Origin of the sequence: Rhodovulum sp. HP10 (assembly GCF_047553435.1) — a bacterium.
Taxonomy (GTDB): domain Bacteria; phylum Pseudomonadota; class Alphaproteobacteria; order Rhodobacterales; family Rhodobacteraceae; genus Rhodovulum.
Window position 1 is genome coordinate 283,210 of the sequence record NZ_CP180201.1, and the last position, 57,671, is coordinate 340,880.

Sequence of the window (57,671 nt, forward strand, 5' to 3'; positions counted from 1 at the left end):
CCTGGCCGGGCGCGTCGCCCTGCGGGCCCTGCAAAAGGCAGGCCCCTTTGCCGATCGCAGCCGGATGCTCGCGGCGCTGGGCCAGCTCGGCACATTCGACCTCGGAGGCCTGCAATTCGCTTACGGCCCCGGCGACAATCAGGGCCTCGACGAGGTCTTTCTCACCAGGATCGGCGCCGATGGCGCATTCGAGCCGCTGCCCGCGTCCGATCCGAAATTCTGACAAGGGCGGGTCCTCGCGGCCCGAGGTCTCTGAACCACCTCCCGGAGGGATCCCATGCTCAAATTCCTGTCGACGGTATTCGGCAGTATCGCGCTGAAATTCTCGTCTGTCCTCTTGCTCATGGGTGCGATGACGGCGGCGGCAATCGTCATCGCCACGATGGTGTTCAACACGCTCTCGGCCTCGCTCACCGGGCTCATGACCGACGAGTTGCCGGGCATAGGAACCAGAATCACCGTGATCGAGAATACCGGAGAAATCCGCGATGCCCTGTCGGAGATGCTGATGGCGCACGACCTTCAGGGGGTTGATGACGGCTACAGGGATTTTATCTCCGGAAGCAAGGACATCGTGGCGGCGGTGAACCAGTTGCCCGACGCGGACAAAGCCACCTTCCTGCCCATGCTGACGGCGCTTTCGGACGAGGTCGCGGGGATGCGCACGGCCATCGACCGGCGCTTCGCCGCTCAGAACCGGATGCAGGACCAGCTGACAGATTTCACCACGACGGTGAAAGAAATCCGCGAGGCGCTCGCCGAAATGGCCGAGGATGCGGTCCGCGACATGAATCTCGCAGGCGACCGGACCATCGAAAGCGTGTCGGACACACTCGGAACGCTGGTCGATACCGATTTCAATTCGACCGCGCTGATCCTGCAGGCGCGGGCCGAGATCAATCTTCTGTCCGGCGTCGCGCTGGCCATCGCCGAACAGAAGGATCCGGCCATGACCACGATCCTGCGCGACATTGCCGTCGCCAGCCTGCGCAAGCTCGACACCGTGCTTGCCGAACTCGAGGCGGCCGGAACGATCCCGCTTTATCTGCCGGTCCTGACCGAGACCAGAGCCGCCTTCGCCAATGTGGCCAATACCGGCTTCCGCGCCCGGGCCGGCTATATCGAAGACGTGATGAAGCTGCGCGACGACAGCAATATCGCCCTCAGCTCGGCGATTGACGATTTGACCTTCAAGCTCATGATCGGCGCCGAGAACACCGCCGCCTTCAACCGTGACACCATCCACAGGCTGCTCGGCAACGAGGTGCAGCAGATCCGCGACACAGCCGATATCGACCTTGCTGTCACAACCTTAGTCGCCCGATCCTATCTCGGGGCCACGGCCAAGGACATCGCCGATGCCGATGCCGCCCAGGCCCAGATCGTCGACGCCCGCGACAGGCTGACCGGGCTGAGCGACCGGGTTTTCCTGGCCGACAAGCTGCGCGGCATGCTCGACCGGCTTGCCGCCTATGCCGACCCGAAAACCGGGATTGTGGCCACGCATCGCGTCGAGATCATGTCCCTTGACGAAGCCGAAGCCGGGTCGCGGTCGGCCTATGAACGGCTGCGCGAGATCGCCGGGGCGGCCAGCACGCAGGGCAGCGCGGCGATGGCGGATGCAAAGGCGGCCGGGGCCGCGATCCTCGCCGAGGCCGAGGCCGCGCGGGATCGTCTGGATCTCGTCACTCTGGGCAGCGTCGCCATCTTCATCCTTGCCCTGCTTCTGACCTGGCTGCTGATCATCTCGCCGATAGGTCGGCTCGCCCGCGTGACCGGGCGCCTGGCCCAGGGCGAGTTGATCGAGGTCAGGGGGTTCGGCCTCTTCGGAGGCGAGATCGCCCGCATGGGCAAGGCGCTTGTCGTGTTCCGCGACGGACTGGCCGAACGCGACCGCATGCAGCGTCTGGAGCGCGAGGCCGAGCAGGACCGGCAGGCCCGCGCGAGCGAACAGAACGCGGTCGTGACCGAACTCGCCGCAGCGCTGCAATCGCTGTCGGCAGGTGATCTGTCCGCGCGGCTCGAAAACCGTTTTCCCGAGGATTACGAAGGTTTGCGCGCCGATTTCAATGCAACGATCGACACCCTGAACGAGCTGATCGGCTCTGTGGTCGAGAACGCGACCGAGATATTTTCCCGTGCCGAGGAAATCTCCGGCGCGGCCGGCGATCTGTCGCGCCGCACCGAGAACCAGGCCGCGACGCTGGAACAGACCGCGGCCGCGATGGACGAGATGACGGCCAGCGTCCGCGCGGCGGCCGATGGCGCGGCGAAGGTCGAGGATGTCGTGCGCGAGGCGCGCGGCAATGCCGAGAAATCGGGCCTCGTTGTCAAGGAGGCCATCGGGGCGATGGCCGAAATCGAGAAATCCTCGGATGGCATCAACCAGATCATCGGCGTGATCGACGACATCGCGTTCCAGACCAACCTGCTGGCGCTGAATGCGGGCGTCGAGGCGGCCCGCGCCGGCGAGGCCGGGCGCGGCTTTGCGGTCGTGGCCTCCGAGGTGCGGGCGCTGGCCCAGCGCTCCTCCGAGGCCGCCAAGGAGATCAAGACCCTGATTTCGGCCAGTTCCGATCAGGTGGCTTCGGGCGTTGCCCTGGTCAACCGCGCAGGCGCGGCTCTGAGTGAAATCGTCGTGCGGGTCGGCGATATTGCCGAGTTGATCGGCGGCATCGCGACCGGGGCTCAGGAGCAATCGGTCGGTCTGGGCGAGATCAATGTCGGCGTCGCCGAACTTGACAAGGTGACCCAGCAGAACGCGGCCATGGTCGAGGAGGCAACTGCCGCCAGCACCACCCTCAAGCAGGAAGCGTCGAGCCTGCAGCAACTTGTGTCGCGGTTCCGCCTACGCAAGGCGCCGGGATCTGGCCATCCGCGACCGGCCCAGCGCGCAAAGCCCGCCCCCTCCCCCGGCAACACTGGCGTGCCGACCGCTCCTGGCAAGCGCGCGCTCAATGATGGCGGCTGGCAGGATTTCTGATCCCCGTCGCCGGACAAGGAACCGAAACCCGGCGCCCCGGGCCAGGCGACAGACTGCCCCCGGCCGCCGGATGGCCCGCATGAGCACGTGCCTCCCGATGCCCGGGCAAGGGAGCCGCGCAACCGGCGGGAGGAAACAGATGGCCAGGACACAGGTCACGTCGATACCGAAGCGAGCGCCCGCCCAAAGCGCTGCTTCCAGACACCGCGCCGCAAACACCGGACCACCAGACACGGGGCCACCAGCACAGGGCCACCAGATACTGGGCCAGAAGCGACACACCCGAGGACGGGCGCGCAAGCCCCGACCGCTCAACCGGAGCGGAGGACGGATGCGGCTCCCCCTTCCGCAGATCGCGGGTGAAAACCGGTACGGGGCTACCGCCACCGACGTGCCGATGCGGGCAGGTACCGTGCCGAGGCCTGGCCCGGGGCCAGGATCGCCCTCGGGAAAGCCAGGCGCATCCGGGACAGCGCCCCCAGAATCCGGAGTTCAAGCCGGACGGCCCAAAATCTATGCCCGCCTGTACTTGCCTGAAATAGCGCCGCTTTTGACAGAAGATTCCACGACTGCTTTTCGCTATAATCAGGCTTAAACGATTTTGAATGCTGATTACGGGGAAATGCGATGCCTGTCAGGACAATGGTATTGACGACAGCGATTTCGGGCCTTGCGCTGACATTGCCAGCAGAGCGCCTGCACGCCGACGATCTCGGCAAGGTGATCGTAGGCGGCGCCATTCTTTGCGCCCTGACCGGCTGCATCAAGCAGTCCAGACAGACCGGAAGCCAGCGCAGAATGACGCCTCCGAGAGGCAATCCCACCGTTCGCGCCGACCAGCAGGCGCTGAACTATTTCGGCTATGACGCGGGCGGCGCCGATGGCGTGACCGGCAAGCGCACCCGTTCGGCGATTTCGCGCTATCAGGGCTATATGGGCTATCCGGTGACCGGTCAGCTCGACACCTATCAGCGCCAGACCCTGGTCGGCGCCTATAACTGGGCACAATCGGGCGGCAACGCGACCTATCCGGGGATCCAGGGCCAGGAATTGCTGCGCGCCTATGCCAGCCATTCCCGCGGCGGCAATTACTGCCAGGAAACCGGCCGCTGCATGGGCGGCGGCTATCCGGCACCGAACAATTACGGCGGGCCCCCGGGATATCCGGGTGGCAATGGCCTGCCGCCCCAGACAGGCTATGGCGCGACCGGCACCATGCCCGCGCCCGCCTATCCGCAACCGATGCCACCGCTAAACGCCGCGCCGCTGCCGACCCAGGTGATGACCACAGGCGGCGCGCTGGCCGGCTTCGAATTGCCCGACAGCAGCGGCAACCGTTCGATCACCGATCACTGCCAGACCGTGAAGATGGTCTCTTCGGCCAATGGCGGGCCGGTGCGCAGCCCGGCATCCATCGTCAACCCGACCCAGGCGCTTGACGAGCAGTTCTGCAGCGCCAGCACCTATGCGGTGAGTTCCACCGAACGCATGCTGAGCGGCGCCCAGGTGACCGATGAACAACTGACGCAGAATTGCGGCCAGGTGGTCGACTTCATGGCGGCCGAAACCGACGCGCTCGGCACCCGCCCTGCCGCCGATCTGCTTGCAACGGCGCAGCAGAAGATCCGGCAGGCCGCGCCGGACGGCAATACGCAAGTGCTCGTGCAGACTGGCGAGGTCTGCCTCGGCTATGGCTACCGGACCGACGAAGCCGACGTGGTTCTGGCCGCCTCGATGCTGCTGGTCGGCGCCGGAGCCCGGCCCTATGCCGAGCTTCTGGGCCACCATCTGCGCGACGGGCTCGGCGTGCAGGCAGATGCCGAGCGGGCGCGCAAGTGGTACGAGACCGCCTTCTCGTCGCTCGATGACGGCGCCGCACCGGTTTTTCTGCCAAGCCAGAGCGCCCAGCGCGTGGAGATCATGCGCGCAGCCCTGGCAGGCGGCGCCCCCGCCCCGGTGCTGACGGGAGCCTCGAGCGCCGGGGCCGCACCGGCCCCCTCCGCGCTGCCGAGCTTCAATATCGGAAACTGATCCCGGGCGCGGGCAGAGCCCTTCCGAAGCCGCGCCCGCCCTGTTTTTCAAAGGGTCCGGCCCGGAACAATGGGCAGTCATCGGCCGACGACAGCTTCTGTCGCCGCCTCCGGCGCAGTTCGGCGGTAGCCCCCCGCCGCCGATACGCTAATATATTCGGCACAAGCACGTTCGGCAGCCGAATGCCAGTTGGAGGACAACGTAATGACAGCCAAGGGTTTCCTGATCGCCGCCACCGCCATGGCGCTGAGCCTGCCGGGGCCGGTGCGGGCAGATACCGGCGATGTGGTCAAGCTCGGGATCGCGGCCGGAGCCTTCTTCTGCATGGCCAATCCCGGCCGCTGCGGGCTGGGCGGCAACAACCGCAACGCCCAGCCGAGCGCCGCGCCTCAGCGCACCGCCTCTCCGCCGGCCCGGCAGCCGCGCGCGGCCGATCCGGCGATCCGGACCGATCAGCAGGCGCTGAACTATTTCGGCTACGAGGCGGGCAGTGCCGATGGCATAATGGGCCGCCGCACCCGCGACGCGATCTCGCGCTATCAGGGCTATATGGGGTATCCCTCGACGGGCCAGCTCGACGCCTATCAGCGCCAGACCCTGGTCGGCGCCTATAACTGGGCGCAGGCCGGCGGCGGCGCGGCCTATCCCGGGGTCTACGGCGAAGAGCTGCTGCGCGCCTATGCCAGCCAGATGCGCGGCGGCAATTACTGCCGCGAGACCGGCCGCTGCCCGGTGCAGTCGGGCAATACCGGACAGAGCCCGGTCCGCAGCCTTCCCGATCTGCCCCAGGCCGATGCCTCGATGGCCAATGCCTGCACCAGCAGCCAGATGGTCACCAATGCCAATGGCCCGGTGCTGAACCCGGTCGACATCACCGATCCCGACCGCGCCCGCCAGGCCCTCGACGAACAGTTCTGCAGCGCCAGCAGCTATGCCTCGAGCCGGTCCGAGAACCTGCTCTCGGGCAGCGGCACAACCGACGCGACGCTTGCCCGGAACTGCCGCTGGGTGGTCGAACGGATGGAGGACCAGATCGACCGGCTCGACAGCCAGTCCGCAGTCGAACTCGCCGGAGCGGCCGACCGGCGGGTGCGGGAAATCGGGGGCGATCCGCGCCAGATCTCGGACGCGGCGACGATCTGCCTGGGCTATGGCTACCGCACCGACGACCCGAAAATGGCGCTGGCCTCGGCGCTGATGCTGGTGGGCACCGGCGCCCGGCCCTATGCCGAGCTGGTCGGCCACCATCTGCGCAGCGGCTTCGGCACCCAGCGCGATCCGGCCCAGGCCCGGGGCTGGTACGACATCGCCTTCGACGCGCTCGACCGGGGCGCCGAACCGGCCGTGCGCCCGAGCCAGAGCGGCGAACGCGTGGCGATCATGCGCACGGCGCTGGGCGGTCAGGGGCCTGCCGGGTCGGACTCCGGAACCTCGTCCTCGGGATCCGGCGTGCCGAGCTTCAACTTGCGGTGACCCCTTGGCCACAGGACGGCCGCCCCCTGCCCGAACCGGCAGGGGCGGCACCCGGGCAGGCGGTGGGCCGTCTGTGGGCAGGCGGAGGGCGGCGGTTGACCCCATGCCGCAAATGCAATTAACTCAAGGCATAATTTCGCATTGACACTGCGTTTGATGACGGCGGATTGAGATGCTGCGTGCGGCGATATTTGCGATGGCGCTCGGACTTCTGGTGATCGTGGGCGCCTCCGGCTATGCCGCGCTCGCCGCCTGCCGTGTCGAACTTCCCCTGCTTGAGCGCTGGTTCGCGCAAAGCTGCCGCTCCGAGGAAGAAACCGCCGCCCTCGCCCGGCTCGACACGCTGCGCAGCCGTAATCTTGCGCTCCTTCGCGACATCCGCCGGACCGAGAATGAACTGGCCGCGCTGCAATGCGAGGCGGTGCCGCCCGCACCCGCCCAGGACCCGCCCCCTGCCACCGACAGCGCCGGGATCGATCCCGGCATCTGGAACCGCGGCGATATCCGCGTGCTCGACGGCTGCTGGGAGCTCGATTCCGATTTCCGCACCCGCGACATCCAGACCGGACGCATCACCCATTACACCCAGTGGGAAATGTGCTTCGACCGGCAGGGCAACGGCCGCGAGACGATGACCGCCACCAATGGCACCACCTGCCAGGGCGCGGTCTCGGGCCAGTTCCTCGCCCCCGGCACGGCTGGCGACCGCCAGCGGCTCGAGGTGCGTGAACCGGGCAATCTGCGCTGCTCCGACGGCGGCTACATCCATCAGCGCATCATCACCTGCGAGCTGGCGGGCGACGGCAGCGCCAGTTGCGTGAATTTCCAGCCCGAGACCGGCGGCCGCGGCGAGGTCCGTCTGCGCCGCAGAACCGAGGACCAGTAACCATGGCCGAGCATTTCCTGACCAAGAGCCGGATCGAGCTGAGCCAGTGCCTCGAAACCGGCGGCGGGCTGGCGCTGGAAAGCTACGGGGCGCTGTATCAGGCGCTGCACGAACGGGTCTCGCCCGAGGCGGCCGCGCTCTTTGCCGAGCCGCTGCTGAGCCGCGGCAACGAGACCGCGCCCGCCAGCATCGCCTGGTATACCGGGCACCCCGGCGAGGGCCGCCCGCTGCGCGCTCTGGACGAGGCCGACCGCAGCCGGGCCGAGGCCGTGCTGAGCGAAAGGCTGCGCGCCATCCGCCCCCATCTTGCCGATCCCGAGGACGGACCGCTGATCGGCGCGGCGCTGCATCTGGCCAACCATCCCGAGGGCGATATCTGGGTTGTCGACGGCCAGCCGGTGATCGTGAACTGGGGCATGCTGCCGGTCGGGATGAGCCGCGATCCCGAGACCCGCGGCGCCCATGTCGCCGCCACGCTGGGCCGCTTCCTGCCGCTGGCCGCGGCCCCGCCACTCAGCCCCGCCGAGGCGCAGGCGCGGCGTCCCGATGCCCCCACCGATGAGCCGCCCGGAACCGGCCCCGATGGCAGCGCGGCCCCGGCCGTGGGCGCAACCGCGGTGGCGCCCGGCCCGGTCGCGCTCGAGGCGCGCACGCGCGCCTGGCCCGGTCCGATCGCCTGGGTGCCGCTTCTGGTCCTGCTCTTGATCGCGGGCGGCGTGCTGGTCTGGCTGCTTCTGCCCGGCACCCGGATCTTTCCGCCGCGCAGTCCCGACCCGGCCATCGACCGCGCGGCCGCGGCCACGGCCGTGGCCGAGATCAACGCCTCGCTCGAAGAGCGGCTGGCCCGGCTGCAAACCGCACTCGAGGGCGCCCAATGCCGCCCCGACGGCACCCTGACTATTCCCGACGGCCGCACCATCGAGGGGCTGCTGCCGCCCGATCCGGCCAACCCGGCCGATGCCCCCGGCAGCCGCGCCGCCGCCGATCCGCGCCCGATCCTGCCGCCCGACCCGGCCCGGGTGCAGGTGCCCTCGGACGGCGCCTCGGCGATGGATCTGACCTCGTTGCTGGAGCTGATCGAGGCCCGCACGGTGATGGTGGTCCGCTATCTCGCCGATGCCGATGCCCGCCCGGGCCAGCAGGTGCGGGCTGAACGCGGCTCGGGCTTCTTCGTCGGCCTCGACCTCGTCGTGACGAACAGTCACGTGGTCGAGGGCGCGCAGGGCGAGAGGATCTTCGTCATCAACCGGAGCCTCGGACAGCAATATCAGGCGACGGTGATCAAGACCGTCGGGCCGTTCGGCAGCACCGGGCGCGATTTCGCGCTGCTCCGCGTCGAAGGCGTGAATGCGCCCTATTTCACGCTTCTGAAGCCCGGTCATTCGCTGAAGCTGCAAAGCGTGATCGCGGCGGGCTACCCCGACGACCTGCTGGGCGACTGGCGCGGCGGCACCGATCCGGTGCCCGATCTCGCGGTCACCGACGGCACCGTCAATGCCGAGCAGGCACTGGCCCAGGGCAGCCCCGCCCTTGTCCATTCCGCGCCGATCTCGCAGGGCAATTCCGGCGGGCCGCTGGTCGACATGTGCGGCCGGGTGGTGGGCGTGAACACCTTCGTCCGGCAGGGCGCGCTGCGCAATCTGAACTTCGCGCTCTCCTCTGGCGACCTGCTCGACTTTCTCGAATCCGCCGCGCTGACGCCTGCCACCGTCACCCGGCCCTGCCAGCCGCAGCTGCTGCGCCCGGTGGCGCCCCCCGCCAGCGCCGGAACCCCGACCGATGCCGCCGCGGGTGTGCCCGATTTCAACCTCCGCCCCTCCTCGGACGATTAGGAGGGACCGGATGTTCGAGGCGCTCATCGTCACCACCTCCTCGGCCGGGCTGACCGCCATCGGCAGCCGCGAGCAGCGGTCCTACGAGCTGATCGCCGACACCCTGCGCGACCGGCTCGGCCCCGATCATGCCGCACTTTTCGCCGAGCCGGTGGCGACCGAGCAGGGCGACCGCTATGACTGGTATGCGCCGATGCCGGGCACGGTGCACCGGCTCGACGCGCTTGCCCCCGACCTGCGCGCGGAGGTCCTGGCCCGGCTGGCGACGCTGCAGGGCGAGATCGCGGCCCTGGCCGACGAGATCGCGGCGGAGGGCAGCCCCAGCTCGGAACGCCTGTCCGAGGCGCTGCGAAACGCGCTCCAGGTGCCGGGCGATGAGTACATCTATGCCATCGGCGACGGGCCCGCACCCCGGCCCGTGCTGGTCAACTGGGCCTGGACCGGCGACCGCCAGCGCTCGGAACGCGGGCTCCTGACCGGCGCCGCCCGCTCTATGCCCGCCGCCCCGGCCCCGGCCCCGGCCCCGGCCGCGACCGCCCCCGCGACCGCGACGGCGCCCACCCAAACCATGGCCCCCGCAAGCCCGCGCCCCGGCATCGCGCTCTGGCCGCTTCTGCTCTGGCTCGGCTGGCTGATCCTCGCGCTCATGCTGGCGGCGATCCTGGCACTTCTGGTTCCGGCCTGCGGGCTGCGCGGACTGGGTGCGCTCTCCTTCTGCCCGGCGCCGCCGCCCGAGGCCTCGGCCGCCGATGCCAGCACCCTGATCCTGCAGGACCGGATCGACCGGATCGAGCGCCAGATCGCCATTGCCGACCGCGCCTGCCAGCCCGCGCCACCGCCCCCTTCGCCGCCGCCCGCCGCCCCTCCGGTCGAGGAAAGCCGCTATGACCGTGCGCTCGAGGAAGCCGGGGCGCGGCGGGGCGATCTGAACTTCTCGCTGTTCTGGAACGGCCCATCGGATATCGACCTGGCCGTTACCTGCCCGACCGGCGGCAAGATCTGGTATCGTGCCAAGAACGTCTGCAACGGCCGGCTCGATGTCGACAGCAATGTCGACCGGATCCGCCCCGACCCGGTCGAGAACATCTACTTCGAAGGTCCGGCCGCAGGCAATTACCGCGCCACCGTCACCCTGTTCAAGGATCGCACCCGCGGACCCGACAGCTTCCGGCTGCTGATCCGCGATGCCGACAGCGAGGTTCTGCAGCACGGCACCCTGAGCCGTCAGGGCGAAAGCTGGACCACCACCATCAACTATCCCGGATTGCCATGATCTCTGACCGCAAGGAACAGCTCCGGCCGCTCGTGAACTGGCACGAGGACATCACCCTGGTGCCGTTCTCGGGCATCCAGATGCTGGATTTCGGCTTTGCCATCGACAAGGTCGCCACCCGCCCCTGGCGGTTCATCGAGCGCACCCTCGACGAGGCGCCCGACGAACGCATGCTGATCCCGCTGACCGGCAATGAGGAGATCGACGCGCCGCTGGAAAGCGCCGCCAGGCCCGATGACGACCCCTATTCCATCCGGCCCATGGCAGCACTGGAACCGTTCCTGTCGAAATGGGTGCCGGTGCCGGTTCTCAGGATGAAATCCGAGCGCGGGCCGGCGGGCGAGGAACGCTTCGATCCCGGCCCCTCGACCTGGGCGCGGATGCGGGTGGTCGAGCTGGCCGCCCCCGACCCCGAGACCGGCCATACCCACCGGGTGCAGATCGCGCTCGATACCGCGCTGACCGCGCAGGATCAGTCGGCCCATTACGTCGCCCCCCAGATCGCCGATGCCGAGAACCCGCGCGATTTCCGCTTAGTCTCGGACCCCGCGCAGATGGACTGGTTCCTGCGCCGGATCGAGGAAGGCGAGGACGGCCAGCCACGCGACCCGCAACTCTGGGTGTCGGACTGGCTGAAGGAGCTGTTCCTGGGCTTCAAGCGGGCCGAACGGCCCGGGCGCAACATTTCCGAGGACACCCTGCCGCATCAGTTCGAGCATTGGGCGCGCTATCTCACCTGTCTGCAAGTCATAGACCAGGCGGTGAAGATCCCGAAGATCCGCTTCGTCAACACCGTCTCGGAACGCGATGCGGTGACGCCGGTCGATGTCGATCTGGTGCTGGATGTGGGCAATTCGCGCACCTGCGGCATCCTGATCGAACGCTTCCCGGGGGAATCTCGGGTCGATCTGGTGCGCTCCTTCCCGCTCGAGATCCGCGATCTGTCGCGGCCCGAGCTTTACTATTCGGGCCTGTTCGAAAGCCGGGTCGAATTCGCCGATCTGAAATTCGGCGATGACCGCTTCGCCAGCCGCTCGGGGCGCCGCAACGCCTTCATGTGGCCGGGCTTCGTGCGCGTCGGCCCCGAGGCGCTGAGGCTGATCCAGCGCGAGGAAGGCACCGAGACCATGTCGGGGCTTTCGTCCCCGAAACGCTATCTCTGGGATGACGAGGCGCGCCAGCAGGACTGGCGCTTTCACAACCATGTCGACCCGAACAACCTGCCCAAATCGGTGCGCGCCGCGATGCGCCAGCTGAACGAGGCAGGCGACGTGATCGAACAGGTCCGCCATGAGGAAAAGCAACGCCTGCGCCGCCGCGGCCGCACGCCCTCGGACCGCGCGATCCGGCCGCGCTTTTCACGCTCGTCGCTGTTCGGCTTCATGCTGGCCGAGATCTTCAGCCATGCGCTGGTGCAGATCAACGACCCCGCCTCGCGCGCGCGCCGGGCGCAATCGGACCTGCCGCGCAGGCTCAACCGCATCATCCTGACCCTGCCCACCGCGACCTCGGTGCAGGAACAGGCGATCATGCGCAGCCGTGCCGAGGGTGCGCTGAAGATGGTCTGGGCGATGCTGGGCATGGACGAGGCGCTGGACCGCTACAAGACCAAGCCCGCCGTCACCGTCGAATGGGACGAGGCAAGCTGCACCCAGCTGGTCTATCTCTACAGCGAGATCACCCAGAAATTCGACGGAAACATCGAGGCCTTCCTGCGCCTGAAGGGCCGCGACCGCATCCGCCCCGGCGAGACCGCGCCCAGCCCCAGCCTCAGGCTTGCCTGCATCGATATCGGCGGCGGCACCACCGATCTGATGATCTCGACATACTGGTCCGAGGCCAACCGCGTGCTGCACCCCGTCCAGACCTTCCGCGAGGGTTTCCGGGTCGCGGGCGACGATATGCTGCAGCGGGTGGTGTCTGGCATCGTGCTGCCGCGTCTGCAGACCTCGATCGAGGCCGCGGGCGGGCGCTATGTCGGCGAGAAGCTGCGCGAGCTCTTCGCGGGCGATATCGGCGGGCAGGATCAGCAGGTGGTGCAGAAGCGCCGGCAGTTCGCGCTGCGCGCCCTGATGCCGCTGGCGGTCGCGATCCTGACCCATTCCGAGACCGCCGCCGAATATGGCCGCTTCGATCTGTCGGTGGCCGATACGCTGGGCCTGCCCCGGCCCGCGCCCGAACCCGACGAGGATGGCGTGGCGCCGCCCCGCGCGGGCCCGGCCGAGCCGCTGATCTCGGAGGAGATCCTGGCCTATGTCGAGCAGGCCGCCCGCGATGTCGGCGCGCCCGACTGGCGCTTTGCCGATGTGACGATCACAACCTCGCGCGAGGATGTCGACGCCATCGCCCGCGAGGCGTTCCAGAAGGTGCTGGGCAACATGGCCGAGGTGATCGACCATCTGGGCGTCGATGTGGTGCTGTTGACCGGGCGGCCCTCGCGGCTGCCCGCCGTGCGCTCGATCGTCGAGGAACTGCTGGTGGTGCCGCCCTACCGGCTGGTCTCGATGCACAGCTACAAGACCGGGCGCTGGTATCCGTTCCGCGACCCGATCACCCAGCGCATCGGCGATCCCAAAAGCACGGTCGCGGTCGGCGGCATGCTGATCGCGCTGTCCGAGAACCGGATCCCGAACTTCAAGGTCACGACCGGCGCCTTCCAGATGAAATCGACCGCGCGCTTCGTCGGCGAGATGGACAATAACGGCCAGATCCTCGATGCGCGGCTGATGTTCTCGGATCTCGATCTCGACGCCAGGGGCGGCGCGCAGGAGGCCACGGTCAGCATGTTCTCGCCCGTCCATATCGGCTCGCGGCAATTGCCGATCGAGCGCTGGACGACGACGCCGCTGTTCCGGCTCGACTTCGCCAATCCCAATGCCCAGCGTCGGCCGACACCGATCCGGGTGACCTTCGAGAAGGCCGATTACGACGATGACGAGCGCGAGGATTCCGAGGCCAAGCTGAGGCGCGAGGCGCTGCGCGAGGCCTTCGAGATCACCCTGGTCGAGGATGGCGTGGGCGACGGGATGAAGAATACCGATGTCGTGCTCAAGCTGCATACGCTGGGCTTCGACGACGAATACTGGATCGATACCGGCGTGTTCCGGTACTGAGGGGGCAGGATGACGACGAAGGACCAGCTTGCCGAAAGATGCGCCCGGGTCGAGACGGCGGCCCGCCGGGCGCTCGACTGGGTGTCCGACCCCGAGAACGCCGAGACCGTGGGGCTCGACCGCAAGTCGCTGGCGCAGGCGCTGCGAAAGGGCGCAAGCCGGGCGCAGAAGCTGGGGCGCGCCGCCCGCACCAGGATGTCGGTCAGCGTCTTCGGCCCGTCGCAGGCGGGGAAATCCTTTCTGGTCTCGGTGCTGGCGCGGCCCGAGAACGGGCGGCTGGTGGCCGATTTCCAGGGCCCGGGCGGCCAGCTCGACTATATCCGCGAGATCAATCCCGAGGGCGAAGGGGAATCGACCGGGCTTGTCACCCGCTTCACCATGATCAAGGCCCCCTGCCCCGAGGGCTTTCCGATCCGGCTGGTGCTGCTGTCCGAGGCCGATGTCGCGCGCACCATCGTCAATTCCTTCTACATGGATGGCGACCAGTCGGAACCCGTGCCCGAGCCCGAGGCGATCACCGCCCATCTGGACGCCTTCCGCGCGAAGGCGGGCGGCACCCAAGTGCCGGGGCTGAGCCATGACGACGTTCTGGAAATCGCCGATTACGTCAATCGCAGCTTCGGACGGACGGCCTATGCGGCGGGGCTCCGGACCTTCTGGGAGGAGGCCGCCCTGATCGCGCCGACGCTGGGCGTTGCCGACCGGGCCGCCTTCTTCGCCATCCTCTGGGGCGGGCATGAGGCGCTGAGCGATCTCTACATCCGTCTGGGCGAGGCGCTGCAGCAGCTCGGCAATGCCGAGGAGGTGCATGCGCCGCTGGCCGCGCTGACGCCGCGCGAAAGCTCGATCATCGACGTGAAGACGCTGCACGGGCTTTACGGAGAGACGGGCGACAGCCTGCCGCTCTGTCTGCCCTCGGGCGCCCGGGTCGCGCTGCCGCGTGCCCTCGTCTGCGCACTGGCGGCGGAACTCGTGATGCCGATGCAGACCCGGCCCCACGAGCTGTTCGAGGACACCGACCTGCTGGACTTTCCCGGTGCCCGCAACCGCTTCGAACAGCCGCTGTCGAAAACCCTGGCCGAGCCCGGCAAGACCGTGACCCAGCTTCTGCTGCGCGGCAAGGTCGCCTATCTTTTCGACCGCTATGTAGAGAACCAGGACATCACCTCGATGCTGCTCTGCATCCCGGACAGCAACATGGAGACGCTCGACCTGCCCGGTCTCGTCGAGACCTGGATCGCGATGACCCATGGCGCGGGCGCGAAACAGCGCACGGCGAGCCGCTGCATCCTGTTCTTCGTGCTGACCAAGTTCGACAAGCATCTGGGCGAGAGTGCCGCCGCCGGCGGCGCGGAAACCCGCTTCGAGCGCCGGATGCAGGCCTCGCTTCTCGAGAAATTCGGCCGCGGCAAGGACCCCTGGGTCGAGCACTGGACCCCGGGGCGGCCCTTCGACAATTGCTACTGGCTGCGCAACCCGAATTTCTATGTCGAGGGTCTGATCGATTATGACGAGGCCAGGCGCGAGATCCGCATCCGTCCCGACAAGGAGGCGCGCCTGGCCGAACTGCGCGCGGGCTGTCTGGAGGCCGCCAGCGTCCAGCGCCATTTCGCCGATCCGGCCGCCGCCTGGGATGCGGCACTCGGGCTGAACGATGGCGGCGTCAGCTATCTGATCGGGCGGCTTTCCGAGATCTGCACCCCCGACAGCAAGACCAGCCAGATCGCCGCCCAGCTCGACAGGCTGGCGGCCGATCTCGCGGCCGATCTGGCGCCTTTCCATGTCTCGGACGATATCGGCCGCCGGATCGAGGAAAAGCGCGAGGCGGCGGCCGTCCTCATCGACGAGCTGGAAATCGCGCTGCAGCGGCATCGCTTCGGCGCGGTGCTGGCCGCGCTGATGGTCGATCAGGATCTGGTGCAGGACCGCATCTCGCGGGTGCCGTCCTCGATCCGGATCTCGCAGGCGGTCTCGAGCGCGGCCACGGCGCGCCCCGCCGCCGAGACCTCGCGCCCGACAGCGCCCGCCCGGCCCGGCCGCCCGCTGCGCCCCGGCCGCCCGGGCCGCCCCGCGCCGGCCGCCGATCTGGCGCTGGCCGAGCCCGCGGCCACCCGGATCTCGACCGGCGAGCCCCGGCCCGACACCGACACCAGCACCCACTCCGGCACCGATATCCGCACCATGACAGCCGAGACCTTCCAGGCCGAAAGCGCGGTCGAGGTCTGGATCGAGGGGCTCAAGCGGTTCCGCGAGGATGTAGCGACGGCCGGGCATTTCGGGCTGAGTCCGGGCTCGGTCACCGTGCTTTCGGCCGAGCTCACCCATGCGCTCCGGCGTATCGGCGTGGTCGAGCGGATCTGCGCCCAGCTCAAGGCGATGGCCTTCGGGCTGACCGTCGACAAGCAGGCCGAACCCGCCGCCATCCTCTGCGCCGAGCATATCAACCGCTTCGTCGCGGTGCTGGGCAGCGACGCCCTGCCCGCCTCGGACCGCGCCCGGATCGAACTGCCGGAGGGCGGCAGCCGCCCGGTCTTCGCACCCCGCCCCGGCGCCGACGATGCCGATGGCCTGCCGCCCGAGCCGCGCCCGACCGCCGAGGAGACCTGGACCGACTGGGTCTTCGCGCTGGACGCGATGTTCGTGGCCAATGCCCGCGACAGCGATGCGGGCACCATCAATGTCGCGCAGAATCTGAAGCTTGGCGAGATCCTGGCCGATCTCGGCGCGGGAGGCGCATAGGCGATGCCGCTGAAGATCCGCCCCGATCCGCGACGTCCCTCCGGGGGCTATGCCGAGCTGTCGGCCGAGGCCGCCGCCCTGCCCGAGGCCGAGGCCACGGTCTCGGTCTTCGACGCCTTTTCCGAACGCTTCCTCGGGCTCGATGGCTGGCAATCCGACCGGGCCGAGTTCGGCCCCTATGAGGTGGCGCGCGACGGCGACCGCGCGAGGCTGGTGATCGGCCCCGAGATCGTCAACCGGATCGAGGAATATGCCGCGCTGAAGCTCCGGGTGAACCGGATCGAGGCCGAGCTGAGCTGGCCCGACGACGTGGTGCCGATGCCGGGGGCCGCCCGGATCGGCGGGCTTGCCGTGGCGCGCGCGGAACCCGCCGAGGCGGCGGGCCGGCTGACAGCCAAGCTGACGGGCAAGCTGACAGGCAAGCTGCCGGAGCCCGAGGCACAGGCCGAAGGCAGCGCCGCCGAACCGCCCGCCGAAACGCAGGAAAAACGCCGCTCGCGCCTGCCCCTGATCGGCGGGCTCGCGGCGCTGGTGCTTCTGACCTGCGGCGGGGCTCTGGCCTGGTTCCTGATGCAGCCGCCCCCCCTACCGGTGGTCGCCGAGCGCCCCGAGGCCGAGCCGACGCCGCCCGACCCCTGCGGGCCTGACGCGCTGGCCGGTCTTGGCGCCCTGCCCTTCGCCGAGGGCCGGGCGCTGATGTCGCGCTGCGGCGCGCGGGTCACGCCGCAGCAGGCGCTGGCCGCGCTCGAGGCCGGGGCCGATGCGGGCGACGCCGATGCGCTGCTGCTGTTCGGCGAAATCTACGACGAGGGCGCCAATGACGACCCGGTCGAGACCGAGATCGGGCTGAGCCTGACGCCAAGCGCCTCGAAGGCCGCCGAATATTATGCCCGGGCCCGCGCCGCGGGCAGTACCGAGGCCGCCCAGCGCCTCGACCGTCTCTGCCCCGAATTGCGCGCGGCCCCGGACACGCTGTCGCGAAGCGCCGCCGAGGAGTATTGCCGTCCATGAGACCTGCCCGCCTCCGCCCGGCCCTTTCGGCCCTTGCGATCGCGCTTTTCCTGGCCCAGAGCGGCCCGGGCCTCGCGCATCCGTTGCTGCTCGAGGATACCTCGACGGTCTATCAGCGGGTCCTGACCCGGCCGGGCGCAGCGCTTCATGACGCGCCGGGCGGTCCCGTCGCCAGCCGCTATCCGGCCTTCCAGCCGCTTTACGTCTTCGCCCGGCAGGAGGGCTGGGTCGAGGTCGGGCCCTCGGCAAGCGCCGCGCCCGCGGGCTGGGTCGAGACCGGGACCGTGGTCGAGTGGAAACAGAACATCGTCGCCACCTTCACCAATCCCGCCGACCGGGCCCGCTCGCTGATGTTCCGGACCGAGGACGGCCTGCGTGGCTTCATGGAGGATGAGGCGCTGGTCGCCACCCAGGCCCGGCTGATCGAGAAGGCCGAAACCGGGATGCTTGCGCCCGAGGACGGCGTCGTCGCCATCGAACCCGAGAATTACGTCAATATCCGCGAGCGCTTCTACATCCTGCCGATCCTCGATTTCGTCGAGGACCTGCACCCGATGACCTATGACGCGAACCTGCTTCTGAAAGTGGCCTCGGTGCCGCTTCGCGACGATCTGCCCGCGGCCGAGGCCTCCTCTGCGGCGGGCGATTTCGATGCGGGCGTCGTCTTCGTCTTCGACACCACCAAGTCGATGCAGCCCTATATCGAGCGCACCCGCAAGGCGCTGGCCCGGATCATCTTCGACATCAACGGCACCGATATCGGCGAGCGGATCAATTTCGGCATCGAGGCCTTCCGCGACAATCCCGAGGCCGTGCCGGGGCTGGCCTACCGCACCCGCGAGGTGATCCCGCTCGACAGGCGCCTCAACCAGTTGCCGGTGCTCGAGGCAATCGACAATACCCGCACGGCGACGGTCTCCTCGCCCGGCTTCAACGAGGACAGTCTGGCCGGGGTCGAGGATGCGATCCGCCGGACCGACTGGGACCAGGCGGGCACCGGCGATCCGTTCGATGCGCGCTATGTCATCCTCATGACCGATGCCGGGCCGAAGGATCCGCGCGACCCCAATGCGCGCTCGGAAATCGGCCCGGTCGAGATCCAGCGCGATGCCGAGGGGCGCAACATCGTCATCATGACGCTGCATCTGAAGACGGCTGCGGGCGCGGCCAATCACGACTATGCCGCCGAGCGCTACCGGCAGCTCTCGCGCTTTGCCGGGCGGCAGTTCTACTATCCCATCGAGGGCGGCTCGGAGCAGGCCTTCGAGGATACCGTGACGGCGCTGGTCACGGCGCTGACCGATCACGTGCGGATGGCGCTGGGACAGGCGCAGGTGCAGGCCCCCGAAGACCGCGACGCCAATCTCGAATTCCTGGGCCATGCGCTGCAGCTGGCCTGGCTCGGCGCCCGCGAGGGGACCCGCGCGCCCGATGTCTTCGAAAGCTGGGTGACCGAGAGGGCGGCCGAGAAACCGCAGGCGCTGGCGCTCGAGCCGCGGCTTCTGGTGACCAAGAACGAGATGGCGACCATGGCCGAGCTGCTCGACAACCTGGTCCGGCTGGCCGAGGGCACGCGCGGCGAGGACGAGGCACGCGGCTTCTTCCGCCAGGTGCGCGGCGTCATCGCGCAGATGGCGCAGAACCCCGACCGGCTGGTCGCGACCGATGCCGACAGCCTGGGCGGCGCGCTCGAATATCTCGAACGGCTGCCCTATCGCAGCCAGCTTCTGCAGACCGACGAGGCGCGCTGGATGTCGGGCCCGATGGTGCGGCGCGAGATCATCGACGGCATGCGCCAGAAACTGACCCAGTATCGCAAATGGCTGTACGACCCGTCCGTCTGGACCGCGCTTTACGAGGGCGCGCCCGATGGCGAGCAGGTCTTCGCGATGCCCTTCGACATCCTGCCCTGAGCCGATGGCGGACGCGCTTGTCATCCGCGATCTCGGGGTCTCGCTTGCCGATGGCGACCGGGGCTTCGCGCTGAGGGTGCCCGAACTCCGCATCGTCGCGGGCGAGACCGTGGGGCTGACGGGCCCGAGCGGCACCGGCAAGACCTTGCTGCTGGAGCTTCTGGGCCTCTTGCGCGCGCCCGATCCGGGCGGGGTCTATCGGCTCTGCCCCGCCGATGGGCCGGAGCGCGAGCTGACGGCACTGTGGGCACGGCGGCGCCGGATCGCACGCCTGCGCGGGCGGCTTTTCGGTTTTGTGCCGCAAACGGGCGGGCTTCTGCCCTTCCTGACGCTTTCCGAGAACGTGGCCCTGCCCCAGCGGATCTGCGACCGCCCCGACCCTGCCCTTGTCGCCGAGCTGATCGAGCGCCTCGGGCTTGGCCCGGTCGCGGGGCTGCGGCCCGAACGCCTGTCGATCGGCCAGCGCCAGCGCGCCGCGATCGCCCGGGCGCTGGCGCACCGGCCGCGCTTCGTGATCGCGGATGAACCGACCGCAGCCCTCGACCCCGAAAACGCCGCCGAGGCGATGACGCTTCTGTTCGAGGCGGCGGGGCGCACCGGCAGCGCGGTGATCGTCTCGTCGCATGATCTCGACCTGCTTGGCCGCTTTGCGCTGACCCGCTACCGGCTGGCGCTCGACCCCGACCATGCGCCGGGCCACCCGGTCAGCCGCCTGAGCGCCCTGTCCGGCGGACGGGAGGCGGCATGAGGCTCCTGATCACGCTGGCGCTTAGGGCCCTGCTCCGGGACTGGATCTTCGTCTTTTGCAATGTCGCGGTGCTGGCGGGCGTGATCGTGCCGCTGCTGGTGCTGTTCGGGGTGCGGAACGGGGTCTATGACGCGCTGATCGGCGATCTGATGGCAAACCCCGCGACGCTCCAGATCGACACCGCGGGCAATCAGAGCTTCACGCCCGCAGATCTGGCCGAGGTGCAGGGCTGGGAGGATGTCCGCTTCGCCACGCTCAAGACCCGCAGCCTTTTCGACTATGTGAATATCCGTGCGACGGGCGGGCGCGGAAGGCAGGAGGCCCTGATCGCGCCCTCTGGCAACGGCGATCCGATGATCGCACCGCTGCCGGGGCTCGGACCGGACGAGGTCGCGGTCTCGCCCGCGCTGGCCGCCCAGCTCGGGCTGGCCGCGGGCGATGGGGTCGAGATCTTCACCCAGGCCGAGAACCGGCCGCGCCAGCTGGTGCTGGAGGCGCGGGTCGCGGGTGTCCTGCCCGAAGGGCGGCTCGACGGGCGGGTGGTGCTGGCCGATATCGCCCTGCTCGACCTGATCGAGGCCTTCTATGACGGCTACGCCCTGCCCGGGCACGGCATCGACAGCGGCAAGGCGCTGGCCGGGCGTGCCGAAAGTTTCGAGGGGATGCGGGTCTATGCAACCGCGCTCGACCGGCTTGCGCCCCTGCAGGACCGGCTGGAGGCCCGCTTCGGCATAAGGACGCTGGCGCGGACCGCCGAAGTGACTTCGGTGCTGACGCTCGGGCGCAATCTGGGGCTGGCGCTGGCGCTGACCGTAGCGGTGGCGGCGGCGGGGCTTGCGGCTTCGCTGATCTTCGGCTTCTGGGGCGAGGTCGTGCGCACCCGCCGGACCCTCGCCAATCTGGGGCTTCTCGGGCTGCCGCAATGGCAGTTGTCGCTGTTCCCGGTGATCCAGGCCTTGGTGACGGCGGTTCTGGGGCTGTGCCTTTCCTTCCTGCTGTTCCGCCTGACCGCGTCGCTGGCCGAGCGGCTGTTCGAGACCGGACTGACCGAGCGCGGCGGGCTGGTCTCGGTTTCCCCCGCCGAAGCCACGGCCATCGCGGCGGCCGTGATCGCCTTCGTCGGCTGCGCCTCGCTGGCGGCGGCGCGGGCGGCCCTTGCCACCGATCCCGCCACCGTCCTGAGGGAAGAGACATGAGAGCCGCGGCCCTCGGCCTGTCGCTTCTGCTGGCCGCGCCGGTCGCCGCCGCCCCGGTCACCTGGGACAAGGCCCAGTACGACCCCGCAGCCGGGACCGCGCCTGCCGATCTGATCCTGCCGATGCCCTGCGGCGGGGCGATGGCCTTCCAGCGTGTGGTGGTTCCGGTCGAGGCCGATGACCCGCTGGCCGACCGCCGCATCCGGGTCGGCCAGTCCGATCCCGCGACCGGCTATTCCGACTATCTGCGCACCGCCTATCTGCGCGGTGCCTTCCCCGGCCCCGAGCCGGGCGACAGCGTCTATTACATCGCCCGCTACGAGATGACCCGCGCCCAGGGCCGCGCACTGACGGGCGATTGCAGCCCGCCCAAACGGATCGAGCGCACCGCGCTGGGGGGGCTCTCGTGGTTCCGCGCGGTCGAGCTGTCGCAGCTTTATTCCGAATGGCTGCTGGCCGAGGCCCGCGATGCGTTGCCGCCCGAGACGGAGGGCCGGGCCTATCTGCGGCTGCCGACCGAGACCGAATGGGAATTCGCCGCCCGCGGCGGCGCGGCGGTCGACCCCACGGTCTTTCCCTCGCGCCGCTTCTTCGGCGAGGGCGATCTTCTCGATTATGCCAAGGTCGTGGGCTCGGCGCGCGGCGCGCTTCTGCCCGTCGGGCTGGCCCGCCCGAACCCGCTGGGGCTTTACGACATCTACGGCAATGCCGAGGAGCTGATGCTGGAGCCCTACCGGTTGAACGCGGTCGGGCGCGAACATGGCCAGGCGGGCGGGCTGGTCACACGCGGCGGCTCGGTGCTGTCGGCGCCCGCGCAGGTCTATTCGGCCGAACGCACCGAATACCCGCTTTACAGCGCCACCGACGGCACCGCGACGGCGGGCGAAACCTTCGGGTTGCGTCTGGTGCTCAGCCGCAGCGTCGCCTGGTCCGACCCGGTGCTGCGCGAGATCAAGGCGGGCTGGATCGCGCGGACCGAAGATGCGGGTCGCGACGGCACCGACAAGACCCCGCTCGCGACCCTTGCCGAGATGATCGACGAGGAAATCGACCCCCGCCGGAAGGCCACATTGCAGGATCTGCAACTCGAGGTCCGCCGCTCGGATGAGGAGGCGACCGCGGCCTTCGGCGAGGCCGCCAAGTCGACCCTTCTGAACGGCGCGGTGCTGGTGGGCGCGATGCGGGCCGGACGGAGCGAAGAGCAGCGCATGAGCAGCGAGCTGATCGGCATCGCCGACCAGACCCGGCTCTGCGCCCGGGCCGAGCAATGCGCGGCGCTGCGCGGCGCGGGCGCCCAGCTGATGAGCAAGCTCGACATTCTGCGCGACGTCCAGAAGACCTATCTGCTGTCGCTGCGCTCGGCCGCCGAATCCCTGACCGAAGGCGCCGATCCGGGGCTGACGGCGGATGCGATGCGGCTTTTGCAGGGCGAACTCTCGGCCTCGGGCCAGCGCCAGATCCTCGACAATCTCGCGCGTTTCGCAGCCCTGCTCGAGGCCTATCGCAACAGGCCCGACATGTCGGAAGAAGAGCTGCGCCTGCTGATCCTCTCTCGCTGAGCGCGCGCTCGCAGCCCGCTGCACTGCGACCGCAAGTCGCTGCCAAAGCGCCATTTTCTGCCCGTGGCGACCTCTGCGGGCAGTGGATCGGAACCGATTGTTAAGTCTTTCGGCGGTATCGGATTCCGGATCTGTGTCGCAATCCGAGTTTCCGATGTGTAGCGTTTCTGTCCTGTGGCTCGTATCCGGTCCCGTCCTTGCACCGCAGATCCTTCGCGCCGATGGCGGCTTAACGCAGCAGTCGGCCTGCATTGCCCGTCGCGCGGCCGCCGGAGACCTGCCGGTCCGCCCTCGCGCGCGCGTCTGCCTTGACACCCCCAACACACCTGAGCGCGCTGTCTTGCCCCCAGCCGAAATAACCCGGGCCGCTATCGCCGGGCCGAACCCGGTGCTTTCCAGCGCGACCTCTTTCGCCAGTGCCCGACGCGACCGCATGGAACGCGGGCTGCAAAGCCCAAGGCCGATCCCGGGGCAGACCCCGGCTTCAGACCGCTCGGCGGAGCTGTTTCGGGGCGGCTTGCCCGGCAGCGACAGGCTTGCCGCAGGCATCCCGTCGAACGGTCTGACCATGCGCTTTGCAAAATCCGATGACCGGCGGCCCCTCGGGGTCAGGCTCTGCCGCCTTGACGAAGCCGGCCGGCCCGTCTCGCCGCAGCAAGGTTCCAGTCCCGCCATTTCGGACGGCCAATCAGCCTGCAGAGCAGTCTGGCTCCGCCGGGCACCCCGATCCATTTCAATTTTACTGCACGCCGGAGGATACGATGGCGAAGTTGTTTTCAAGACTGTTCGGAAGCATCGCGCTCAAGCTGTCGATGGGATTTGTGACCATGGGCGCGCTGACCGCAGGCGCCATTGCGATCAGCTTTCTGGTCTTTACCGCCATGTCGGGCGCGCTCGAGCGGCTGCTGGGCGAGCAGCTGCCCGGGATCGAGACCAGCGTCGCGGTGCTCGAAGATACCGGCGAGATCCGTGGCGCGCTGACCGGCATGTTGCTGGCGCGGACGCCCGGCGGGGTCGATGACGCCTTCCGCGATCTGAAGGCGCGCGAGACCGCCCTTGCCGCCTCGATCGCCGAGCTGCCCGCCGAGCGCATCAGGGAGTTGCGCCCGATGATGACCGGGCTCGACCTTGCCGTCAGCGAGATGCGCGCAGCCCTTGGCAACCGGTTCGACAACCAAGAGCTGCTGACCGGTCAGATCGTCAGCTTCACCGGGCTGGCCGAAGCGACCCGAAGCCGGCTGTACCAGCTTGGCGACGATGCCGCCTATGACATGGCGCTGGGCGGAAAACAGACCGGCGAGACGGTCAGCGCGACCCTCGAACAGCTGGTCGGCACCGATTTCCGTGCCGCGACGCTGATCCTGAAGGCCAGGGCCGAGATCAATCTTCTGGCCGGGCTGGCACTGGCGATCTCCGGTTCCGGAGATCCGGCCCAGAGCGCGATCCTGCGCGGGATGGCCGAAACCAGCCTCGGAGCGCTTGGCGACGCGCTCGAGCCGCTGACCGGAATGCAGGCCGTCGCGGCGTATCTGCCGGCCCTGACCGAGACCCATGCCGTCTTCGGCAAACTGGCAAAGCAGGGGTTTCGCCTGCGCGAGGGACAGAATGAGCTGGTGATCGGGCAGCGCGAGATCAGCGAGAGGGCCCTGAACGCCGCAATGGACGATCTCGTCGCCAGGCTGACGGCCGACGCCCGCGAGGCGGCCGTCTTCAACGGCGAGGCGGTCGAGCGGTTGCTGAACAACGAGGTGCAGCAGATCCGCGATACCGCCGATATCGGGCTTGCGGTCGAGAAGATGATCGCGACGGCCTTCCTTGGCGCCAGCGCGCGGAATGCCGAGGAGGGAGCGGCGCGACAGGCCGAGCTCGACCGGCTCGTCGCCGAGCTGGATGCCCTGCTCGCCCGCAGCTACGTGCCCGATGATCTGCAGGAGCTTCTGGGGCGGATCGCCCGCGAGACGCGGGCCAAAACAGGGATCGTGGCAACCCGGATGGCGCTGCTCGACGCCCAGGATCAGGCCGCCGATCGCTCGATACGGGCCAATGCGCGGCTCGGCGAGATCGCCGCGGTGATGCGCGCGGCCAGCGAAGCCGCGGTCGGCGCCGCCCGCGTCGCGGGCGACGCGATGCTGGGTCAGGCGGGCGAGGCGCGCCAGCGCCTGCTGATGCTGGCGGCCGGCAGCGGCGCGGTCGCGCTTCTGGCGATCGCCCTGTCCTGGCTGCTGATCGTCTGGCCGATCGGCCGGCTGACCCGGATCACCGACCGGCTGGCCCGGGGCGAGATGGTCGCGGTGCCGGGCATGCGCCTGTTCGGCGGCGAGGTCGCGCGGCTGGCCGCGGCGCTTCTGGTCTTTCGCGACAGCCTTGCCGAACGCGAGCGGCTGCAGGCCCATGAGCGCGCACTCGAAGCCGAGGAGCGCCGCCGCACAGAGGCGCAGAAGGCAATGGTGGCCGATCTGGCAAACGGGCTGAAGGCGCTGGCCGGGGGCGATCTGACACACACGCTCTCTGCCCCCTTCCCGCCCGATTACGAGGCGTTGCGCGCCGATTTCAACGCGACCCTCGGCACCCTCAACGAGATGATGTCGACCATTGCCCTCAATGCGGCCGCGATCCGGTCGCGGGCGGCCGAGATCGGTGCCTCCTCGGACGACCTGTCGCGCCGGACCGAGAACCAGGCCGCGACGCTGGAAGAGACCGCCGCCGCGCTCGACCAGCTGACCGCCAGCGTGCGCGCTGCGGCCGAGGGCGCGACCGAGGTCGACCGGGTCGTCAGGCAGGCGCATGACCAGGCCGAGCAGAACAACGCGGTGGTGACCGAGACGGTCGCGGCCATGACCGGGATCAAGAGATCGTCGGAATCGATCGGCCGGATCATCGGCGTGATCGACGACATCGCCTTCCAGACCAATCTGCTGGCCCTGAATGCGGGCGTCGAGGCAGCCCGGGCGGGCGAGGCCGGGCGCGGCTTTGCCGTCGTGGCCTCCGAGGTCCGGGCCCTCGCCCAGCGGTCATCGGAGGCCGCGAAGGAAATCAAGGCGCTGATCATCTCGAGCACGGATCATGTCGCCTCGGGCGTCGAACTCGTCAACCGGACCGGTGCAGTGCTGAACGACATGACCGCCCGGATCGGCGAGATTGCCGCCCTGGTCGACGCGATCGCGACCGGCGCGCGCGAACAATCCGTCGGGATCGGCGAAATCAATGCCGGGACCGCCCAGCTCGATCAGGTGACCCAACAGAATGCCGCGATGGTCGAGGAGGCGACCGCCGCCAGCATGCACCTGCGCGAGGAGGCCACGACCATGGCCGATCTCGTCGCCCGGTTCCGGCTTGACGGTTCCGGACCGGAAAAGATCGCCGATACCGGCTGGACCGCCCCGCGCGCCCCGGAAAGCCCGCGCTTGCGCCGCGCTGGCTGACGGAGCTGCCGCGCGCCGCTTCCCGCGCTGCGCCGCGCCGGGGACGGGCGGCGCTGTTTCCGCCGCAAGCGTCTCGGGATCGAAGGTTCCTGCAAGGCGCGGCCCGTCCCTGAGCGTGTTGTCGGAGGGCATCCGCCCGATGCCCGCCCATCGGCATGCGGCCCGGCCCCGCGCCGCCCGGCGGAACGCGGCCGCCAGCTGGTCAGCCGCACTGGGCCCATGCCTTGAGCGGGCGGCGCCTTCGGCGCCCCGCGACAGGAACAGGCTGGCAGGTTCGGCGCTCTGGCATTGCCCGCGACCGACGGCGTCAGGATCTGCCAGGCCGGGATCCGGGCTTGTCCGCGGGATCGGCCTGTTATGGATCGGACGGAACCGGCAGGCCGATGCCTGGCGGCGGCGGGAATAAGGTCACTGCGAAGATCGTCCGGCGCGGGGAAAGACCGGAACGGCCGCCCGCTTGCGCCTGTCGTCCGGCCGGTCTTCGGCGCGGGCTGCCCGGCACGATCCGGCCCTTGCGCAGCGCGGGTCTGCGACCCGGCAGACCGCGCTTTCCGGGCCGCGTGCCACCGCATCCGCCACCGGCCGATACCGGCGGCCGAAGGGTGCCGCCTGCCCCATATCGATCTCTGGAAATGTCCCGGCGGCGGTGGCATGGTCGCCCAAAGGGAATCTCGATTGAACGTCGTCGTCTTTGCCAACGGGCTTGTCCTGGGGCTGCTGGCTCTGATGTCAGCGGTCGTGGCAGCGATTTACCCCGAGACCCGCGCGGTATTCGGCGAGGCCGCGTTCCAGCTCGGGCTGATCGGCACGCTGGTCGCGATGGCGGCCCGGCCGAGCTTCGACAGGCTGCGCCTGCCCCATGCCTTCATGCTGACCGCCTCGGTCTGGCTGATGGCGGCGGCGGGCGGAGCGGTGCCGCTTTACCTCTGGAAGCTCTCGGCAGCCGATGCCTTCTTCGAGGCAATGTCGGGGATCACCACCACCGGCTCGACGGTGATGACCGGGCTCGACAGCACGCCCCGGGGCATCCTGATGTGGCGCGCGCTTCTGCAGGCGCTGGGGGGCGTCGGCTTCATCGGCACCGGCATCGCGCTCTTGCCCGTGCTCAAGGTCGGCGGCATGCAGCTGTTCCGCACCGAAAGCTCGGACAAGGGCGAGAAGGAGCTGCGCAACGCCACCCAGTTCGCGGCGGCGACGCTTCTGGTCTATGTCTCGCTGATGACGCTCTGCGGCGTGCTCTACCGCATCGGCGGGATGAGCGTCTTCGACGCCGCGACCCATGCCATGACCACGCTGTCGACGGGGGGCTATTCCACCCACGACGCCTCGTTCGGCTTCTTCGAGAGCCCGTTCCTGCAATGGACCTGCACCCTCTTCATGGTGCTCGGCTCGGTGCCCTTCTCGTGGTATATCCGCTCGGTCTATCACGGCAAGTTCCGCAGCGAACAGGTGGCGGCGATGCTGAAGACGCTGGCCGCAGTGATCCTGCCGCTGACGCTGTGGCTGGCGGCTACATCGCATCTGCCCTTCCTGGCCGCGCTGCGGGCGGTGGCGTTCAACGTCGTCTCGGTGGTCTCGACCACCGGCTATGCCTCGACCGATTACACCAGCTGGGGGCCGGTCGCGGTGACCGCCTTCGTGATCCTGACGGCGGTCGGCGGCTGCACCGGCTCGACGGCGGGCGGGGCCAAGGCGATGCGCTGGGTCATCATGTACCGGCTGCTGCGCGAGGGCATCCGCTCGGTCCGCTACCCGCATGGGGTCTACCGCATCCGCTACGAGGGCCGGGTGATCGACGAGGACATCGTCTCGAGCGTCATCGGCTTCTTCTCGATGTACGCGCTGAGCTTTGCGGTGATCGCGAGCCTCCTGACGCTGGTCGGGCTCGATGCGGCCACGGCCTTCAGCGGCGCGATCACGGCGCTGGCCAATGTCGGCCCGGGCGTGGGCGACATCATCGGCCCTGCGGGCACCTTCCAGTCGCTGTCGGACAAGGCCAAGACGATCCTCGCCATCGGCATGTATCTGGGTCGGCTCGAGATGCTGACCGTGCTGGTGGTGCTGACGCCGCGGTTCTGGCGTTCGCTGGCGTGAGGCTCAGAACGCCGCGTGTTCGCCCAGCGCGGCGCGCTCCGTCCCGCTGACCAGCCGGGCGTAATAGTCGAACAGCCGGTCCGCGCCGTATTCGGGCGTCGCATCGGCGTCGTAACTCCCGGTCTCGGGGTTCAGGACCAGCATCGACTCGGTGCCGTAATAGCGGCCGATCCGCGCGAATTCGGCCTTGTCGCGGAGCTTTGGCGAGACCCGGCCCAGCACCAAGAGCAGCGCGATGATCCCGTCCATGACCCCGACCGGCACCTGTCTGATCCTCGGCGGCCGCCCCAGCAGGCGGAACAGTTCCTCGGCCTGATCGCGCGGCGTGATCGCGGGCCCCGGGCCGCCGATCGGCAGTACCCGGTTCTGCAGCGCGGGATCGTCGAGGCAGAGCGCCATGAACCGGCCCAGATCGGCGTCGCTGATCGGCTTGCAGGCGGTCAGCCGCCCGTCGCCGAAGACCAGGAAGGGCTTGCCCTCCCGGACCCGCTCGACCTGGCCCGACAGCGATTTGAAGAAGGCCGTGGGCCGGACGATGGACCAGGTCAGCCCCGAGGCCATCAGCTCGGCCTCGAAGGCCAGCTTGGCCTGCTGGAAGGCCAGCAGGGGCTTCTGCACGCAGATCGCCGAAAGCAGCACCGCCTGGCCGATACCGGCATCGCGGGCCGCGGCCAGCGCATGGGAATGGGCCCTGTGGTCGATGGCCCAGGCATCGCGGGGCGTGCCGCTGCGCGAGGCAAGGCAGGAGACCAGCGCGTCGAACCGCTCGCCGCGAAAGCCCTCGGCGGCCAGCGAGGCGGGATCGGTGACATCGCCGACCCGGACCCGTGCCGCGCCGGGCAAGCCCCGCCCCGGATCGCCGCCCGTGCCCGGCCGCAGGAAGCACACCACCTCATGGCCCCGCGCCAGCAGCGCGTCGAGCGTGGCCCGGCCGATGGTGCCGGTCGCCCCCAGAAGGAAGATCCGCCGGGGCCGGGGCGACAGGGCGGTATCGGTCATGGGCTCGGCTCCTCGGCAACGATCCTGGAAGGTCAAGGGGGTCGGTCGGACCCTAAGGCGCCGTGCCCGCCAAGGAAAACGGGACGCGGCGTCGCGCCCCGCCCCGCCTTGCCGTCGGGCCTGCCTTTTCGCCGGCCCGCGCCTTATCAGAACCCGCGTCTTCTTCGGCCCGCGTGCGGGCCAGATCCTTATCCGGGCCGGCCCCTTATCCGGGCCTGCCCCTTATTCAGGAACGACCCGCACCGCGCCCTTGTCGGCGGAGGCCGCGAAATGGGCATAGGCCTTCAGCGCCTGCGAGACATGGCGCTTGCGCGGCGCGGCCGGTTTCCAGCCCCTGGCGTCCTGCTCGGCCCGGCGCGCGGCCAGTTCCTCTTCGGAGACGGCGAGGTTGATCGAGCGGTTCGGGATGTCGATCTCGATCAGATCGCCATCCTGCACCAGACCGATGGCGCCGCCCGAGGCCGCCTCAGGCGAGGCATGCCCGATCGACAGCCCAGACGTGCCGCCCGAGAAGCGCCCGTCGGTAATCAGCGCGCAGGCTTTGCCGAGCCCCTTCGATTTCAGGTAGGAGGTCGGATAGAGCATCTCCTGCATGCCCGGCCCGCCCTTGGGACCCTCGTAGCGGATCACCACAACATCGCCCGCCTCGACCTTGCCGGTCAGGATGCCGGAAACGGCGGCGTCCTGGCTTTCATAGACCCGCGCCGGGCCCGAGAAGACCAGGATCGAGTCGTCCACGCCAGCCGTCTTCACGATGCAGCCGTCGAGCGCGATATTGCCCTTCAGGACCGCCAGCCCGCCATCCTTCGAGAACGGCGCCTCGACCGAGCGGATCACCCCGGCCTTGCGGTCGGTATCGAGCGAGGGCCAGGTCGAGGACTGGCTGAACGCCTCCTGGGTCGGAACGCCGCCGGGCGCCGCCAGGAAGAGATTGCGCGCCTCGTCGGAATTGGACCGGCCGATATCCCATTTGTCGATGGCCGCCCCCAGGGTCGGTGCATGGACGGTGGGACAGTCGCGATGGATCAGCCCGCCGCGGTCGAGCTCGCCAAGGATCGACATGATGCCGCCCGCGCGGTGGACATCCTCGACATGCACATTGGCGGTGTTGGGCGCGACCTTGCACAGGCACGGCACCTTGCGCGACAGCGCGTCGATATCGTCCATGGTGAAATCGACACCGCCTTCCTGGGCGGCGGCGAGGATGTGCAGCACCGTGTTGGTCGACCCTCCCATGGCGATATCCAGCGCCATCGCGTTCTGGAACGCCTCCCTGGTCGCGATCGAGCGCGGCAGCACGCTGGCATCGTCCTGTTCGTACCAGCGGCGGCACAGCTCGACCGCGCGGCGCCCGGCCTCGAGGAACAGTTCGCGGCGCGCGCTGTGGGTCGCCAGCGTCGAGCCGTTGCCCGGCAACGACAAGCCCAGCGCCTCGGTCAGGCAGTTCATCGAGTTGGCCGTGAACATGCCCGAACAGGAGCCGCAGGTCGGACAGGCGGCGGCCTCGATCCGGGCCAGGTCGTCATCCGAGACCTTGTCATCGGCCGCGGCCACCATGGCATCGATCAGGTCCATGGACACGGTGCGCCCGTCGCCCAGCGTGACCTTGCCCGCCTCCATCGGCCCGCCCGAGACGAAGACCGCGGGGATGTTCAGCCGCATCGCGGCCATCAGCATGCCGGGGGTGATCTTGTCGCAATTCGAGATGCAGATCATCGCATCGGCGCAATGTGCGTTGACCATGTATTCGACCGAATCCGCGATCAGTTCGCGCGAGGGCAGCGAATACAGCATCCCGTCATGGCCCATCGCGATGCCGTCATCGACGGCGATGGTGTCGAATTCCTTGGCGATGCCGCCCGCCGCCTCGACCTCGCGGGCAACCATCTGGCCCAGATCCTTGAGATGCACGTGACCCGGCACGAATTGCGTGAAGGAGTTCACGATGGCGATGATCGGCTTGCCGAAATCGCCATCCTTGACGCCGGTGGCGCGCCAGAGACCGCGGGCGCCGGCCATGTTGCGGCCATGGGTGCTGGTACGGGAACGGTATGCGGGCATGTCGTGACTTTCCGGCTGGCAAATCTTCGGGGTGACGAGTGCGCCCTGCGGGCGAAAAAATCAACCTTTCATTGGCCGGGAAGTTCATGACAGAGTGGGGTTGCAATGATTTCCGCGCTCGATCACCTGGTTCTGACCACAACCGACGAAGAGGCCTGCCTGGCCTTCTATGTCGGGCTTCTCGGGCTTCGGCTCGAAACCTTCGGCGCGGGCCGCAAGGCGCTGTGTTTCGGACGCCAGAAGATCAACATCCACGTCAAGGGCCATGAATTCGAACCCAAGGCGCATCTGCCGGTGCCCGGGGCGCTCGATCTGTGCTTCCTGGCCGACCGGCCGCTCGACGAGGTGATCGCGGCGCTGGCCGCGCGCGGCGTCACGCCGCTCGAGGGGCCGGTGGCGCGCACCGGCGCGACCGGGCCGATCCGCTCGATCTATCTGCGCGATCCGGACCTGAACCTGATCGAGATCTCGGAGCCCGCCTGAGTACGCGCCTATTCCGGCTCGAAGGCCATGTCGATTTCGGCCGGAAGCGCGTGATAGGGCGCCGAGCTGACCAGGGCATGGACCCCGTTTTGCGCATAGGCCGGAGCGGTCGCTTCGGTGATCGGCCCCGCGGCCAGGATCTCGCCCGGCCAGTCCGGCCCGAGCGCGCGCACGGTGGCCGCGACCGCCTCGGGGGCCATCCGGACCAGCAGCAGGGTATCTGCGCCGAGCCCTGCCGCCTCGAGCGCCTCGTCGCCATCGCGCACCTCTATCGCGATCCGCCCGCCCGGGGCCGCCTGCCGCAGGCGCGCGATCCGCTCGCCCGGCGCAGCCCTGCCGCCAAGCGCCCGGCAATCCGCCAGCACGAGCGCCGCCTCGGCACCCGGCGCCGGGTAGATCGCCGCCCCGCCCGCCGCCGCCGCCTTCAATGCCAGCGGCCGCGCCCCGGGGATCGCCTTGCGCGGACAGGCCACCGCGACCGCCGGATCGACCCGGCGCGTGGCCCGCAGGATACGTGCGGCGCATTCGGCAACGCCCGAGGCCCATTCCAGCAGCACCTGCACCGCCGGAGCGGCCCCGACCAGCGCCTCGGCCGGTCCGCGCGCGGCGATCAGCAACTGGCCGGGCTCTGCCCGCGTTCCGCTTGCAGTGGCGATGTCGGCGGCACCGCCCAGCAATGCAAACATCCGCGCGGCCTCCTCGGTCCCGCAGATCATGCCCGAGCCGCGCGACCGCAGCGCCACCGACACCATGCGCCCCTGTCGCCCGGGTGCGGGAATGGCGGCAGCGGTGGCAATGCCGTCGCGTTTCAGCAGGCAGGCCAGGGCGGTATCGTCAAGAAGCAGCATCCGGGTCCATCCTCGATTGAGCGGCCGGCATCGCTGTCGCCCGACCGCCGGCTCCGGCCTGCAGGTCAGGAAGCATCGCCGCGCCGCGACTCGCTATGTATTTCGACTTCATATCGCAATGTAAGCACAGGCCGTGCCAACCATTCCGGCCGGAAAACCGGTCGGCACAATGGCGATTCGGTCGCGAAGCGGACAGGACCTGTCGATTTGACGACATCGGCAGCCCCCACCCCGCAACAACGATCCGGCCCGGCCGCGATCCGCCATAATCGATAGCGGGCGGAATTCGACTCTCCTCAAAGGCGACTTATGTTAACCTAACGGAAACCATCCCGGCAGAACCATGGTTTCGCACCAGCAATCGGAGAATGAATTGCGCAGCCCCCGGATCCTGTCCGAGAATGGATATCACCGTCACATGCCGGCCCTTGCGGGCCTGGTCGGCCTGCTCGCCGCGCTTGTTCTGGTTCTGAGCCTCCCCGCTCCGGCCCGCGCCCAGCCCTCCTCCACGCCGCCTCCGGCGATCGTGACGGGATGGCTCGACGATCCACCATTCTGGAAAATCACCCCGACGGGCGGACCGGTGGGCTTCGTGCCCCAGCTCGTCGACGACATCCGGACCCTGACCGGGCTGCCGATCGAAACCCGCCGTTACGGTGACATGCAAAGCCGGATCGCTGCCCAGATTGCCGGCGAAAGCCAGCTGATGTTCGCCGTCGCCCGGCTGCCCGCGCTCGAGGCCACCCATGTCTTCACCGAGCCGATCGCACATGCGGATGTGCATCTTTTCGTCCTGACCGAAAACGCGAACCGGCCCGATTACATCGCCCCGGTCGGAAAGCGCATCGGAAAGATGCGCCAATATGCCGGTTCCGACCCTGCCAGTCTGCTGAAGGGCAATCGCACCGAGTTCTTCGACGAGCCCGCAACGATGCTGCTGAAGCTGCTTTCCGGCGAAATCGACGGCGCCCTGATGGCCGAGGACTGGGTGATGGGCCTCGCCCGCAGCGTGCGGCTGGATCACCGGATCGCCGCGGTCGGACCACCGGTGCTGGAATTCGACCGGGTGATCGCCATCCACAACAGCCGGGCCGACCTGCTGGAGCCTCTGAACCGGGCCATCGCCACATTGGAGGCAGACGGAACCCTCAGCGCCCTGCGCCAGCAATGGCTGATCGAGGCGGCCCCGCCGCCGCCCGACATCCTGACCGTGGGCGTCGTCAATCTGCCCCCCTTCAGCGAGGTCCGCGAAGACGGCACGATGACCGGCTTCTCGGTCGAGGTGATGCGCGATCTGGGCAAGATCCTCGGAGTCGAGCTGAAATTCCAGGCGGTGTCGCCCGAGCTCTGGGCCCGTGGGCCGCAAAGCCCGATCGACATCCTGCCCTTGATCGGGATCACCCCCGAACGCGAATTGAGGATGGATTTCGCGCTGCCGATACAGTCCATCAACCTGGCCGTATTCGTTCGAAGCGAGCACAGCGAGACCTTTGACGGGCTGTCCGGATTGCGGGTCGGCACCTGGAAGGCCGGCGTCGCAAGCTCCGTGGCCCAGCGCCATACCCGCGACATCCTGCATTTCGACAATTATCGCGACCTGCTGACGGCTCTGTTCGAGGGACGGATCGATGCTATAATCGCAGAGCGCGGCATGATCACGCGGATCGTCGCCGAGAAGAACCGCAGCGAAGAGATCGCCGAGGTCCCCTTCCCGCTCCCGCGCATCTTCCTCGCCCCCGCGCTACGCCCCGGCCTGCCCACCCTGCGCGAGTCGCTGAACCTGGTCATCCCCGGCTATCTGGCCTCGCAGCGCTATCAGGACCTGCGCGCGGACTGGCTCGGCACCGCACCCTTCTGGACCAACCGCCGCATCCTGCTCACGCTTGGCGGCTTCGGCGCGCTGATGCTCCTGGCAATCGGCTACATTCCGGTCCAGCGCCACCGGATGCGACAGGAACGGCTGCGCTTCACCGCGGACATGGTGGAACGGATCCCGCTGGGGCTTCTGATGATCGCGCCCAATGGACGGATCGAATTCGTCAATTCCGCCGCCAAGGCCATCAGCCCCTCGGGCCCCGAACTGATCCGCGAGGGCGCCGATTTCCGCCAGGCGGTGCGGGCGCTGATCATGGCCGATGCCAGGCATTGGGGCACGAAATCGCCCGCTGCATTGGCCGCCGCTTTATCCGGCCCCGGCCTGAACGACGGCGATTATCACGAATTCCAGACCGCCGCCGGAGAGATCTTCCGCTGGTCTAGTTTCTCCCTGCCGGACGGTTCGATCCTGGTCATGATGCTGGATGTCACCCGCGAACGCCGGAACCTGGCCGAGATCGAGGATCTCAACGCCGAACTCCGTGCCCAGATTGCGATCGTTCAGCGCACCAATGCCGAGCTGCGCGACTTCGCCTATGCGACCTCGCACGACCTGAAATCGCCGATCAACACCCTGATGCTGATCGCCGACGCGCTGGCCGAGGCCGGTGTGAACCGGCTTCCCGACGAGGATCGGGCGCTGATCGAGGACATGCACGAAATCCTGGCCAGGATGGCGCGAATGATCAGCGACGTTCTCGACTACACCCGCGCCGTCGGCGGCGAACAGCCCCCCGATTGCGTCGAGCTGTCCCGCATCGTCAGCGAAGTGATGCAGGATCTTGCCGCCGACATTGCCGCCAGCGGTGCCCGGCTGCGTGTCGACGACCTGCCGCGCCTGACGGGAAATCCGCGTCAACTTCACCAGCTGATGCAAAACCTCATCAGCAATGCGATCAAGTTTCGCCTGCCCGACAAAAGCCCCGAAATCGACATCGAAACGGTCACAGCGCCACCGGGCATGATCGCATTTTCTGTATCGGATCGCGGCATCGGCATCGACCCGAAATTCCATGACCGCATCTTTCAGCTATTCACACATCTAAATGACACAGATTTGTACCCTGGCAGCGGGCTCGGCCTTGCCATTTGCCAGAGAGTTGCGCTCAATCATGGTGGACGTATCATGGTACAATCCACCCCGGGGGCAGGAAGCCGATTCACGGTTTTCCTCAAGGAGAAGCAGGGTGATCAACAAGTTGGTGATGATCGACGATTGCAGGTTCGAGCGCAAGATGGTCAAGCGCCTTATTCGCAAGACCGGCCTCGTCGACACGATGCTCGAATTCGGAATGGCGGAGGACGCCATTGAATACCTGTGCGACCCGTCCTGCCCCAAAATCGACGTCGTCATCCTCGATATCAACATGCCACGAATGAACGGGTTCGAGTTCCTCGAACAGATCGGCGAGGATTGCCCCAATCACTTTGCCAACTCGGTATTCGTGATCCTCACAAGCTCGGAATGCGCCGCGGACATGCAGCAGGCCGAGCGTTTTCCGATGGTGCGAAAATTTCTGCGCAAACCAATAGGAGAAAGCGAGATCTCTCAACTCGACAGGCTGGTCAACGCCTGACGCGCGCACCGCTCGGGCACGCCCGACACGGCCGGAAACGGGTCAGAATTAAAATTCATACCATTTTGTTCACTTACGGCTCCGAACAGCCGCCATATCGTGTTATATTTCCATTTGCAGAACTGCAGTTATCGGTAAACGAATGGTGTTTTTCCAGTCTCAATAAAAAGCCGGGCATCCCGGTATCCAGACAAAAGGGCCGAGCGAATGCCACAAAGCGCACCGACCTGTCTCGTCGTCGAGGACACGGTTTTCGACCGCATGATCATGGAGCGCAAGCTGGCTGCATATGGTCAGCCGCTCGAGGTCCGTTACGCAGGAAGCCTGGCCGAGGCCCGCAACTGTCTTTACGAGATGCCCATTTCCATCATTTTCCTGGACAACTCCCTTCCTGATGGAAAAGGCGCCAATTTCGCCCTGGAGCTGGCCGCCCATCGCAGCTGGAGCGAGATCCCGGTAGTCATGGTCAGCGACTGGCCCTCCCCCTTCATGCAGGCCAAGGCGAATGCAGCCAATGTCATCGCCATATGGACCAAGACGGAATTCACCGCGATCACCGTCGCCGAGGTGCTGAAGTCGCGCGGGTTGACAGCCTGATCCGCATGAGGCTCGGCGGCTTCAGCGGATCGCGGCCGCCCCGTCATCTTGGGTTGTCCAAATTTTCGACGCAACCCCATCGGAGGGCTTGCTGGCTCCCGGCATCCTGAATCTCATCAATGTCCCGCCATAAGGGTTCGCATCGCACCAGATCCGGCCACCATGCCGCTTGACGATCTTCTGACAGGTTGCAAGGCCAAGCCCGGTGCCCGGCATGCTCGCGGCCTGGGCCAGCCTTTGGAATGGCTCGAAAATACGCTGACGGTATTCCTCTGCCACCCCGACACCATGATCGGCGACCTCGAAAAGCACGTCTCCGTTGTCCAGGCGCCGGGCCACGATACGAATGTCCGGCCTTTGGTCTCCGGAATATTTGATTGCATTCTGCACCAGATTCTGAAGCAATTGCACCATCATCGCCGGACTGCAGAACACATCGATATCCGGCATGTCCAGATCGATACTGGCACCGCTTTCACGAATGTCGTGCTCGAGAAAAGAAAGCGCGTTTTCAACAAGATCAGTTGCCGATATGAATTCGAAAACCGGGTTCACATCTGTCCTGATGTGACCGGCAAGCGCCTCGACAAGATCCGACATCTGTGCAGCTGTTTTCTGCAACAGATCCATCAACTTGTGCAATTCCGCCGATTCCATACCACCGAGTTCCTCATCCAGCTGTTCACATATAAAGCGGATGCTACGAATCGGCGCGCGAAAATCATGGACAAGGACATTCGAGAAAGTCAGCAGCTCCTGGCGCTGTTCTTCGACACGCTGGGCAAGCCGGACCACTTCGACCGCCCGCACCAGCATGCGTTCCAGGCCGGTCTGATTGATCCTGGACTTTGGCGTATAATCCGCCGCCCCTGCCAGGATTGACGATTTTGCAATCTGCTCGTCTCCCTGACCTGTCATCAGGATGAAGGCCGCCCCTGGCCATTTCCGCCGAAGCGTCTCCAGCCCATCGATCCCGTTTTCTCCCGGCATCACATAGTCCAGAAAAACCGCATCGAAGTTCTCAGCGACATGGGCGAGCGCGGAATGAACGAGCTCCGCCTCGCATATCGTTCTGCACATCCCCGAGCGCTCCAGCAATCTGCGAATGAGCTTCCGATCTCCGGCATCATCATCGACGATCATGACATCCAGATCGCGCATCTGTCATTCCTCACTGGGACGAACGTCCGGCAAGCTTACTATATTCCAAAAGCGATCGAGAGTCTCAATTAGAGGGCGATAATCCCTGCCAACGCTCTGTTTCAGGATGTACCCGGAAATTCCGGCCTCGTAGGCCTCGCGTTTATCCTGATCATTATTTGAAGTTGTAAACACAAAAACAACAACTTGCTTGAGACTGCAATCGTTTCTCAGCTCATTAAGGAATTCCAGACCATTCATGCGCGGCATCCTGATATCGGCCAGAACGATGTAGGGGTCCGCGGGATGCGGGCGCGCGCGCCCGCGCATGATCGACAAGGCCTCAACACCATCGACGGCGCGAATCATGGTGGCGTCGATGCCCGCGCGGTAGAGCGCCCGGCGCACAGCCTTCACATCGCCATCGTCATCCTCGACCATCAACAGGTTCAGCGGCGGACGAGCGTTCGGCAGGTTAGAGCTTTCTTTCATGCCGCACGCCCCGTTGCCTTGCCTGCGCGAGCCACCTTGGGCAAGATCAGGTTTATGGTCGTGCCCCGGGCGCCGTCGCTGTCGATCCCGACTTCCCCTCCGGCAAGCTGGATATGCTTGAGAACCATTGCCAGGCCCATACCACTGGCCTCGACCTCGTCACGCGGGCGCAGGGTCTGGAACATCTCAAAGACTTTTGCGTGATATTTGGGCGGGATCCCAGGTCCGTCATCCGTTACCGAAAGATGATACGCATTGTCCGTCTCATGCCCGGACAGACGAACGAAGCCGGTTTCGCGATCATGATGCTTCAGAGAATTCCCGAGAAGATTGAGCAAAATGGTCTTGATCGGCATGTTCGGGATCCGCAGGTTCATGAAGTCCGGCGTGGCCTCGAAGGAGAATCCATCTGGGATGTGCAGCAAGCCACGCAACTCGCCGACAAGCTCCCTTCCCTCGACGATCTGCGCCTTTTCTTCGATCCGGCCGATCCGCGAATGGTTCAACAGGTCGTCGAGCAGGCGTTCCATCCGGGCGACACGACTGCGCAACAGATTCATGCTGTCGCGCGTATCTTCGTTGAGATAGGGGGCGAGATCCTCCTCGAGCCAGGCCGAGGCGTTGTCGATGACCCGTAGCGGCGCCTTGAGATCGTGCGAGGCGAAATAGGCGAAAGCATCCAGATCGGCATTGGACCGCTCCAGCGCCTTGACCAGCGCCTCACTGCGCGCCTGGGCCTCGCATCGGCTGGTCACATCGCGCATGACGCCGATATAATGAGTGCCTTCGGCCTGACGCGCGCTGGCCACCGAGATTTCCACGATGATCCGCGTCCCATCCTTGCGAACGCCCGTCACCTCGCGCCCCGCAATCAGTCGCCTCTGCTCCCTGCGGCCAATCCGTTGCCCCAGCATCTTGTTATGTTGTTCCGCGTCCTCTTCGCGCATCAGGATAGAGACATTGCGACCGACCATTTCGGCGGCATCGTAGCCGAAAATGCGGCCCGCGGCGGCATTCGCCTCTTCGATCACACCCGTTTCCGAGATGGTGATCAGACCATCCGCCGCCTCGGAAAAGATCGCGTTCAGCTTCGTCGATTTCTGATAGAGTCGCTCGTTGAGGCAAACCAGCGCCCGGGCGAGTTCGGCCACCTCGTCATTGGTGGTCGGCATGAGATCGCTCAGATCCTCGCCGAAATCGCGGTCGCGCAGACCTCGCGCAAGCCGGTGCAGCGGAGCGGTCAGTTGCTTGCCCATGATCCAGGCGATCCAGGCCGCCCCCATCGAAAGAACGACGGCAGCCGCGAGACCATAGGAAAGCTGCTGCCGGAGCGGAGCGAACAGCAGCCGCGTCGGCAATTCGGTTACCACGAAGATCCCCGTCCGCAAGTTCAGACGGTCGCCGCGACTGAGCGATCCCGACGGCAGGCTGGTCACATTGATCGCACGGCGCCAGCCGATTTCGGTCACGTTGATCATGTCACCGCTGCTGATACCCGCAAAATCGGGCAAATCGGCCGGGTTCCATTCCAGCGTGCCGTGAAAGCGCAACGGACCGGGACCGGTCACCGGATCGAAGGTCATGTAATCCTTCGATGAGGTCATGACCGTCACCGAGAACCCGTCGGAAGGATGCAGATTGGCCGCGCGCAGCAACCACTCGAAATCGGCGTTGATCACCAGCGCGCCGTCGACAGTGCCCGCAGTCCCGAGGACCGGCACCACGAAACGGATCGTGGGCGCGCCTTCCACCTGCCCATATTCCCGGTTCGGCGTGATGCGCGAGAAGAAGGGAAGCCCCGCATTCAGCACGGCGCGGTCGGTCAGGTAGGGCTCGTTGCCCTTCGACTGCATCTCGCCGGGCGCGACGACCTCGATCCGGTCGCCGGCACGGTGAACGCGCACGATCTCGCGCCAGTTGTCTTCCCGTCCGATATAGCGGACCTGCGTGTAATGCGGCCGGGTGAGAAGAACGGATTCGAACACCGCCTCAAGCCGCTTGCGCCAGTAGGCATCGGCGCCGTCTTCAGAAGCCCCCCGATTTGCGTTCTGGCTCCTGGCATCGGCCATGCCGCCGATCTCGGGCAGCACCGAGAGATTGCGCGCATCGGAGGCCATCAGTTCCAGCTCCCGCAACACCCGTTCACCGAAAAAGGCGCCGGCAAACTCCATGCGCGACAAGGCCGCCTGACGATACCATTGCGACCCGAAGAGGATGACACCGGAGAAGACGAGCGTGGCGGTCAGCACGACAACAAGGGCCAGAAGCGCGAGCTTGGCGCTGAGCCCGAGGCGATGTCTTGCTATGATCCCTTCGACCGGCACACATCCGTCCTATTGCGACAGCCGCTCGCGCCCAGGCTCTACCTCAAGTGCGAGAATGCTGTTCATGTTTTCCAGGTAATCGAAGAGCTCCATGCAGGCCTGCTCGGCCTCGGCGACCTCCTTGCTGATATGGGCCTGGCCCTCGACCGATTGCGTGACAGCACGGAGCCTGCGCAGCATTTCCGACAACATGCCGCGAATATCGGTCGCGCAGACCGCGGAAAACCTTTCGAGCATGCGCTCGACACCGACCCGCGCCCCGTGTTCGAGACGGATCGCGGCATGGTAGATCTCGCGCTCGATCGCGACGGTCACGGCACGGCGGATCATCGAGATGCTGAGCTCGTCCTTGACCAGAAAGTCCGAGCAGCCGCAGCGCATCGCCTCGACCACCGTGGCCGGGGCATCGGTGCTGGTGATCATGATCGCGATCGCCTCTGCCTGAACGGGATGGGCCCTGAGCAATTCGAGCGCATCGAGCCCGGTATCCATCTTCAGATCGTAATCGAGAAACACCATGTCATAGGGCGTTTCGTCCAGCGCGCGGCGAAAATCGTCCAGATCGGCGGCCTCACGCACCCGAAATCGCAAGCCCGCCCTCAGGCAAAGCTGTTTCAGTCGCATTCGGTCGATTTCATTGTCATCCAGCATCAGGACGCCGAAGCTCCGCTCGGCAGGACGACGAGGCACAGGCAGACTGTCCGTTGGCTTATTCGTCATGTCAGGAAACCTTGATCACGAGCCGGTGCAATGGCGACCTGTCGTCGATCGGCCTGCTCGGCGAAACACTACCCGCATCATTTGGGCCACAGGTTAACGATAGGTAAAACCCCGATGGATTTCAGCATAAAACTGAAATCCATCGGGATGAATTGATACAAAAATAAATTGCGGCAACCATCTTTTGCGATTTGAAATCTTTCGCAATCGATGCTGCGCGGAAAGACAGGACACATCCCCCTTGCGACGGTCCGGGGCGGCCAGCGCCGCCCCGGGCAATGTGTCGGCCGCGGCTCAGACCAGATCGAACCGGTCGGCGTTCATCACCTTGGCCCAGGCCGCTGCGAAATCCGCGGCAAAGGCCGGTCCGGCGTCATCCTGGGCATAGACCTCGGCCAGCGCCCGCAGTTGCGAGTTCGACCCGAAGACCAGATCGACCCGGGTCCCGGTCCATGTCACCGCGCCGCTTGCCCGGTCGCGGCCCTCGAACAGGGTCTCGTCGGCATCGGTCGGCGCCCAGGCCGTGCCCATGTCGAGCAGGTTGACGAAGAAGTCGGTCGTCAGCTGCCCGGGCCGGTCGGTGAAGACACCATGCGGGCTTTGCCCGACATTGGCGCCAAGCACCCTGAGCCCACCGACCAGAACGGTCATTTCGGGGGCACTCAGCGTCAGAAGCTGCGCCCGGTCGAGCAGCATCTCCTCGGCGGTCACGCTATAGGCGCCCTTCTGATAGTTGCGGAACCCGTCGGCCAGCGGTTCGAGCACGTCGAAGGACTCGATATCGGTCTGTTCGGCCGTCGCATCGGTGCGGCCGGGCGCGAAGGGCACCTCGACGGGCGTGCCCGCATCGGCCGCCGCCTTCTCGACCGCCGCAGAGCCGCCCAGCACGATCAGATCGGCCAGCGAGACCCGCTTGCCGCCCTCGGCCCGCGCATCGAAGCCCGCCTTGATGCCCTCGAGAACCTCGAGAACCCGGGCCAGCCGGTCGGGCTCGTTCACCTCCCAGTCCTTCTGCGGCGCCAGCCGGATGCGCGCGCCATTGGCGCCGCCGCGCTTGTCCGAGCTGCGGAAAGTCGAGGCAGAGGCCCAGGCGGTCGCGACCAGTTCGGCCACGCTCAGACCGGAGCCGAGGATCTCGGCCTTCAGCGCGTCGATATCGGCCGACTCGATCAGCGGATGATCGATCGGCGGCAGCGGGTCCTGCCAGATCAGGTCCTCGGAGGGCACCTCGGCGCCCAGATAGCGCGATTTCGGACCCATGTCGCGATGGGTCAGCTTGAACCAGGCCCGCGCGAAGGCATCGGCGAACTCATCCGGATTCTCGTGGAAATGCCGGGCGATGGGTTCATAGATCGGGTCCATGCGCATCGCCATGTCGGCGGTGGTCATGATGATCTTGCGATTGCGCTCGCCGGTTTCGGGATCGGGGGCGTGATCCTCGGGCTTCAGATCCTTCGGCGTCCACTGCCAGGCCCCGGCCGGGCTTTTCGTCAGCTCCCAGTCATAGCCGAAAAGCACGTCGAAATAGCCCATGTCCCAGGTCGTCGGATTGGGCGTCCAGGCGCCCTCGATGCCGCTGGTGATCGCGTCGGCGCCCTTGCCGCTGCCATGGCGGCTGAGCCAGCCCAACCCCATCGCCTGCAGCGGCGCGGCCTCGGGCTCGGCCTCGAGCAGCGCGGCATCGCCTGCCCCGTGGCACTTGCCGAAGGTATGGCCGCCCGCGGTCAGGGCCACGGTCTCGTAATCGTTCATCGCCATCCGCGCGAAGGTCTCTCGGATGTCGCGCCCAGACGCGAGCGGATCGGGATTGCCGTCGGGCCCCTCGGGGTTCACGTAGATCAGCCCCATCTGCACCGCCGCCAGCGGGCTTTCCAGCTCGCGATCGCCCGAATAGCGGCTTTCAGGCTTGTCGCTGGTGGCGAGCCATTCGCGCTCGGACCCCCAGTAGATGTCCTCCTCGGGCTCGTAGATATCCTCGCGCCCGCCGGCATAGCCGAAGGTCTTGAGCCCCATCGTCTCGAGCGCGACATTGCCCGCGAGGATCATCAGGTCGGCCCAGGAGATCGCATTGCCGTATGTCTTCTTGATCGGCCAGAGCAGGCGCCGAGCCTTGTCGAGATTGACGTTGTCGGGCCAACTGTTGAGCGGCGCGAAACGCTGGTTCCCGGTGCCGCCGCCGCCGCGTCCGTCCGCGGTGCGATAGGTGCCGGCGCTGTGCCAGGCCATTCGGATGAACAACCCGCCATAATGGCCGTAATCGGCCGGCCACCAGTCCTGACTATCGGTCATCAGCGCCCGCAGGTCGGCTTTGACGGCCTGCAGATCGAGTGCCTTGAAGGCCTCGGCATAGGAAAAGCCCTGCGGCATCGGATTTGCGGCAGACGGGTTCTGATGCAGGATGCGCAGGTTCAGCTGGTTCGGCCACCAGTCGCGGTTCGACTGGCCGCCGAAGGTCGTGTGCAGCACCGGGCACTTGCCGGCCGGTCTATCGTTTCCGTCCATGTCTCCCTCCGGATCTTTGGTTCGGGGTTAGGATTTGACAAGAAGATGTGCGGAACGGCCCTTAATCTCCCCGCGCGGCGATTGCCGGGCGCGGTCAGGTGCCGGCCGATTCCTGCCTTGGCGTGACTATAGCAGGCCTTGGCGATTTATATAATTTGGCAATATTGATATAATTGATAGGATTTCATTATCCCGCCTTTGACCCGCCACAACCAAGACCTGAATTCCTCAGGATTGCGCCGGCCGCCAAACGCACCATATCCTGTCAACATGCTGAAACTGACCCCGATCCTTCTGGCGATCCTTTACGCCGTCGCGATGTACCGCTTCTCGGCCTGGCGCACCGGCCGCGAGCTCGATGAGCGATCGTCAGAGCTGGCCGATCCGCGGCTGAAGGTGCTGACCGATCGCATGGCACAGGCGCTCGACCTGCCGCGCATTCGCGTCAACATCTACGAAATCGAGCCGGTGAACGGGCTGGCAGCGCCCGACGGGCGGATCTTCATCACCCGGGGCTTTCACGACCGCTACCGCGCGGGCGAGGTCAGCGCCGAGGAACTGGCCAGCGTCATCGCGCATGAGCTCGGCCATGTCGCGCTGGGGCACAGCCGCCGCCGGATGATAGACTTCTCGGGCCAGAACGCGATGCGGACGGCCCTGGCGATGGTCCTGGGCCGGTTCCTGCCCGGCATCGGGGTCTATATCGCCAATGCGCTGGCCTCGCTTCTGGCCGCGCGGCTCAGCCGCCAGGACGAATATGAGGCAGATGCCTATGCCGCGGCGCTCCTGACCAAGGCCGGCATCGGGACCGCGCCCCAGAAGACGCTATTCGCCAAGCTCGACCGGATCACCAAAAGCCGGGGCGGCGCGATGCCCGCCTGGCTGATGAGCCATCCGAGGACCGCCGACCGCGTCGCCGCGATCGACGCCCTCGAAGCCCGCTGGGCGGTTCGGACAACAACATAGGAGTGCCGACAGGACCATGATCTTTACCATTTTTCAGCCGCCCCCTGTCAGCACCAGCCCCATTGCCCAAAGCTGACCGTGATGCGTTTGGATCGCCAGAGCCTCGACTTCGCCGAAACGCTGCGCGCGCAGACCTCGTTCGACGCCCTCTGGCGGGTGTTCAACGATCACCTGAGGGGACACGGGGTCTCGCATGTCATCTATGCTCAGACACCTGCGGTCCGGTCCCGGACGATCTCGCAGGAGATGCTCTATCGCTCGACATTTCCTGCCGGCTTCACCCATCGCTATGCAGAAGAGGGGATGATCGACCACGATCCGCGCGCGATCCACTGCGCGACCGGGGGCGAGGAACCGATCTACTGGGACCGCCCCGGCAACCGCATCGAGACCGATCCCGGGACCCGCGAGGTGATGCAGCTCTGCAGCGATTTCGGGGTGAATTTCGGCCTCACGCTGCCGCTTGCGGGGGCGTCGCCGCTGAACCGCAGCGGCGCGGGACTGTGCTTTGCCGCGGACACGAGCGGTGAGGCGGCAGATATCCTTGCAGCCAGCGGAGACTCGATCTGCGCGACAACCCGGCTGTTTCACGCGCTGGCCCAGACACCGGCCATTGCCCCCGGCAGTGTCCCGCTGTCGCTTCGCGAACGCGAATGCCTGCTCTGGAGTGCGACCGGGTTGCGCAACAAGGAAATCGCCTTCCGGCTGTCGATCTCGGAGAAAACCGTCGAGCATCACATGGCCTCGGCAATGACCAAGATGCATGCCATGAACCGAACCCATGCCGTGGCACGTGCATTGATCTTCGGCCTGATCGTTCCCTAGCTGTTCAGTCCCGGCATCTGGAGGATCGGGGCCGGATCGGGGTTGGGAATACGGGAAAACCCCCGGTTTTTTCTGCGCTGCGGCGAGCGCATAATAGCCGAACCCAATTGGGGGGCGTGCGGCGGATCGGGATGGCCGGGCTCAGTGGGCTCCGCGCCTGAGTCACTCCGGGCGTGCAAATCGGGTCAAAACGATTCGAAGTCCGATACGGGCACCGCGCGGGAGAGCAATCTCCCTTCATTATCATGGTCGTTGGGCCATGTCTGCGGGAGGCGACGGAGAGTGGCCGGCGCTTCCCGCAGGTTCCCGTTGCCTCAGTCCAGCGCCTTGTTCAGGGCCTCGTTCAGGGCCTTGCCCAGCCGCGGCAGGCGCGCCCGCTTGAGCAGCGCGCGCCGCTCCAGCGCCTCGCCCGCGATCCGTTCGGCCGCCGCATGCACCTCGGTGACCGCCGCCTCGACCGGGTCCGGATCGGTCAGCCACAGATCCATCAGGAACGCGTCGGGTGCGGCGCGGCGCAGCGCTTCCTCGGCCAGCAGATGGCCCGGAAAGTCGCGCGCGTTGAAGGTCAGCAGAAGATCGGCGCCGCCCGCGATGGCCGCGGCCAGCACATGCACGTCATTCGGATCGGGCAGCCAGAGCCGCGCCTCGAGCCCCGCCTTCGGTGCCACCTCCGCCCCCGGCCAGGCGGCGCGCAAAAGCGCGATCTCTGCCCGTGCCTGCGCCTCGCCGGTCGGACCGATCTTGCGCGCGGCCCGCGCCCATTCCTCGAGGATGCGCGCCGACCAGAGGGGGGTGAAGCCGCCCCGGCGCGCCACAGCCAGCAGAATCTCGCGCAGCACGGTCGGGTAAAGCACGCAGGCGTCCAGCAGGACCTTCATTCGGTCAGGCGGAAGGCCAGCGCCTTCAGATAGCCCGACTCGGCCAGCTGCGGCAGCACCGGGTGATCGGGGCCGGCAAAGCCCGTGTAGATGACCGGTCCGCGCCGCCCGGCCTTGCCGATGCCGCGCGCGCTGGCGGCCCGGAATTTCGTCAGATCGGCGGCATGCGAACAGGAACAAAGCATCAGATAGCCGCCGGGCGCCACCAGCGCCGCCGCCATCCGCGCCACCCGCTCATAGGCCCGCAGCCCGGCATCAAGCGCCTTCCTCGACGGGGCGAAGGCAGGCGGATCGCAGATCACCAGATCGAATTGCGCACCTTCCTCCCCCAACGCCGCCAGCGTGTCGAAGGCATCGCCCTTCCGGGTCGCGAAGCGCGCGTCGAGCCCCGAGGCCCTGGCGCCTGCCTCGGCCAGCGCCAGCGCGGGCTCGGAACCGTCGACCGCCAGCGCGCTCTCGGCTCCTCCGGCAAGCGCCGCCAGCGCAAAGCCGCCCACATGCGAAAACACGTCGAGCACCCGCCCGCCTTGCGCAAGCCCCGCAGCGAAGGCATGATTCGGCCGCTGGTCGTAGAACAGCCCCGTCTTCTGCCCGCCGGTCAGATCGGCCATGTAGGTCGCGCCATTCATCGGCACCGGCACCGGTCCCTTGAGCGCGCCCCTCAGGACCAGCGTCTCCTCGGCCAGCCCCTCGAGCCCCCGCACCCGGCCCGAGCCGTTCTTGACCACCGTCTCGACGCCCGTGACCCCGACCAGCGCCGCCACCAGCGCGTCGAGCCGACACTCGGCCCAGGCCGCGTTGGGCTGCACCACCGCGGCGCTGCCGAAACGGTCGATGACCACCCCGGGCAGACCGTCGGCCTCGGCATGGACAAGCCGGTAGAAGGGCTGCCGGTAAATCCGCTCGCGCAGCGCCAGCGCCTGCCCGATCCGGGCCGCGAACCAGGCGGTATCGATCCCGGCCTCCGGATCGCGGTCGATCACCCGCGCCACGATCCGCGACAGCGGATTGACCGCCACAAGCGCCAGCGGCCGCCGTTCGGCATCCTCCAGCACCGCAAGGCTGCCGGGCGCCAGCGCCCTGGTGCGCCGGTCCATGACCAGTTCATCGGAATAGACCCAGGGAAAGCCGTGACGGATGGCGCGCGCTTCGGCCTTGGGCATGAGGCGGATCGTCGGATATTCGATGCTCATCGCCTCCCTCTAGGCGCTCGCGCGGGCGCCGTGAAGCGGATTCGCAGCCGACGTCTCCCCTTTTCCCGTTAGCGCTAACGTAGTATATGCGCCCCGAACCCCCGCGACAGGAGACCCGTTATGCCGCTTCATCCCGTGCTGGAAGAGGTCACCCAAGCCATTGCCAGCCGCTCGGCTGCAACCCGCGCCGCCTATCTCGACCGGATCGCGACGGCCGCCGAACAGGGCCCGGCCCGCGCCCATCTGACCTGCGGAAACCAGGCCCATGCCTATGCCGCCTCGGGCGAGGCCAAGAGCCTTCTCGCCGAAGGCCGCGCGCCCAATCTCGGGATCGTCACCGCCTATAACGACATGCTCTCGGCGCATCAGCCCTTCGAGCGTTTCCCCGCGCTCATCCGCGAGGCCGCGCGCGCGGCCGGCGCCACGGCCCAGGTCGCGGGCGGCGTGCCCGCCATGTGCGACGGCGTCACCCAGGGCCAGACCGGGATGGAGCTGTCGCTGTTCTCGCGCGACGTAATCGCGCTGTCGGCAGGCGTCGCGCTCAGCCACAACTGCTTCGACGCGGCGGTCTTCATGGGCGTCTGCGACAAGATCGTGCCGGGCCTCGTGATCGCCGCGGCCAGTTTCGGGCATCTCCCGGCGGTGTTCCTGCCCGCGGGGCCGATGACCTCGGGCCTGCCCAATGACGAAAAGGCGAAGGTCCGGCAGAAATACGCCACCGGAGAGATCGGCCGCGACGACCTGATGAAGGCCGAGATGGAAAGCTATCACGGCCCCGGCACCTGCACCTTCTACGGCACCGCCAATTCCAACCAGATGCTGATGGAGCTGATGGGGCTGCACCTGCCGGGCGCCAGCTTCGTCACCCCGAACACGGCCCTGCGCGACGCGCTGACCGTGGCGGGCGCGCAACGCGCGCTCGAGATCACCGCCCTGGGAAACCAGTATACGCCCGCAGGCCGGGTGCTCGACGAACGCGCCTTTGCCAATGGCATCGTCGGGCTGATGGCGACGGGCGGCTCCACCAACCTCGTGCTGCACCTGCCCGCCATGGCGCGTGCCGCCGGCGTCATCCTCGACATCGAGGATTTCGCGCGCCTGTCGGAAATCACCCCGCTGATGGCCCGCGTCTATCCGAACGGGCTGGCCGACGTGAACCATTTCCACGCCGCGGGCGGGCTTGGCTACATGATCGGCGAGCTGCTCGGGGCGGGCCTGCTGCACCCCGATACGCTGACCGTCGCGGGCGAGGGCCTCGCGCGCTACACCCGGGAACCGAAGCTCGTCGACGGAACCCTGAGCTGGACCGAGGGCGCGGGCGAAAGCCTCAACGACAAGATCCTGCGCCCTGCCGCCGATCCGTTCCAGACCACAGGCGGGCTGCGCGCGCTCTCCGGCAATCTGGGGCGCGGCATCATCAAGGTCTCGGCGGTCGCTGAGGACCGCCACGTGATCGAGGCGCCCGCCCGCATCTTCCAGGACCAGGAAGAGGTCAAGGCCGCCTTCAAGCGGGGCGAATTCACCTCGGACACCATCGTCGTCGTCCGCTTCCAGGGCCCGCGCGCCAATGGCATGCCGGAACTCCACGCCCTGACCCCCACGCTCTCGGTACTGCAGGACCGCGGCCTCAAGGTCGCGCTCGTCACCGACGGGCGGATGTCGGGCGCCTCGGGCAAGGTGCCCGCCGCGATCCATGTCTCGCCCGAGGCCGCCGATGGCGGTCCGCTCGCCCGTCTGCGCGACGGCGACGTGATCCGGCTCGACGCGCCCTCGGGGCGGCTCGACGTGCTGACCGAGGGTGCCATCGACCGCGCGCCCGTCACCCCCGACCTCTCGGCCAACGAGACCGGGCTGGGGCGCGAGCTCTTCGCCGCCTTCCGTGCAAATGCGAAATCCGCGGCCGAAGGCGCGGGGATCGTTGTCTGACCCCTTCTTCTTGGCCTAAATACCCCTGCAACAGCCGAAATCCGCGTGAAAGGACCGCCAATGACCCCCAATGCCGCCAGCGAGATCACCGAAGAGATCTGCCGCCGCGCCCCCATCATCCCGGTTCTGGTGATCGAGGACGCAAAGCTGGCCCGGCCTCTGGCCGAGGCGCTGGTGGCGGGTGGATTGCCGGTGCTCGAGGTCACGTTGCGCACCCCCGCCGCCCTCGATGCGATCCGCGAGATGGCGGACGTCGCGGGCAGCATCGTCGGCGCGGGCACGCTCCTGACCCCGGGCGATGTCGATGCCGCCATGGCGGCGGGTGCCCGTTTCGGCGTCTCGCCGGGCACCACGCCCGCGCTGCTCGACGCCGCACGCGCGGGCGATCTGCCGCTGCTGCCGGGCGCCGCCACCGCGAGCGAGGCGATGGCCCTGCTCGAACGCGGCTACACGGTGCAGAAATTCTTCCCGGCCGAGGCTGCGGGCGGCGCGCCCGCCCTGAAGGCGCTGGCAGGCCCGCTGCAACAGATCCGCTTCTGCCCGACCGGCGGCGTCAGCCCGGCCAATGCCGCAAGCTACCTGAGCCTGCCCAACGTGATCTGCGCGGGCGGGTCCTGGGTCGCACCGAAGGACAAGCTCGAGGCCCGCGACTGGGAGGCGATCACCGCACTTGCCCGCGAGGCCGCCGCCCTGCCGCGCTAGCCCCCGCAGGGGCGCGGGCCGGGTCACGAAACCGGACCGGCCCGCCCCTAGCCGATGATCTCGAATGTCTCGACATCGACAAGCCCGCGATCGGTGATCTTCAGCGCCGGGATCACCGGCAGCGCGATGAAGGCCAGTTGCAGGAAGGGCTCGTCGAGCACCACGCCAAGGCGCTTTGCCGCCGCGCGCAACGCCTTCAGCCGCGTCTCGACCGTCTCGAAGGGCTCGAGGCTCATCAGCCCCGCGACCGGCAGCGCCAGCTCGGCCAGGACCTTCCCGCCCTCGGCCACGACGAAGCCCCCCTCGATCTCGGACAGCCGGGTCGCCGCCAGCGCCATGTCGGCCTCGGATACGCCCACCGCGACGATGTTGTGGTGATCGTGGCAGACGGTCGAGGCGATGGCCCCGCGCTGCAGGCCGAAGCCCCGCACGAAACCGACCGCGATATTGCCGTTCTTGCCATGCCGCTCGACCACCGCGACCTTGGCCAGATCGCGCCCCGGATCGGCGCGCTTCTCGCCGCCCTCGGGCGGCACCTCCTCGATCAGATGCTCGGTCAGGATCTTGCCCGGCAGGATGCCGATCACATGGGTCTCGGCGGCATTCGAGGTGGCCCGGAAACTGGCGGCCGTCACCTCCGGCGCCCTGACGGAGCCCCGCCCGACCGGCGCCACATCCTCGCGCGCGGCGAAGGCCCCGGCCGAGGCCACCCGCCCGCCCGCCAGCACCAGCCGCGCGCGGCAATCCGCGAGATCCTCCAGCGCCACGATATCGGCACGCTTACCCGGCGCGATCTGGCCGCGATCCTTCAGACCGAAGGCCTCGGCCGCCGACAGAGACGCCGCCCGGTAGGCCGCCAGCACCGGCGTGCCCTGCCCGATCATCCAGCGGATCATGTGATCGAGATGGCCCTCCTCGGCGATATCCAGAGGGTTCCGGTCGTCGGTGCAAAGGCACATATAGGGCGAGGTCCGCTCGCTCAGCAGTGGCGCCAGCGCCATCATGTCCTTCGAGACAGACCCTTCGCGGATCAGCACCCGCAGCCCCTTCTGCAGCTTCTCGCGGGCCTCGACGGCACTCGTCGCCTCATGCTCGGTGCGGATGCCCGCCGCGATATAGGCATTCAGATCCTTGCCCGACAAAAGCGGCGCATGGCCGTCGATATGACCGCCGCGAAACGCCTCGATCTTGGCCAGAACGCCCGGATCCTGCATCAGAACGCCCGGATAGTTCATCATCTCGGCCAGTCCGATGACCTTGGGGTGATCCCGGAGCGCCAGCAGCTCCGCCGCCCCGATCCGCGCGCCCGCGGTCTCCATCCCGGTCGAGGGCACGCAGGAGGACAGGTTCACCCGGATATCCATCACCGTGCGGGTCGCGGCCTGAAGGAAATAGTCGATGCCCGCGACCCCGATCACATTGGCGATCTCATGCGGGTCGCAGATCGCCGTGGTCACGCCGCGCGGACAGACGCAGCGGTCGAATTCCAGGGGCGTCACCAGAGAGCTTTCGATATGGAGATGGGTGTCGATGAAGCCCGGCACCAGCGTCAGCCCCGAGACGTCGAGGACCTCGCGCCCCTCATAGGCACTGCCGATGCCGACGATGGTCTCGCCGCAGATCGCGACATCGCCCGGCACCGTCTCGCCGGTCACCAGATCGAGAACCTGCCCGCCCCTCAGCACCAGATCGGCCGGAACAAGCCCGCGCCCCTGGGCGATCAGATCGGAAAGCGGCTGAACCATGGGACGACTCCTTGGCATGGGACCGGCATGAGGGTCGCAAGCCGGGACGGCGCATTCAACCGCGAAAGCTCGGTCTGCCGGGAAAGCCGACGCCATCCGGAAAAGGGCCGCCCCCGGCCGGACCCGCCGCCCCGGCGGGGCAAGGCGCAGCGACGCGCCGTCAGGCACGCGCCCCGCATGCCTTCGGACCTGTCGCGCTCCTTTCGACAAGGCCGCCGGAATCAGAAGGCCCCTGCGCCGGCCGGGAGCCGCGGATCGGGCGCCCTTAGGATCGGCCGGTGCGATCCGGAACGCGGCCGACACCACGTCACCAGCACCTCCGAGACCGGCGCCGATTGCCGGTCGATCGCCAGGGCGTCGACCGCTGCTTTCGGCATATTCGGGCATTCGCAAGCCGCCTCCGGCACGCGCGCGCCCGAATGGCAGGCCGCTCCGGCATCGCACCCCTGCGCCCCCGCCCGGTCGCCATTCCGGCCGTCCCGGACGGCACCGCCCCCGCGCACCCTTGCGCTGCGGGCCGGACGATGCCAGCCTGCCGCCGGGCGGCGGCGCAATCGCCGGCTCTTACGAGGACATGGTTCCAATGCTTGCCACGATTTCTCGCCGCGGCGTCCTGACCGGTACGGCCGCCCTGCTTGGCTCGACCGCCCTGCCTTGCCGCGCGCGCGCGGCCGCCCCGGGCGGGCGCCTGATCGTCGCCGCCGACAGCGAGCCGCGCCAGCTCAACCCAGCCATCGTCGCCTCGAACGGGGTCTTCTTCATAACCTCGAAGGTGATCGAGCCGCTGGCCGAGGCCAGCTACGGGCCCGGCGGGCTGAGACCGCTTCTGGCGACCGGCTGGGAGGGCTCGGAGGACGGGCACAGCGTCACATTCACCCTGCGCGAGGGCGTTCTGTGGCATGACGGCACGCCCTTCAGCTCGGCCGATGTCGCCTTCTCGGCGATGGAGGTCTGGAAGCCTCTGCAGAATATCGGCCGCGCGCTCTTCGCCAATCTCGAGGCGGTCGAGACCCCCGACGCGCTGACCGCCATCTTCCGCTTCTCGCAGCCGATGCCGCTGCAACTGATCGCCAATGCGCTGCCGGTGGTCTCGTCGGTGCTGCCGAAACATCTCTACGAGGGCACCGACATCGCCACCAACCCGGCCAATGCGGCGCCCATCGGAACCGGCCCGTTCCGATGGGGCGCGCACCGGCCCGGCGAATACTACCTGCTGCGCGGAAACGACAGCTACTGGGACAAGGGCCTGCCGCTGCTGGACGAGATCGTCTACCGGGTGTTGCCCGACCGCGCCGCGGCGGCCAGTTCGCTCGAGGCGGGCGAGGTTCATCTTGCGGCCTTCTCGGCGGTGCCCCTGTCCGATCTCGACCGGATCGCCCGGGTGCCGGGGCTCGAGGTCGTGACCAAAGGCTACGAGGCGCTGACCTATCAGCTGACGATCGAGATCAACCACCGCACCGAGGCGCTGTCGAAGCTCAAGGTCCGGCAGGCCATCGCCCATGCCATCGACCGGGACTTCGTGCTGAAGACGATCTTTCTCGGCTATGCCGAGGCCGCCACCGGGCCGGTCCCGGCCAATGATCCCACTTTCTACACCCCCGATGTCGCCACCTACCCGTTCGACATCGCGACCGCCAGGGCGCTGCTGGACGAGGCGGGCTATCCCGAGGGCCCCGATGGCACGAGACTTCGCCTGCGGCTGCTGCCCGCGCCCTATTTCTCGGAGACACGCCAGTTCGGCGACTACCTGCGTCAGGCACTGGCCGCCATCGGCATCGATGCCCGGATCGAGCCCCATGACGCGGCCGGCCATATCCGGGCGGTCTATACCGATCACGCCTTCGACCTGGCCATCGCCCCCACCGTCTTCCGCGCCGATCCGGCGATCTCGACCACCATCCTCTTGCGCTCGGGCATGCCGCCGGGCGTGCCTTTCTCGAACCAGGGCGGCTATGCCGATGCCGGGATCGACGCGGTGATCGACGAGGCGCTGGTGACGCTCGACCCCGCCGCCCGCGTGGCGCTGTACAGGAAGCTCCAGAGACTGGTCGCGGCCGATCTGCCGATCATCAATGTCGCCGACTGGAGCTTCACCTCGGTGGTCTCGGACCGGGTGACCGGCATCGCCACCAATCCGCGCTGGGTAGTGTCGAACTGGGCGGATACCGGTCTGTCGCAATGACCGCCCGCACGGAAGCAGTCTGATGCCGCGGCTGGCACGGATCGTTCTGGCCCGGCTTGCGGGCAGCCTGCCGGTCCTGCTGATCGTGCTGGTGGGGGTGTTTCTGCTGCTCGACCGGGCCGGCGGCGATGCGGTCGATGCCTATCTGCTGTCGATGGGCGGGGGCGATGCGCAGATGGCGGCCGCGCTGCGCACGAAATACGGGCTCGACGGCCCGGCCTGGAAACGGCTTGCCTTCACCCTTGGCCAATACGCGCGGGGCGATCTGGGCTGGTCGCTCGCGCTGAACCGCCCCATCGGCGCGCTGATCGCGGAACGGCTGCCGAACACGCTCTGGCTGATGGGAAGCGCCACCGCGCTGTCCTTCCTGCTGGGCTCGGGCCTCGGGGTGCTGGCCGGACGGCGGCCGGGCTCGCTGCCCGACCGGCTGCTCTCGGGCGGCTCGCTGATGCTCTACTCGATCCCGAGCTTCTGGCTCGGGCTGGTGCTGGCCATCGTCTTCGCGGTGCAGCTGCGCTGGCTGCCGGTCTCGGGGATCGAGACCATCGCCTCGGGCAAGACGGGGCTCGCGCGCGCCGCCGACATCGCGCGCCATCTGGTGCTGCCGGTGGCAGCGCTGGGGATGATCTATCTCGCGCTTTTCCTCCGGATCATGCGGGCGGGCATGGCCGAGGCCTGGAACGAGGACTATACCCTTGCCGCACGGGCACGGGGGCTTTCCGACTGGCGGATCACGCTGAGCCATGCCGCGCGGAACGCGCTCCTGCCGCTGGTCACCATGCTGGGGCTGCAATCGGCCGCGATGCTGGGGGGATCGGTGGTGATCGAAAGCGTCTTTGCCATTCCGGGCTTCGGCAGGCTCGCGCAGGAGGCCGTGGCCGGGCGAGACGCGCCACTTCTGCTGGCGGTGATCCTGACCTCGGCGCTGATGGTCGTCATCGCCAACCTGCTGGTCGATCTGGCCTATGGCTGGCTCGACCCAAGGGTCGGCGCAGGCGGGAGACGCAGCCGTGGTTAAGGCCCTGCTCGGCCGCCCCGAGGCGCTGGTCGGGGCCGCGATCCTGCTGGCGCTGATCCTGATCGCAGCCTTCGCGCCGCTGATCGCACCCGGCGATCCGCTGGCCATCGCGGGGCCTCCGCTGATCCCGCCCTTCACCGATCCTGCCCTGCCGCTCGGCACCGACCGGCTCGGCCGCGACCTTCTGGCCGAGCTGATCCACGGCGCGCGGACCTCGGTCAGCGTGGGGCTTTCGGCAGCCCTTGTCGCGGTCGTCCTCGGCATGGGCATCGGCACCGCGGCGGGCTTTGCCAGCGGGCTGACCGAAGCGGCGCTGATGCGCCTCGTCGACGCCTTCCAGATCGTGCCGGGCTTCCTTCTGGCGCTGGCCTTCGTCTCGGCCGCGGGGCCCTCGCTGGGGATCGTCGTGCTGGCCATCGCGCTCGGGGCCTGGACCGGACCCGCGCGGCTGGCCCGCGCCCGGGTTCTCAGCCTGCGCGAGGCCGATTTCGTCGCGGCCGCCCGGGTCATGGGCATGTCTCCGGCCGAGATCGCCTTCCGCCAGATCCTGCCGCTTGCGCTGCCCCCGGTTCTGGCCGTGGCCTCGGTCATCGTCGCCGCGGCGGTCCTGACCGAGGCCGCGCTCTCCTTCCTGGGGCTCGGCGATCCGAATGCGGTCACCTGGGGTGCGATGATCGCCGAGGGCCGCAACCAGCTTCGCTCGGCCGCCTATCTGTCGATCCTGCCCGGCATCGCGCTGGTCCTGACCGTGATCTCGACCTATCTCCTGGGCGAGGCGCTGACCGACATCCTGTCGGGGCGCAGGACCCGATGACGCCGCTTCTCACCCTCACCGCGCTGGGCATCCGCTATCCGGATGCGCGCCTGCCTGCCATCAGCGATCTGGGGCTGGCGCTTTTCGCCGGCGAGACACTCGCGGTGATCGGCGAATCCGGCTCGGGCAAATCGACGCTTGCGCGCGCGCTGGCCGGGCTTCTGCCCCCCGGCACCGAGATCTCGGGCCGGATCGACTGGACCGGGTCCCCGCCCCGGCCGGGCCGCGATATCGGCTATGTATTCCAGGACCCGGGCGGCAGCCTCAACCCGCTCCTGTCGGTCGGGCGCCATCTGGGCGAGGTGCTCCGCACCCATCTGCCGCTGTCGCGCAAGGCCGCCCGAAACCGCGCCGTCGAGCTACTCGAGCGGGTCCGGATCCCCGATCCCGACCGCGCGCTCGACGCCTATCCGCACCAGTTCTCGGGCGGGCAGCGCCAGCGGATCGCCATCGCGCTTGCGATCGCGGCCGGGCCACGCCTGCTGATCGCGGACGAAGCCACCAGCGCGCTTGACGTCCTGGTCCAGGCCGAGATCGCCGCGCTGCTGCGCGGGCTGGTCGAGGCCGAGGGGATGACGCTTCTGTTCATCACCCATGACATGGCGCTGGCGGGCGGGCTCGCCGAGCGGATCGCGGTGCTGCATGACGGCCGGCTGATCGAGACCGGACCCGCCGCAAGGGTGCTGCACCGCCCGCGCGAGACCTATACGCGGACGCTTCTGGCCGCCCATCTCGATCTGCGCAGTCCGCGCCTCGTCGGGGACGTGCCATGACCCCGCTGCTCGAGGCCCGCGACCTTGGCAAGACCTATCCCGGCCAGCGCCGCATCCGGGCGCTTGACCGGGTGAGCCTGACCATCGCCCCCGGCGAGACGCTGGGCCTGATCGGCCCCTCGGGCTGCGGCAAGTCCACGCTCGTGCGCGTGCTGATCCGGCTGACCGAGCCCGATGCGGGCGAGATCCGCTTCGACCGGCGGGACTGGGGCGCGCTGCGCGGTCGCGCGCTGCGCCGGGCGCGCGGGGCGATGCAGATGGTGTTCCAGGACCCCGCCGCCGCCTTCCATCCCCGCGCTACCGTCGCGGGCGCGCTGAGCGAGCCGCTGCGGCTGCACCGGATCGCCCCCCGTCCCGACTGGCCCGAGCATGTCGCGATGCTGCTGAGCGAGGTCGGGCTCTCGCCCGATCTGGCAAGCCGCCCGCTCGCGACGCTGTCGGGCGGCCAGCGCCAGCGCGTGGCCATCGCCCGGGCCATCGCGCCCCGGCCGAAACTCGTTCTGCTCGACGAGGCGGTCTCGGCGCTCGACGCCTCGCTCCGCGGCCGGGTGCTGGAGCTGCTGGCCCGGCTGCAGCGCGAGAGGGGGCTGGCCTATCTCTTCGTCAGCCACGATCTTGCCGTCGCCCGCGCCCTGTCGCACCGGATCGCGGTGATGGAGGCCGGTCGGATCGTCGAGAGCGGCCCGACCGAAGCACTGCTGGCCACCCCCAAAAGCCAGATCCTGCGCCGCCTGATCGCGGCCGTGCCCGAAATTCCC

At 67.8% G+C, this 57,671-nt stretch carries 40 protein-coding genes (2 of these 40 only partly in view); 29 read left to right on the plus strand and 11 right to left on the minus strand.

Annotated features, from left to right (window positions below; translation table 11 throughout):
• From ACK8CO_RS01285 to ACK8CO_RS01360, 16 genes are all read left to right on the plus strand, one after another.
• Positions 1 to 223 carry the final stretch of an ABC transporter substrate-binding protein gene (locus tag ACK8CO_RS01285; protein WP_414897879.1) on the plus strand. It extends 941 nt beyond the left edge of the window, so 223 of the gene's 1,164 nt are visible here — the last part of the coding sequence; its start codon lies off the left edge, out of view; its stop codon occupies positions 221 to 223.
• A 54-nt stretch (positions 224 to 277) separates the two neighbouring features.
• Positions 278 to 2,983 (plus strand): methyl-accepting chemotaxis protein, encoded by a 2,706-nt coding sequence (locus tag ACK8CO_RS01290; RefSeq protein WP_414897880.1) that lies wholly within the window; start codon positions 278 to 280, stop codon positions 2,981 to 2,983.
• A 648-nt stretch (positions 2,984 to 3,631) separates the two neighbouring features.
• Positions 3,632 to 5,014 (plus strand): peptidoglycan-binding domain-containing protein, encoded by a 1,383-nt coding sequence (locus ACK8CO_RS01295; protein ID WP_414897881.1) that lies wholly within the window; start codon positions 3,632 to 3,634, stop codon positions 5,012 to 5,014.
• Between the two features lie 204 nt (positions 5,015 to 5,218).
• Complete coding sequence (locus ACK8CO_RS01300; protein WP_414897882.1) at positions 5,219 to 6,487, plus strand: peptidoglycan-binding domain-containing protein; 1,269 nt, start codon at positions 5,219 to 5,221, stop codon at positions 6,485 to 6,487.
• A gap of 172 nt (positions 6,488 to 6,659) precedes the next feature.
• Positions 6,660 to 7,373 carry a hypothetical protein gene (locus ACK8CO_RS01305; RefSeq protein ID WP_414897883.1) on the plus strand — a complete coding sequence of 238 codons (714 nt, stop codon included), beginning with the start codon at positions 6,660 to 6,662 and terminating at the stop codon, positions 7,371 to 7,373.
• 2 nt (positions 7,374 to 7,375) lie between these two features.
• Entirely contained in the window at positions 7,376 to 9,205 is a 1,830-nt protein-coding gene (locus ACK8CO_RS01310) for a trypsin-like peptidase domain-containing protein (protein WP_414897884.1), read from the plus strand.
• Positions 9,206 to 9,215: 10 nt separating this feature from the next.
• Positions 9,216 to 10,478 (plus strand): hypothetical protein, encoded by a 1,263-nt coding sequence (locus ACK8CO_RS01315; RefSeq protein WP_414897885.1) that lies wholly within the window; start codon positions 9,216 to 9,218, stop codon positions 10,476 to 10,478.
• On the plus strand, positions 10,475 to 13,591 hold the full coding sequence (locus tag ACK8CO_RS01320; RefSeq protein WP_414897886.1) for a virulence factor SrfB: 3,117 nt from the start codon (positions 10,475 to 10,477) through the stop codon (positions 13,589 to 13,591). The genes ACK8CO_RS01315 and ACK8CO_RS01320 overlap by 4 nt, the downstream gene beginning before the upstream one ends.
• Positions 13,592 to 13,600: 9 nt before the next feature.
• On the plus strand, positions 13,601 to 16,330 hold the full coding sequence (locus ACK8CO_RS01325; RefSeq protein ID WP_414897887.1) for a virulence factor SrfC family protein: 2,730 nt from the start codon (positions 13,601 to 13,603) through the stop codon (positions 16,328 to 16,330).
• 3 nt (positions 16,331 to 16,333) lie between these two features.
• Positions 16,334 to 17,341, plus strand: coding sequence for a hypothetical protein (locus tag ACK8CO_RS01330; RefSeq protein ID WP_414897888.1), 1,008 nt, complete (start codon positions 16,334 to 16,336; stop codon positions 17,339 to 17,341).
• The gene (locus ACK8CO_RS01335) at positions 17,338 to 19,254 is read left to right on the plus strand and encodes a VWA domain-containing protein (protein WP_414897889.1); all 1,917 of its coding nucleotides are present in this window, start codon (positions 17,338 to 17,340) and stop codon (positions 19,252 to 19,254) included. The genes ACK8CO_RS01330 and ACK8CO_RS01335 overlap by 4 nt, the downstream gene beginning before the upstream one ends.
• 4 nt (positions 19,255 to 19,258) lie before the next feature.
• Positions 19,259 to 20,002, plus strand: coding sequence for an ABC transporter ATP-binding protein (locus tag ACK8CO_RS01340; RefSeq protein WP_414897890.1), 744 nt, complete (start codon positions 19,259 to 19,261; stop codon positions 20,000 to 20,002).
• Positions 19,999 to 21,198, plus strand: a complete 1,200-nt coding sequence (locus ACK8CO_RS01345) for an ABC transporter permease (RefSeq protein WP_414897891.1) — start codon at positions 19,999 to 20,001, stop codon at positions 21,196 to 21,198. Before ACK8CO_RS01340 ends, ACK8CO_RS01345 begins: the two co-directional genes overlap by 4 nt.
• A complete protein-coding gene (locus ACK8CO_RS01350; RefSeq protein ID WP_414897892.1) occupies positions 21,195 to 22,757 on the plus strand; it encodes a formylglycine-generating enzyme family protein in 1,563 nt (520 codons plus the stop codon). Before ACK8CO_RS01345 ends, ACK8CO_RS01350 begins: the two co-directional genes overlap by 4 nt.
• A gap of 761 nt (positions 22,758 to 23,518) precedes the next feature.
• Complete coding sequence (locus ACK8CO_RS01355) at positions 23,519 to 26,179, plus strand: methyl-accepting chemotaxis protein (protein ID WP_414897893.1); 2,661 nt, start codon at positions 23,519 to 23,521, stop codon at positions 26,177 to 26,179.
• A gap of 675 nt (positions 26,180 to 26,854) precedes the next feature.
• The gene (locus ACK8CO_RS01360) at positions 26,855 to 28,273 is read left to right on the plus strand and encodes a TrkH family potassium uptake protein (RefSeq protein WP_080616158.1); all 1,419 of its coding nucleotides are present in this window, start codon (positions 26,855 to 26,857) and stop codon (positions 28,271 to 28,273) included.
• A 3-nt stretch (positions 28,274 to 28,276) separates the two neighbouring features.
• Here the strand turns inward: ACK8CO_RS01360 and ACK8CO_RS01365 are convergent, their stop codons facing one another.
• Positions 28,277 to 29,272, minus strand: a complete 996-nt coding sequence (locus tag ACK8CO_RS01365) for an NAD(P)H-binding protein (protein ID WP_414897894.1) — start codon at positions 29,270 to 29,272, stop codon at positions 28,277 to 28,279.
• A gap of 222 nt (positions 29,273 to 29,494) precedes the next feature.
• Entirely contained in the window at positions 29,495 to 31,333 is a 1,839-nt protein-coding gene (ilvD, locus tag ACK8CO_RS01370; protein WP_080616156.1) for a dihydroxy-acid dehydratase, read from the minus strand.
• Positions 31,334 to 31,438: 105 nt separating this feature from the next.
• Between ilvD and ACK8CO_RS01375 the strand changes: the two genes are divergently transcribed.
• The gene (locus tag ACK8CO_RS01375; RefSeq protein ID WP_080616155.1) at positions 31,439 to 31,816 is read left to right on the plus strand and encodes a VOC family protein; all 378 of its coding nucleotides are present in this window, start codon (positions 31,439 to 31,441) and stop codon (positions 31,814 to 31,816) included.
• 8 nt (positions 31,817 to 31,824) lie between these two features.
• Here ACK8CO_RS01375 and ACK8CO_RS01380 read toward each other — a convergent pair whose 3' ends face one another.
• Entirely contained in the window at positions 31,825 to 32,664 is an 840-nt protein-coding gene (locus ACK8CO_RS01380; protein WP_414897895.1) for a quinolinate phosphoribosyl transferase, read from the minus strand.
• A gap of 418 nt (positions 32,665 to 33,082) precedes the next feature.
• On the opposite strand from ACK8CO_RS01380, the gene ACK8CO_RS01385 reads away from it, so the two are divergent.
• The 3 genes from ACK8CO_RS01385 (at position 33,083) to ACK8CO_RS01395 (ending at position 36,713) form a co-directional block, all read left to right on the plus strand.
• Entirely contained in the window at positions 33,083 to 35,851 is a 2,769-nt protein-coding gene (locus ACK8CO_RS01385; protein WP_414897896.1) for a transporter substrate-binding domain-containing protein, read from the plus strand.
• A complete protein-coding gene (locus ACK8CO_RS01390; protein WP_196774376.1) occupies positions 35,775 to 36,116 on the plus strand; it encodes a response regulator in 342 nt (113 codons plus the stop codon). Before ACK8CO_RS01385 ends, ACK8CO_RS01390 begins: the two co-directional genes overlap by 77 nt.
• Before the next feature lie 207 nt (positions 36,117 to 36,323).
• Complete coding sequence (locus ACK8CO_RS01395; RefSeq protein WP_414897897.1) at positions 36,324 to 36,713, plus strand: response regulator; 390 nt, start codon at positions 36,324 to 36,326, stop codon at positions 36,711 to 36,713.
• A 21-nt stretch (positions 36,714 to 36,734) separates the two neighbouring features.
• Here the strand turns inward: ACK8CO_RS01395 and ACK8CO_RS01400 are convergent, their stop codons facing one another.
• The 5 genes from ACK8CO_RS01400 to katG form a co-directional block, all read right to left on the minus strand.
• Positions 36,735 to 37,874, minus strand: coding sequence for a sensor histidine kinase (locus ACK8CO_RS01400; RefSeq protein ID WP_080616150.1), 1,140 nt, complete (start codon positions 37,872 to 37,874; stop codon positions 36,735 to 36,737).
• Positions 37,875 to 37,877: 3 nt separating this feature from the next.
• Positions 37,878 to 38,345 (minus strand): response regulator, encoded by a 468-nt coding sequence (locus ACK8CO_RS01405; protein ID WP_080616149.1) that lies wholly within the window; start codon positions 38,343 to 38,345, stop codon positions 37,878 to 37,880.
• On the minus strand, positions 38,342 to 40,669 hold the full coding sequence (locus ACK8CO_RS01410) for a sensor histidine kinase (protein WP_414897898.1): 2,328 nt from the start codon (positions 40,667 to 40,669) through the stop codon (positions 38,342 to 38,344). Before ACK8CO_RS01410 ends, ACK8CO_RS01405 begins: the two co-directional genes overlap by 4 nt.
• A gap of 9 nt (positions 40,670 to 40,678) precedes the next feature.
• Positions 40,679 to 41,389 (minus strand): response regulator, encoded by a 711-nt coding sequence (locus ACK8CO_RS01415; protein ID WP_080616147.1) that lies wholly within the window; start codon positions 41,387 to 41,389, stop codon positions 40,679 to 40,681.
• A 294-nt stretch (positions 41,390 to 41,683) separates the two neighbouring features.
• Positions 41,684 to 43,891, minus strand: a complete 2,208-nt coding sequence (gene katG / locus ACK8CO_RS01420; protein ID WP_414897899.1) for a catalase/peroxidase HPI — start codon at positions 43,889 to 43,891, stop codon at positions 41,684 to 41,686.
• A 270-nt stretch (positions 43,892 to 44,161) separates the two neighbouring features.
• Between katG and ACK8CO_RS01425 the strand changes: the two genes are divergently transcribed.
• A complete protein-coding gene (locus ACK8CO_RS01425; protein ID WP_414897900.1) occupies positions 44,162 to 44,857 on the plus strand; it encodes a M48 family metalloprotease in 696 nt (231 codons plus the stop codon).
• Positions 44,858 to 44,938: 81 nt separating this feature from the next.
• Positions 44,939 to 45,682, plus strand: coding sequence for an autoinducer binding domain-containing protein (locus tag ACK8CO_RS01430; RefSeq protein WP_414897901.1), 744 nt, complete (start codon positions 44,939 to 44,941; stop codon positions 45,680 to 45,682).
• Positions 45,683 to 45,996: 314 nt separating this feature from the next.
• On the opposite strand, the gene ACK8CO_RS01435 is transcribed toward ACK8CO_RS01430, so the two are convergent.
• Together ACK8CO_RS01435 and ACK8CO_RS01440 are read right to left on the minus strand one after the other, a co-directional pair.
• Positions 45,997 to 46,560 carry an RSP_2648 family PIN domain-containing protein gene (locus ACK8CO_RS01435; protein ID WP_414897902.1) on the minus strand — a complete coding sequence of 188 codons (564 nt, stop codon included), beginning with the start codon at positions 46,558 to 46,560 and terminating at the stop codon, positions 45,997 to 45,999.
• Positions 46,557 to 47,753, minus strand: a complete 1,197-nt coding sequence (locus tag ACK8CO_RS01440; RefSeq protein WP_414897903.1) for an RSP_2647 family RNA methyltransferase — start codon at positions 47,751 to 47,753, stop codon at positions 46,557 to 46,559. Before ACK8CO_RS01440 ends, ACK8CO_RS01435 begins: the two co-directional genes overlap by 4 nt.
• Before the next feature lie 120 nt (positions 47,754 to 47,873).
• Between ACK8CO_RS01440 and edd the strand changes: the two genes are divergently transcribed.
• Positions 47,874 to 49,679, plus strand: a complete 1,806-nt coding sequence (gene edd, locus ACK8CO_RS01445) for a phosphogluconate dehydratase (RefSeq protein ID WP_414897904.1) — start codon at positions 47,874 to 47,876, stop codon at positions 49,677 to 49,679.
• A 60-nt stretch (positions 49,680 to 49,739) separates the two neighbouring features.
• Positions 49,740 to 50,381, plus strand: a complete 642-nt coding sequence (gene eda / locus ACK8CO_RS01450) for a bifunctional 4-hydroxy-2-oxoglutarate aldolase/2-dehydro-3-deoxy-phosphogluconate aldolase (RefSeq protein WP_080616140.1) — start codon at positions 49,740 to 49,742, stop codon at positions 50,379 to 50,381.
• Positions 50,382 to 50,428: 47 nt separating this feature from the next.
• Here eda and ade read toward each other — a convergent pair whose 3' ends face one another.
• On the minus strand, positions 50,429 to 52,126 hold the full coding sequence (gene ade, locus ACK8CO_RS01455; protein WP_414897905.1) for an adenine deaminase: 1,698 nt from the start codon (positions 52,124 to 52,126) through the stop codon (positions 50,429 to 50,431).
• 583 nt (positions 52,127 to 52,709) lie between these two features.
• On the opposite strand from ade, the gene ACK8CO_RS01460 reads away from it, so the two are divergent.
• The 5 genes in view from ACK8CO_RS01460 to ACK8CO_RS01480 are tightly spaced (at most 22 nt apart) and all read left to right on the plus strand, a layout consistent with a single transcriptional unit that may run on beyond the window.
• Positions 52,710 to 54,308 (plus strand): ABC transporter substrate-binding protein, encoded by a 1,599-nt coding sequence (locus ACK8CO_RS01460; RefSeq protein WP_414897906.1) that lies wholly within the window; start codon positions 52,710 to 52,712, stop codon positions 54,306 to 54,308.
• Positions 54,309 to 54,330: 22 nt separating this feature from the next.
• Entirely contained in the window at positions 54,331 to 55,326 is a 996-nt protein-coding gene (locus tag ACK8CO_RS01465) for an ABC transporter permease (protein WP_414897907.1), read from the plus strand.
• Entirely contained in the window at positions 55,319 to 56,140 is an 822-nt protein-coding gene (locus ACK8CO_RS01470; protein WP_414897908.1) for an ABC transporter permease, read from the plus strand. Before ACK8CO_RS01465 ends, ACK8CO_RS01470 begins: the two co-directional genes overlap by 8 nt.
• Entirely contained in the window at positions 56,137 to 56,913 is a 777-nt protein-coding gene (locus ACK8CO_RS01475) for an ABC transporter ATP-binding protein (protein WP_414897909.1), read from the plus strand. Before ACK8CO_RS01470 ends, ACK8CO_RS01475 begins: the two co-directional genes overlap by 4 nt.
• Positions 56,910 to 57,671, plus strand: the 5' portion of a protein-coding gene (locus tag ACK8CO_RS01480; protein WP_414897910.1) for an ABC transporter ATP-binding protein. Its footprint extends 21 nt past the window's final position; the window shows 762 of its 783 coding nt (coding positions 1-762); its start codon is at positions 56,910 to 56,912; its stop codon lies beyond the right edge, outside the window. The genes ACK8CO_RS01475 and ACK8CO_RS01480 overlap by 4 nt, the downstream gene beginning before the upstream one ends.

Coding starts and splice junctions, on each gene's coding strand:
- ACK8CO_RS01290 (WP_414897880.1), top strand. CDS start 278: ATGCTCAAATTCCTGTCGACGGTATTCGGCAGTATCGCGCTGAAATTC.
- ACK8CO_RS01300 (WP_414897882.1), top strand. CDS start 5,219: ATGACAGCCAAGGGTTTCCTGATCGCCGCCACCGCCATGGCGCTGAGC.
- ACK8CO_RS01305 (WP_414897883.1), top strand. CDS start 6,660: ATGCTGCGTGCGGCGATATTTGCGATGGCGCTCGGACTTCTGGTGATC.
- ACK8CO_RS01310 (WP_414897884.1), top strand. CDS start 7,376: ATGGCCGAGCATTTCCTGACCAAGAGCCGGATCGAGCTGAGCCAGTGC.
- ACK8CO_RS01315 (WP_414897885.1), top strand. CDS start 9,216: ATGTTCGAGGCGCTCATCGTCACCACCTCCTCGGCCGGGCTGACCGCC.
- ACK8CO_RS01320 (WP_414897886.1), top strand. CDS start 10,475: ATGATCTCTGACCGCAAGGAACAGCTCCGGCCGCTCGTGAACTGGCAC.
- ACK8CO_RS01325 (WP_414897887.1), top strand. CDS start 13,601: ATGACGACGAAGGACCAGCTTGCCGAAAGATGCGCCCGGGTCGAGACG.
- ACK8CO_RS01330 (WP_414897888.1), top strand. CDS start 16,334: ATGCCGCTGAAGATCCGCCCCGATCCGCGACGTCCCTCCGGGGGCTAT.
- ACK8CO_RS01335 (WP_414897889.1), top strand. CDS start 17,338: ATGAGACCTGCCCGCCTCCGCCCGGCCCTTTCGGCCCTTGCGATCGCG.
- ACK8CO_RS01340 (WP_414897890.1), top strand. CDS start 19,259: ATGGCGGACGCGCTTGTCATCCGCGATCTCGGGGTCTCGCTTGCCGAT.
- ACK8CO_RS01345 (WP_414897891.1), top strand. CDS start 19,999: ATGAGGCTCCTGATCACGCTGGCGCTTAGGGCCCTGCTCCGGGACTGG.
- ACK8CO_RS01350 (WP_414897892.1), top strand. CDS start 21,195: ATGAGAGCCGCGGCCCTCGGCCTGTCGCTTCTGCTGGCCGCGCCGGTC.
- ACK8CO_RS01355 (WP_414897893.1), top strand. CDS start 23,519: ATGGCGAAGTTGTTTTCAAGACTGTTCGGAAGCATCGCGCTCAAGCTG.
- ACK8CO_RS01365 (WP_414897894.1), bottom strand. CDS start 29,272: ATGACCGATACCGCCCTGTCGCCCCGGCCCCGGCGGATCTTCCTTCTG.
- ilvD (WP_080616156.1), bottom strand. CDS start 31,333: ATGCCCGCATACCGTTCCCGTACCAGCACCCATGGCCGCAACATGGCC.
- ACK8CO_RS01375 (WP_080616155.1), top strand. CDS start 31,439: ATGATTTCCGCGCTCGATCACCTGGTTCTGACCACAACCGACGAAGAG.
- ACK8CO_RS01380 (WP_414897895.1), bottom strand. CDS start 32,664: ATGCTGCTTCTTGACGATACCGCCCTGGCCTGCCTGCTGAAACGCGAC.
- ACK8CO_RS01385 (WP_414897896.1), top strand. CDS start 33,083: ATGCCGGCCCTTGCGGGCCTGGTCGGCCTGCTCGCCGCGCTTGTTCTG.
- ACK8CO_RS01390 (WP_196774376.1), top strand. CDS start 35,775: ATGGTCAAGCGCCTTATTCGCAAGACCGGCCTCGTCGACACGATGCTC.
- ACK8CO_RS01395 (WP_414897897.1), top strand. CDS start 36,324: ATGCCACAAAGCGCACCGACCTGTCTCGTCGTCGAGGACACGGTTTTC.
- ACK8CO_RS01400 (WP_080616150.1), bottom strand. CDS start 37,874: ATGCGCGATCTGGATGTCATGATCGTCGATGATGATGCCGGAGATCGG.
- ACK8CO_RS01405 (WP_080616149.1), bottom strand. CDS start 38,345: ATGAAAGAAAGCTCTAACCTGCCGAACGCTCGTCCGCCGCTGAACCTG.
- ACK8CO_RS01415 (WP_080616147.1), bottom strand. CDS start 41,389: ATGACGAATAAGCCAACGGACAGTCTGCCTGTGCCTCGTCGTCCTGCC.
- katG (WP_414897899.1), bottom strand. CDS start 43,891: ATGGACGGAAACGATAGACCGGCCGGCAAGTGCCCGGTGCTGCACACG.
- ACK8CO_RS01425 (WP_414897900.1), top strand. CDS start 44,162: ATGCTGAAACTGACCCCGATCCTTCTGGCGATCCTTTACGCCGTCGCG.
- ACK8CO_RS01430 (WP_414897901.1), top strand. CDS start 44,939: ATGCGTTTGGATCGCCAGAGCCTCGACTTCGCCGAAACGCTGCGCGCG.
- ACK8CO_RS01435 (WP_414897902.1), bottom strand. CDS start 46,560: ATGAAGGTCCTGCTGGACGCCTGCGTGCTTTACCCGACCGTGCTGCGC.
- ACK8CO_RS01440 (WP_414897903.1), bottom strand. CDS start 47,753: ATGAGCATCGAATATCCGACGATCCGCCTCATGCCCAAGGCCGAAGCG.
- edd (WP_414897904.1), top strand. CDS start 47,874: ATGCCGCTTCATCCCGTGCTGGAAGAGGTCACCCAAGCCATTGCCAGC.
- eda (WP_080616140.1), top strand. CDS start 49,740: ATGACCCCCAATGCCGCCAGCGAGATCACCGAAGAGATCTGCCGCCGC.
- ade (WP_414897905.1), bottom strand. CDS start 52,126: ATGGTTCAGCCGCTTTCCGATCTGATCGCCCAGGGGCGCGGGCTTGTT.
- ACK8CO_RS01460 (WP_414897906.1), top strand. CDS start 52,710: ATGCTTGCCACGATTTCTCGCCGCGGCGTCCTGACCGGTACGGCCGCC.
- ACK8CO_RS01465 (WP_414897907.1), top strand. CDS start 54,331: ATGCCGCGGCTGGCACGGATCGTTCTGGCCCGGCTTGCGGGCAGCCTG.
- ACK8CO_RS01475 (WP_414897909.1), top strand. CDS start 56,137: ATGACGCCGCTTCTCACCCTCACCGCGCTGGGCATCCGCTATCCGGAT.